Raw genomic sequence first — 57,671 nt, 5'->3', positions numbered from 1 at the left:
TCCCAAAAATCCTAAAACACAATTTCATGATTAATGTCTAATTTTGGCTAATGACAGATTTCGTACCTAAAAACATCTTACCTAGCCTACCGGAAGAGCCCGGTGTCTACCGCTATTTCGATGCGTCCGATACAATCATCTATATAGGAAAAGCCAAAAACCTAAAAAATAGGATAAGCAGCTATTTCACCAACCTCCAAAATCACAATACAAAAACTCGAAAATTAGTCCAGCAGATTTGTCGGCTCGAATTCACCATCGTACACTCCGAATTTGACGCACTTTTATTGGAGAATACGCTTATCAAACAATTTCAGCCCAAATACAACATTCTACTACGGGATGATAAAACCTATCCATTTATTTGTTTAACCAAAGAACATTTTCCTCGCCTTATCACTTCGCGGCGAATCGACCATGCCGCAGGTACATTTTTTGGCCCATATGCGAATCCGAAAGCAATGAATGGGATGCTAGAGATGATTCACCAACTATACCCATTGCGCAGTTGCTCCCTCGCGTTAAAGCCCGGAAATATTGAACAAGGGAAATTCAAGGTCTGCCTAGAATACCACATCGGTAATTGCAAAGGGCCATGTGAGGGATTGCAAAAGGAAGATGATTATTTGGTATACATCGATCAGGTAACACATATACTAAAAGGAAATTACCAAAAACCAAAAACTTTTTTCCAAGAACGAATGCAAGAATCAAGCGGCCGTTTAGCTTTCGAAGAAGCGCAAGAATGGAAAGAAAAATGGGAACTCCTCGAAAACTTTCAATCGAAATCGACAGTCGTCAATCCATCCATCCATGATATCGATGTGTTTTCGATGGTTTCAGACGAACAGATGGCATACGTCAATTTCATGAAGGTTATTAACGGGACTATTTTGCAGTCACAAACCTACGAAGTCAAAAAGAAATTAAATGAAGACGAGTCGGACCTACTGACTATGCTGATTTGGGAAAAGCGAGATCAATTTCACAGCGAGGCCAAAGAGATTTTGACAAACATTCCCATGTCAATCGAATTTCGTGGAATCAAGAATACCATCCCGCTAATGGGTGACAAGAAAAAACTATTGGACATGTCACTCAAAAATGTGCTCTATTTCCGCAAAGAAAAAGCCGATCGCAAAGCCGCAGAAGAATCAGGTGGGGATCGAAAAATGCGTGTTTTATTGACTTTGAAAAATGATCTTCATTTAAAACACTTACCCAAACGCATCGAATGCTTTGATAATTCCAACCTCCAAGGGACTAATCCAGTCTCTGCCATGGTTTGCTTCATAAACGCCCAAGCGGCTAAAAAAGAATACCGCTTGTTTACTCCGCGAACAGTCGTAGGACCAGACGATTTCGCGACCATGTACGAAGTCATTACACGGCGCTATACGCGATTGATCGAAGAAGAGGCCGAAATGCCCGACTTAATTATTGTCGATGGAGGCAAAGGCCAATTAAGTGCCGCATGTGATGCACTGAAAGCAATAGGTCTTTATGGACAAGTTCCCATTATTGGTATCGCAAAAAGACTTGAGGAAATTTACTTCCCAGAAGATAGTCTGCCTTTGTACATCGACAAAAAATCGGAATCCTTAAAATTAATCCAACAACTTCGCGATGAGGCACACCGTTTTGGAATTACAGCGCATCGTAACAAGCGTAGCAAGAATTTCCTAATAAGTCAATTAGAAGAATTAGATGGAATTGGAAAATTAACCGCCCAAAAATTAATGAAACATTTTGGCACGATACGCAACATGTATGATTCACCAGCGGAAGATCTAGAAAAAGTGTTAGGGAAATCAAAAACACCTGGTTTTCGGAAACAACTCAAAATTTGGCTAGACGAAAAGTCTTAATTGTGAGATTCAAATTTCCCTACCTCAATGTGCTGAAATTGTCTGTAAACTTGAATAATGATTGAGAGCGCAATGGCCATTTCACAAACGCCAACAACTAACACAAAGATTCCCATCATCAGGCCTTGCTGCGCATCATCTTGGCGCGAAAAAGCAATTAAATTCAAATTAGCCGCATTTAACATCAGCTCAATACCCATCAATATAAATATCGCATTACGCTTTAGAACCATAATCGTGAAACCCGTAGCGAACAATGCCGCACTCGCCCATAAAAAATAAATTACCGGAATTTCAGTCATTTCGTTTTGCAATATAAGTTGCCCCCACGAGCGCAATTAATAAATAAACACCAACCAATTCGAACGGAAAGGCATATTTTGTCAAAAGCGCAACACCCACATCGCGTAATTTCGACTGATCATTACCCACTACATGCAATTGCCAATCCATACGTGAAAAGACATAAATCAAACCAATAAAAATCGATAATCCAACCGCTGCCGACCTGATAAAACTACGCTGCTCGACCCTTAAATGATTCTTACCGTTCGTTTCGCGGGACTGCTGAGTCGTCAACATGATTCCAAAAAGGATTAAAATCAGCACTCCACCCACATAAATCATCAAATGAGAAACAGCCATTACGTCAGCATAAGCAATGACATACAAGCCCGCAAGACCAAGCATACACATAAACATCGCCAATGCCGCATGCAAGATATTGCGCGTAAACAACATCGCTAACCCACTCCCGCAAGTTAAAATCACTAATGCCAAAAATGATAGTAAGATAGGGGTCATGGTTTAGACGTTGGACGCTGGACGTCAGACGTTGGACTTGGATCTTTAGCTTTTACTTTAAAACTTGGCTTAAAAACTGACTTCTTAACCTCCGGACTAACGACTTCGGACTCCGGACTAGTACTAGACGCTGGACTTTGGACGTTAGACGCTGGACCTTCGGACTCTTGACTAGCGACTAGCGACTCCGGACTTGCAACTACCTTGGGTTTAAAACTTGGCTTAAATGCAGGTTTAGACGCTGGACCTTCGGACTCTTGACTAGCGACTAGCGACTGACTACTGTCCACTGTCGACTGACCACTGTCCGCGGACTTCTTCAACTCCTCTTTCTCCGCCACAAACTGTTCATACAAACGCTTCTTCTCCTCGGCCTCCTCCGCCGATAAGTTCGCAAATGAGAAATTATGCTCTTTGACCTCAAAAACAGAAAAGTCATACTCCGATGTCATCGTTAAACACTCCGTCGGACAAACCGTTGTGCACAGACCACAAAAACAACATTTAGACATGTCGATGTCGAATTTGGCAGCATAAAGTCGAATGGGAGATCCGTCAGATGTTAGGCCAACTAACCCAGTAGCTTTGATGGGCTCAATTTCGATGCAATCAACGGGGCAGACTTTGACACATTTGTCACAAACGATGCAATCATCCATCTCATTGTGTAGCTGGTAGCGACCATTATCTGGGACAGGAATTTCCACATGCGGATATTCCAATGTCGTAATCCCTGAAGTTTGCGAAAAATAAGCGGCATCCTGAATGTTATGTTGGGTCCGCTTTTTACGAGCATCCCAGGCATGCTTCCATGTCAGAGCCATCCCCTTTCGAGTGCTCTGAATCACATCAACAATTTCTTTCAAATAACGCTTCATCTCAGACATTAAAAATAAATGGCGGGATAAGAAGACGGATCAGCTTCACGCATCATTTCGTAAACAGTATCCACCACATTTTCTACATTTGGTTTTGAAAAATAATCTCCATCCGAACTATAGGCTGGTCGGTGAGGCATCGCCGCTAAACACCGCGCTGGACTATCTAACCACGAAAAGGCACCTTGTTTGTCTAACACCTCTTGCATCATATAGGCTGATGTCCCTCCCGGCATATCTTCGTCGGCAAACAACACACGCTGCGTCTTCTGAATCGATGTCAAAATAAGGTGGTATCGGTCAAATGGCAATAAAGTTTGTACATCGATAACCTCAACCGAAATTCCCATATCGGCTAAACAATTCGCTGCCTCCATCACGATCCGACACATCGACCCATACGTTACAATCGTCAAATCATTCCCCTCTCGTAATATTTCAGGCACCCCAAGCTCTACTTGAATAGCCAATAAATTGTTGGGCATCGGTTCTTTCAATCGATATCCATTCAAACACTCAACCACCACACCGGGATCATCTCCGGCTAATAACGTTCGGTACATGCCAGCCGCTTGAGTCATGTCACGCGGAACACAGAAGTGAACTCCACGCAATCCATTAATCAACACAGCCATTGGACTTCCCGAATGCCAAATCCCCTCCAAACGATGCCCACGCGTTCGCAGTATCATCGGAGCTTTTTGACCCCCAGCCGTACGGTAATGTAAACAAGCCCAATCATCCGATAAGATCGGAAAAGGATAAAATATATAATCTAAATACTGAATCTCGACAATTGGTCGTAAACCACGCATCGAAGCGCCAATTCCCTGACCCACAATACTCACCTCTCGAATTCCCGTATCCGTAACTTTGAGAGGTCCAAAAATCTCTTGCAAGCCCGCTAGCGTTTGATTTACATCACCAATCTTCCCTACGTCCTCACCCAAAATAAAGACGCGTGGATCGGTTAAAAACTGCGCAAAACTCTTATTTAAAATTTCGCGCCCATCTACAAGGACAGGTTCTTTATCATATTCAGCCTTAACCCCTTTAATGTGCATTGGACTTTGCGCTGATTCACTCATTTGATGTGAACTAAACCGACGATGGTTTTTCGTCTCCAATTCTTCAAGCCAATGCCGAAGTAATTTGACAGCAGGCCCTTGAAAGAAGCGAAAAGCACGCAAGGTTTTTCGCCCTGCACGCACCAAATCACTAAAAATCGGGTATGAAAGTTGGTTTAATTCTTCTAATATAGGTTCGATCAAACCAGGTTCATTCGTCGAATCATATAGGTTTTTAGCAATCCGTAAGAAGCCCTTTTTGTCAACTTCAATCGAAGCCATGTAAGCAGCAAAAGCCTCTTTTTGGTATCTGCGTGCTTCTTTAAAGGCCTCTTCATCAATGGCAAGCAAGGTGCTTTCATCCGAAATTCCAGCCTGTATAATCCACTCCCGAAAACGCACATTGCAATCAGCATCAGACTCAAATTGAAGGCGCTCGGCCGACTTATATCGCTCATGTGATCCGGAGGCCGAGTGACCTTGTGGTTGTGTACATTCAATAACATGCACTAAACAAGGCACATATTCCTCTCGCGCCAAACGAGCCGCCTGCTGATAAGCCACCACCAATCCAGGATAATCCCAAGCCTTTACTTGAAAAATCTCTATTCCTTTTTCCGTTTCTGTTCGTTGGTATCCAGCTAACGCCTTTGAAATCGATGATTTAGTTGTCTGAAATTCAATGGGAACTGAGATGCCATAACCATCATCCCAAACTGAAAAAACAATCGGAATTTGCAACACTCCTGCCGCATTTATACACTCCAAAAACATTCCTTCGGAAGTTGACGCATCCCCAATCGTCGTAAAACAAACCTCCTGTCCCCCTTTGGAAAATAACGCGCTATATGGCTCTAAATCAGGCCTTTCCTTGTACATTTTCGAAGCATAGGCCACGCCCAATGCACGCGGAGTCTGCGCACCTGTCGAAGAAATACCCGCAACATTATTATACGTTTCAGTTTGATTTAACCATTCCCCCTGGGCATCTAGCCACCGAGTTGCATGGTGATTATTCATTTGTCGGCCACCTGAATGTGGATCAAACTGAATATCGGGATGTCCATATAATTGCGCAAAATATTGCGGCCAGGTTAAGTCTCCAATCGCCACCCCGATCGTCTGATCCCGGTAATAACCTGAAATATAATCACCCCGTTGCATCGAATTCGCCAAAGCTATTTGACACAATTCCTTCCCATCCCCGTAAATTCCAAATTTGGCTCGACCCGAAAAAACTTCTTTGCGCACTAGCAAACTACATGCCCTACTTAGCGCAGCAAGTCGATAATTATCCATTACCTGATTCGGATCAAATGTAATCCCAGGATTAGAAAATGAATAGCTATGAGTCAAAGACAAGAGTATTTATGATTGTAACGTGTAAAAATACAACAAAATCCTTGTCGGCCAAATACGTTCCATTTCAAACTTTTTGAAAAACTCCCGCATTTCTTTTGCCGAATCTTTCCATTGTTATAGATTTGTTACTCAACTAAGTAAACTAATAATATTAACCATGAAGAAATTTTTAGGAGTACTCGCACTCATTTTAGGCTTTGCTTTCCAATCAAATGCACAAGGAGCCATCCGATTTAAATCTGAAAAACACGATTTTGGCAAAATCAAAGAGGGTACACAAGCATCTTATGCCTTTGAATTCACAAACACAGGAAAAACTCCGGTAGTTATTTCCAATGTTCAACCATCATGTGGCTGCACCACGCCAGAATGGTCAAGAGAACCAATAATGCCGGGAAAAACAGGAAAAGTTACCGCATTATATAACTCTGCTGGAAGACCTGGAAACTTCAATAAAACCATTACGGTGGTCAACAATGGAGAAGTATCTCAAATTATTTTGACCATACAAGGTTCAGTTATTCCCAAGTAAGTTTAGCGAATCAAAAAGGGCCGACAATTAAATTTGTCGGCCCTTTTTTTTGTGTTAATCTCGATTAAGTAAGGCTTTATTTTTAAGCCCATTTATCCATGAGGCAATTTTGAGTACATCTCCGGCTGGAACATGGCTCATAGGTGCCATCTCCGTTGCATAGTCTGGCCAATTCTGTGGCTTTGGTTTATAAACTAAAGCTAAAATTTGCTTGTCCGTATAATTTCGTTTGGCAATATCTACATAAGATGGCCCTACGACTCTCGCCTCTTTCGCATGGCAAGCTAAACACGTGTGCTTTTTCAACAATGCCATTGCCTCCGCATCCGAAATTATTGACTTTCCAGAAGGCTTGGTAGCTACTACTTGAACTACTTTTTCAACTTTTTCTACCTGCATTCGATTTGACTCCGAAACCGCAATCTTGTCCCCCGCTGGAATTTGATTCAACGTATAGTAGGCAGTTTCATGAAGTAAAGGGTCGCCAGATTCGTTACGAATACCCGTTAATTTAAATTCATGGATATAATACTGTCGTAACCCGTCAATTACTAAACGCACTTTTCGTTTGTCAGCTGAAACCTCCATCGCAGAAATCTTCAAATCCTTGAGTTCAATAATCGGACTTCCGTATTGATGTTGGTATTTGTATATATAAGACCTTAAGGCATAAGAAGCTGCTTTTTTAACGGAATTTACATCCACAGCCTGCGTGAAACTTAGTTCAAATCCATCTGGCTTCGCATGTATATTTTCAATTTCAAAGGGCATTTCTCCATTCCAAAAAAGCCGTTGCAGACCAAAATTATCTTTCCCGGTTGAACCCCAACCGCGGGAAGTCATCCCGACAAACATGGAACCATCCAATCCAAAGCGTTCGCGTAAAATACCCGACTGAAAACCTTCTCTGTAATTAATACAAAAACCTTGATACACTCCATTGACCTTCTCTAAACCCATCCGCATCACTTTAGATTGTCCCTGATCAGCAACAAAATACTGCCCAGGGAATGGACTAAACTTTCCTTTCGTCGAGTCTTGCAAAATATCTGAAGTACTTATTCCCATAATGGCATGTGGAAACCAAACAGCAGGCAATTTTAAATTTTTCACTTTGGCTGCCGCCTCGTACATCGGGGCGCCATTATCTTGAATTTCTTCGAGGGTCAACTTAAACGGGCTGTTGGGCTCCTTAGCCCACTTTAAACCGCCTGGGTTGCCTGCAAAATCTCCCTTCGCCAAATGCGTTACACGACCCGATCCAACCCAATCCCCTTGGTTTTCACCATAAAAAATATCCCCTTCATCATTAATTGAATACCCTGCTGGAGACCGTAAACCCGCTGAATGTGGCTCCATGGTACCATCAGGCTTGATTTTCAGAAGCCAGCCCCTCCATTTGGCAAATTTACCTTCACCGAAACCGACCCAGGCAAGGTTTAACGTCACCAACATATCCCCGTTTTTGTCAAAAACAGGCCCATACGTATACTCGTGATAATTACCAGATAAATCAAACTGATAAATGGGAACATATAAATCCGCGACACCATCACGATCCGTATCTGTGATTTTGGTTAATTCACCACGCTGGGAACAATAAAAAGAACCGTCTTTGTAAGCAAGTCCCAAGACTTCGTGCAAACCACTAGCGAAGCGTTTGAAGTGTACTTGATGATTTTCTTTTTGATATGGATTTTCGATAATCCATATTTCGCCACGACGCGTACTTACAGCTAAACGGCCATCAGGCATCGTTGCAATACCACCAATCTCTAGATAAATATCTTTCGGAATCGGAAGCGTCTTAATTTCGTAATAATCCTGCTCAGTTTTGGCAGATTTTTTCTGTGCCACAACACCCATCGGGAGCAGCAAACAAACGGCTAAAAAGCTATATAAATTTTTCATATTATTACAATTACCAAATGATCTGATAAGTTAAACTAGTTCCCTGAACGGCTTGTCTGCCTACCGAAAAATCAACTCCACCGCCAGTCGTTTGGACAAAGTAAGATTGATCTTTTAGGCCAACTAAACTTGCGTTCACTGCCGCGATTTGCTTAGGGGAGGCGATACTAAAATCAAGTGCTGATTGAAGCGAGCTGGAATTTTTGAAGGTAATTGTTCGTTTTAGCCCAATGTTATTGGCCGCTGGAACGATACGATCTTCCAATTGCATTTTTGCGGCCGTCCAATCGTACATGAAGACCGGTCGGCCTTGCTCCAACTTATACCCTTTATAAACTAATTCTGTCGCATTGAGAGAATCAGGTTGCGCTTGATGATCAAGCGTTAACGGGAAACGACCATCCAGGACGACTGTCACTCCGAGAGGCTCTGACGTTTGGGGCTCTCCGCGATCATGCCACATTTGCGTGGCATTGAGGAAAGGACCACGCCATACTTGGAGTAGGGCACCTTGCTTCAGGTCATACGAATAATGCACACCGGAAGGGTCTCCTACATGTATAACATGTGTTTTTTTCTTCCCTAGATGAAAAGCGAAGGACCGTTGCATCACAGGTTCTGCATTTGCTTTCACCTCGACAATGCCCACAGCCTCCGGGTCAATCATGGACTTTCGATCATGCAAAATTACTGGATGTGAACCGACGCGCTTAACAAGTAAACCTAGCGCTTGAGGGCCCCAAGGAAAATCTTTGATGTGGATTAATTCCAACTGATGTTTCCCGGCCGCTAAATAAATGGAATGTGTAACCTTGTCAGAATACCAATGCGCCCCTTGATTTAGTTCTTTCCCATCTACTTTTAAAACACCACCACCCGTCCAATGCGTTTCAAATTCATAGGTATCAGCATCAGGAATAGTTAATTCAGCTTGGTAGCGAATTAAATAATCATTTTTAGCTGGGACTACTTTGACTGTCAATTTAGGGATTGTTCCGGCCATAACTGGAGTGGCTTGTCCAATAACAGGTTCCGTAAACTTCCCTGAATAGTATGTGTACTTTACTTCTCCAAGGCTGGCAGAAGGTTTATCAAATGTCTCGTATCGGATATTACGAAATGCAACAGGACCGTGGTCGCCTTGAATGCGAATTGGGCCAAAAGCCGCCTCTGCATCGAAAAGTGCTCCACGTGTCATGCCAGAAACTTCAATATTTTCGTGAATTAAAATGCCATTAAGAATGACTTTTTTAAACCGTGCGTTTTGAATTTTCTTTCCGGTAGCGTCAAAACGGGGTGCCTGAAAATCAATTTCAATCGTTTGCCAGGTCCCAGGAGCTTTACACGCGTTTTGTAATGGAGCATTCCCTTCGTACCCTTGATTTCCTTTTCCACGTCCCTCATCCCAGCGTTCATAAATTCCACCACAATCACCAAAATTTATTTTTGTTTTCCCCCATGAATCATACAACTGAACTTCGTACCGGCCTTGTAAGTAAATTCCAGAATTCGCTCCTTTCGGGAGCATAAAGTCTAGCATCAACCGCATGTCGCCATGGTTTAGTTGAAATGTTAAATCATCCGTCCGCTGGTACTTACCGTGCCGCAACGTGTTTAACAAAACCCCTTTCCCGGTAGCAACTTGAAAGCTGGTGTCTGAATAGGTAGCTCGCACAGCACCTTCGATGGACCAATTGGTACTCGGTTGGGCAAATGCTTGAAGATCTGAGAGAGAAATTGTCTGCTGAGCGAAACTAGTCCACGATAGCAGCAGAAGCAAAAGAATTTTCCGCATGGATATTTGATTAAATAGGTTGTATGAAAACAAAACTAATAAAATAACTGAACAATTTCATCGGCACAAAGGGGATAGTGGTAGCAAAAAATAACTAGGTATAAATCAAAGTTTGTTAATTTGTTTTTTTAGGCATCGACAAAATGATCAAAAGTAAATTAACTACGCGGTCCATCTTAATTCACCTGCTATTTTGGGCCTGTTTATTAGCCTTACCGATACTCTTGGGCCCGAGTTCTCAGTCGACAGATCCTGCTGAGATGCAACGTCACTTTCAGTGGAACTTGTTTTTCTTTGTTTTTGGACTAGCCAATATTCCTATATTCTATATAAATACAGAGGTATTAATCCCCAAAGTGCTCAAGAAATATAATATCTTATTGTATTTGGGATTTTTAGTTTTAGGATTTTTCATCATGGTTTGGCTAAATGATATCATTTTTGACCTACTTTTCCCAAATCGTGAGGTTGGACCTCGTCGGGGCGGTGGCGGCATGAAACGCTTTACGTATTTACGTATCATTTTCCAATATTTATTCATCATAGCCATTGGGATTAGTTACCGCTTTCTTTCAGACAACTTACACGAACAAGAAGCTAAAAAAGAAGAGGAAAATGAACGCTTAAAGTCAGAACTTTCTTTTCTGCGCTCGCAAATTAGCCCACATTTTATGTTCAATGTGCTCAATAGCATTGTTTCGCTTTCGCGTAGAAAGCCAGAAAGTGTCGAACCTGTGATCATTAAATTGTCCGAATTGATGCGCTACATGATTTATGAAACAATTGACTCCAAGGTAGCAATCAGTAAGGAGGACAACTATTTGGAATCCTATATTGAATTGCAAAGGCTACGATTTGGAACGGATATTCAAATCAATTATGAGTCTAATTCGACCAATCCTTCGGGAACAATCGAACCAATGTTACTGATTCCATTTGTCGAAAATGCCTTCAAACATGGAGTGGGCATGGTGACAAATCCAACCATTTCAATCCGCCTAATCGATACACCTGAAGCCTTAACGTTTGAAGTAACCAATCAAGTGAGTAAACACGTGACGGAACATAAAGATGAAAGTTCAGGCATTGGGCTAACGAATGTGCGACGTAGGCTAGAGTTATTGTATCCTGAAACGCATACATTGGACATTATGGAAGAGGATGGAACTTATCGGGTAGCACTAATGATTAAACACGTATAAATCATGGAAGAGGTTCAAGAGCAATTTAATGAGTTGCCGAGTACACTTTTGCGTTGCATCGCGATTGATGATGAAAGTTTGGCATTGGATTTAGTAGAAGACAATATTGCCAAAGTCCCTTTTCTAAAGATGGAGGCGCGTTGCCGCAATGCATTCGAAGCTATTGCGTATTTACAAAATAATCCAGTTGACCTTATTTTCCTGGATATTCAAATGCCTGGCTTAACAGGTGTTCAGTTTTTAGAGGGATTAACTCATAAACCTATGGTTATTTTCGTTACTGCCTATCAGCAATATGCGGTCGAAGGATTTAATCTAGACGTCATCGATTATGTGTTGAAACCTATTTCGTTTGAGCGATTCTTGAAGGCATCTCATAAAGCCTTGGATTTCTACAAAAGTAAATTAGCTCTCCAAGTTCAAGGAGCGGTAAGTGAATCGAAAGTTGACTATATTTTCATACATGCTGATTACTCCTTGATGAAAATTATGCTCGATGACATCTTATATATTGAAGGCCTCAAAGATTACATCAAAATACATTTACGGACTCAAAAATTTCCGGTGGTTTGTCGGATGACGATGAAGCTAATCGCAGAAAAGCTCCCGGCAGATTCGTTTTTGCGTATCCATAAATCCTATATAGTTTCGCTTAAAAAAATCGAATCCATTCGAAATCAGAAAGTAAAAATTGGGGAAAATCACATCCCGTTAAGCGACAGTTATTCAGAACAGTTCTACCAAACGATTGGGTATCAAAAAACGTAAAGATTTACGTAACTTTGAATCTTTGGTGAAATTAGCTTTATGTCCATACTTAAAAAACTTGCCGGGGAAACGCTATCCTATGGTTTCAGTACAATCCTGGGACGATCGCTAAATTTCCTACTTGTTTTTGTTCATACGTGGGCATTTCTTCCCGCTGAGCTTGGTATCAACGTAAAGCTATATGGATACATGGCCATCGCTAATATCCTCTACACATATGGCATGGAAACCGCTTATTTTCGGTTTGCCAAAGAAGCCCCTGAGAAATATTACCAACTGATATTAACGGCCATTATAGCAACTTCGGGGGCTTTTACCCTAGGATTATTTTTTTTCGCGGAACCGATCATGCAGTCGCTTGGGTATCCCGGAAAAGGAATTTTTCTCAATTGGCTTGCCCTAATTCTAGCGATTGATGCCATCACGGCGATCCCATTTGCCAAACTTCGACTTGAACAAAAAATCAAAAAATTTGTCACGGCGAAAATCGTTTCAATCCTCGTGAACGTGGGGCTAAACCTACTGTTTTTATTGGTCTTAAAGCCGATACATACGGGGGATTTTGGGCAAACGTTACCCTCATTTTTCAAAGAATTGTATGTGCCGGGAATTGGTGCAGGATATATATTTTTGGCGAATTTAATTGCGAATGCAAGTTTATTTTATTGGCTCAAAGATGAGTTTAAAGCGTATCGTTGGCGCTGGGATTGGGCCGAATTTAAGGGGTTGTGGATCTATGCGTACCCGATCATGTTCATGAGTTTGGCTGCGATGTTCAATCTAATGTTTGATCGATTGTTGCTTGAGGAATTTTTACCCACAGGATTTTATCCAGGTAAAACGTCACAGGATGCGCTGGGAATTTATGGGAATTGCTACAAGCTTTCTGTTTTTATGAGTTTGGCTATTCAAGCGTTCAAATACTCAGCAGAACCTTTTTTTCTAGGAAAGAAATCGGAAAGTAATAGCCAATCAAATTTAGCTTTAGTGACGCATTGGTTTGTCATCGTATGTACGCTTTTGTGGGTTGGCGTTTCTGTTAATCTTTTTTGGATTAAGACCTTATTTTTACGCCAATCAATCTATTGGGAAGGTATCGGAATCGTACCCATTTTGTTACTGGCCAATTTATTCCTGGGCGTTTATTATACGCAGTCGGTGTGGTTCAAACAAACCAATAAAACCTACTATGGAACGATCATAACCCTAATGGGATTAGGCGTAACCTTGTTGGGCAACATCTTGTTTATACCGGTATATGGTTACATGGCATGTGCTTACTCATTCTTAGCATCTAGCATTGTGATGACAGTTTTAAGTTTTATTGGGGGGCAGAAATATGCTCCGGCACCTTACAGATGGAAAAGTGACCTAGCTTACTTAGTTTTAGGTGGATTTTGCATTTACGCAGGAGGGTTAGATTGGATTTCAGTACCACTAATCACTGCAAATTTGGGCCTAATCATTGTTATTGTGTTTATTGGGCTATATGAATTTAATTGGCGAGCAGGAAAACCTCACTTGAAGTTGTAAGTATGAAGCAGGAATTACGGACTCAATATTTGACTTTAAAGCTGAAAATCGGCCAGATGCTTGCGCGTTTAGATGAGACAGAGAAAACGATTGTCCAACTAGAAAATGATTTAAAAGTTGCGAATTTAGCGTTGGAAGAAAAATCAAAACTACTAGTTGACGTATCAGCCAAAGCAAAAGAATATGAAAAAAGCTTAAAAAAATCAGATAAAATTGGTAAACTTGTGACTAGTAAAGACAACACAGAGGCCTCGAAAGCTGAACTGAAGAAAAAGTTAGATAGTTATATAGTAATTATAGATCATTGTATTGAGCAATTACGCAAACCATGAGTGAAAAGCTACCTTGCAACTTATTATTGGGGATACAAAATGTCTCCCTGCGTGTAAGTAAACAGGAAGAATCATGTACGCGAAACGCGGCAGTCATAGTGAACCGCTTAGTTAAATTTTACGAGAAAGAGACAAACAGCACGGATCCCAATAAAGTAATGGCCTTAGTGGCGCTGGATTTAGCTATGTGTGGTATAAAATTTGATTCGGAACGCAAAGAATTGCAAAACAATGTTCATTCGGAAAATAGTCAGTTAATCGAACTGGTATCTGAATTTACCTTATAAAAAAACCTTCTTCTTTTGGGCAGTTGACAGAGCGCTAATGTTTAACAAAACAATCGTTCTATGACTATATTATCGCTTATTATCCCCTTGTTATCACTTGCGGGTGGGGTATTTGCCGGAAAAATTTTCTTTTCCAAAGTGAATAAAAATTTAGAAGCGGATGCCCAAAGCAAAGCGGATGAAATATTAAAAAATGCTTCTTTTGCAGCTGAAAACTTAAAGAAGGACAGGATGCTCGAGGCAAAGGAAAACTTCCTTCGTTTGCGTGGTGAATTTGAGGAAGAGACGCAAGCAAAGAAAGGGATTCTGATTGAAAATGAACAAAAATTACGTGAGAAAGAACGTACCTTAGCTCAGCAACAAGAGCAGCAACGGATTGCAGATCAAGAATTGCAATCGCAAAAGCAAAGCATCCAAACGAAAGAAGAAAATTACCGCAAAAAATTTGAGGATGTAGAAAAGGTTCGCGCTGAGGCAGAAGCAATGTTAGCGAATCAGATCAATCAATTAGAGAAAATTGCAAATCTTTCGGCAGATGAGGCGCGCCAACAACTAATCGATGCCTTGAAAGCGGAAGCAGAATCAAAAGCTAGTTCAATCGTAAAACAGGCAATTGAGGAAGCTAAGTTGACAGCCACAAAAGAGGCTAAGAAAGTAGTGATTGAAACGATCCAACGGACTGCAGCAGAAAATGCTATTGAAAACTGCGTATCTGTTTTCAATATTGAATCAGACGATATTAAAGGAAAAATTATTGGACGGGAAGGACGTAACATTCGTGCACTGGAGGCAGCTACAGGTGTTGAATTTATCGTAGATGATACTCCTGAGGCAATTATCATCTCAGGTTTTGATCCTGTTCGTCGGGAAATCGCACGTCTTTCTTTACACCGTTTGGTACAAGATGGACGTATTCACCCAGCACGTATAGAAGAAGTAGTCAATAAGACTAAAAAGAATATCGATGACGAGATTATCGAAATCGGTGAAAAAACAGTTATCGAATTAGGTATTCATGGATTGCATCCAGAATTAATCAAGATGATTGGTCGGATGCGTTTCCGTTCTTCATATGGCCAAAACCTATTGCAGCACTCACGCGAAGTAGCTAAACTATGCGCAACCATGGCTGCCGAACTAGGACTAAATGCTAAACTTGCGAAGCGTGCTGGATTATTGCATGATATTGGTAAAGTTTGGCATGAAGAACCAGAACTACCGCATGCTTTATTGGGAATGGAGTTAGCCCTAAAATATAAAGAGCATCCAGAAGTTTGCAATGCAATCGGTGCGCACCACGATGAGTGTGAAATGACCTCCATGATTTCACCCATTATCCAAGTTTGTGATGCGATTTCAGGCTCGCGCCCAGGTGCGCGTCGAGAAATGATGGAATCGTACATGAAACGTCTTCGCGATTTGGAGGCGCTTGCTACATCTTTTCAAGGTGTTCAAAAATGCTATGCGATACAGGCAGGCCGTGAGTTACGAATTTTAGTAGATGCGGAACATGTAAGTGATGAAAAAGCATCTAATTTATCATTTGACATCTCCCAAAAAATCGAAAAAGAAATGCAATATCCTGGCCAAATCAAGGTAACGGTAATCCGTGAAATGAGAGCCGTGAATTTTGCTAAATAAGTTTCTTGATAATTTGTTGAACGGTAAATCACCTTCGACATTTTTACCTATTTTTGCTAACGCTGCCGGGGTCTTCAACCCCGGCAGCGTTTACCGTTTTTATGATTTTAATCACACCTACAACAGCGCAACATTGGCAGGCATATTATGCCCTGAGATTCTCAGTTCTACGAGAACCTTGGGATCAGCCACACGGATCTGAAATTTTAGCCGATGAAGCATCCGCCATTCATACCATGGCCATAGGTGAATCAGAAAAAGTACTCGGCGTGGCTCGTATGCACGAATCAGCCGTTCGACAAGGGCAGGTTAGGTGCGTGGCGGTGGCAACGGACCAACAAGGCAAAGGTATTGGAAAACTGATAATGAGTTACTTGGAAAAGGTAGCAATGGAAAAAGGCTGGCAAGAAATTATACTTGAAGCCCGCGAAAATGCCGTGCCTTTTTATGAAAGCATCGGGTATTCGATTATAGAAAAATCGTATTTGTTATTTGGCGAGATTCAACATTACCGCATGAAAAAAGCGCTACCCCTTTCAGAATAGCGCTTTAAAATTAATGGTTATGTTCAAGCCCCTGAGCACTTGGGATTTGATTGAATTCAATCCCTGATTTCTTCTCATCTTTAAAGGCCTCTTTCGGCTTGATACTCAAAATTTGGAACAACTCTTTATCGGACTTTGCGTCTGGATTAGGCGTTGTCAATAACACATCTCCTGAGAAGATTGAATTAGCCCCAGCCATAAAACAAAAAGCTTGTCCTTCGTAATTCAACTCCAAGCGTCCGGCCGACAAACGAACCGCAGATTTTGGCATCATGATACGTGCCGTCGCAATTACACGGACTAACTCCCAAACCGAAGCCGTCTTTTGATTTTCAAATGGTGTCCCTTCCACTGGCACTAAATTGTTTACAGGTACAGAACCTGGATGCTCTGGCAAATTAGCCAAAGTCAATAACATCCCAATTCGATCGGCGATTGACTCCCCCATTCCAATAATTCCACCTGAACAAACAGACAAATTAGCCTTGCGTACATTCCCTAATGTTTCTAGACGATCATCGTACGTCCGCGTTGAGATTACATCTTCATAATACTCTTCACTCGTGTCAATGTTGTGGTTATAAGCATATAATCCCGCATCTTTCAACTTTTGTGCCTGATCCGCTGACAACATACCTAGCGTGCAACAAACCTCCATTCCGAGGGAATTAACACCTTTCACCATAGCTAATACACGGTCGAAATCTTTATTGTCCCGCACCTCCCGCCAAGCAGCACCCATGCAAAAACGAGAACTACCATTCTCCTGCGCACGAACAGCTGCTTGAATTACCTCCTCATAGGGCAATAATTTTTGCACCTTTACATTGGTATGATAGCGCGCAGCTTGCGAACAATAAGAACAATCTTCTGGACATCCTCCTGTTTTGATCGATAACAACGTACTAATTTGTACTTCATTGGGATCATGGTATTGGCGATGCACCGTCGCAGCTTGGTATACTAAATCTAAAAACGGTTGGTTGAAAATTTGCTCAACCTCTTCACGTGTCCAATTATTTCTAATCATGTCATCAATATGTCTAATCTAATTCAATCATATAAGGCATTAATGCCAAAAACCCTTCTCTTTTCTTCATGCGATCCAGCTCCCAAATAGATTTTGTCCACGGCATGTGCTCACGCACGAAACGCTCTTGCATCGATGACTCAGAAAATGCAGATGAAACAAGTTCGTCAACAAATGATTTAGCTTTCGGATAAACCTGAACTTTATAAGATGCAGGTTGCATGCGCGCCCGGTCTGCAGCAATTTCAATCGCCCGATTGAGGCCACCCAGCTCATCTACTAACCCGATTTGCTTAGCCTGAACACCTGTCCAAACACGGCCACCCGCAATTGATTTCAATCGAGCCAATGACATTTTTCGACCAGCCGCAGCCTTTGAGGTAAAAGATTCGTAACCTTGATCAACCATACGCTGCACGACTGATTTTTCAAAATCAGATAATGTGCTCGCTGAGCTTAAAAAGTTCGAATGCGCATGCGTGTTCACGTGATCCTGCGTTATCCCAAGTTTATTTTTAAAGAAATTATCTAAATTTAACCACTGAGCAAAAATTCCAATAGATCCCGTAATTGTGGTAGGCTGCGCTACAATAACATCCGTTCCCATCGCCATATAATACCCGCCAGATGCCGCGTAGGTAGACATAGACGCGATAATTGGTTTAACTTTTTTTGCTAATATAATTTCACGCCACATTATATCAGATGCCAAAGAAGAGCCCCCTGGGGAATCAATGCGCAAAACAATCGCCTTCACCGATTTATTATCGCGTAACTTCCGTAACTCCTTGACAAAATCATCTGAACCAATCGTCCCGTCGCCTCCACGCGTTCCTACGATTTCCCCTTCAGCTACAAGCACCGCAATTTTGGCTGTTCCTTCAACTTCAGCAATCGGATTTTTCGCCTTTAAATAATCGGCCAACTTCACATAGGTCAAATCTTCTGACGGCTTCTTTTTTGTCGCAATACGCATTTGGCCTTCGAATTCGTCCCAATAACCTATTGTCAATAAGCCAGCTTTTTGGGCCTTTATCGGATCCATCGCTTGTAACGAATCCGCAATCGTGTTTAGGCGATCCATTGAAATATTCCTGCTAAGCGAAATCTTTTTGAAAATCTCCTTATTTATTGATTGAATAAATGAAAGTGTTTGCATTCGATTTTCCGGACTCATGTCCTCGCGCAAAAACGGCTCAACAGCCGACTTGTACTGACCAACACGAAATACGAGTGGTTCTATTTCCAACTTATCAAATGCTTTTTTGAAAAACATATACTGAACCGAAATTCCATTAAAATCAAGAATTCCCGCTGGGTTCAAATATACTTTATCGGCCACAGATGCCATATAATAGCCTTTTTCCGAGTATGAGTTCGCATAAGCATATATGAATTTCTTTGATTCCTTAAATTTGGCTAGCGCATCGCGAATCTCAGACAATTGAGCATATCCAGCAAGCGGAAAACTAACATCGAGGTAAATCCCCTTAATTTTAGGATCTACACGTGCACGCTCTAACGCAGAAAGAACCTGAATTAGGCCTAACCTATCTGTATTTGAAAAAAATGGATTTGGAATATCACTGAAAGGACTGTCCTCTGTAGAAGCATTTTCTACGATAGGCCGATTAAAATCGAGTTTCAAGATCGAATTATCTTTCACTACAAACTCAGATTCTGAACTGCTAACAGCGGAACCTACGCCAACAACAATCAACAAAGTGACTATCAGGAACAGAAATAATCCCACCACAGTTGCAAACGAATATTTAACAAATTGCCACATAAGGTATCATTTAGAAAAAACGAATTTCGAAATCATTCCGAAATTTTGATAAAAAATAGGTCAAATGGCCTATCCAAAGTTTTTACGGTAATCTTCCCGCGATTGACGAATTACTTCATGCGCAATCTCACGTCCATAAACATCATCAATGTCCACCGTACTCGAAGTGGTTTCACCAGGTAACATTTTATACGTCCAAAAATAATGACGTAAGCGTTGCACAATATCCTTTGGTGCATCCGAAATATCCCTCCATTTTCCATAAATTGGGTCATCCTTCAAGACTGCAATAATTTTATCATCTGCCTCGCCTTTGTCAATCATTCGAATACCACCAATAGGAATCGCTTGACACAAAATATCACCATGCGTTATCGCACGCTCTGAAAGCACCAAAATATCTAACGGGTCTCCGTCGCCCTGCTTAATGTCCTTCCCTGAATATTTACGCGCTAACTCCGCAATTCCATCTGCACAATACGTCTGCGGTAAAAAACCGTACAACGCAGGAACGATATTAGAGAACTTCTGCGGCCGATCTATTTTCAAATATCCCGTTTGTTTATCAATCTCGTACTTGACGGTATCCGTGGGCACAATTTCAATAAACGCAGTTACTTGCTCCGGCATTTGTTCCCCTATTTGGATTCCATGCCAAGGATGTGCTTTAAAAAAGTTACGATTCATTTAATTTTTTGTTTACTCAACTCAGGTCAATTAAGGGCGCAAATTACAAAAAAATAAGGAAATTCAGGCGATTGTCCTTCAATTCATCGGCAGTATCCGCTATGCTTTCCATGAAAAATCGCTAAATTTGCCGTTTGATTTTATACGCCCATGATATATCCAATCATTCCCTATGGAGACCCTGTCCTTCGCAAAGTTGCCCTGCCGATCGAGTTTGGCAGTATGGACTTGGTGAAACTTTCCGAAGATATGTTCGAGACCATGTATGCGGCAAGCGGCGTAGGTTTAGCTGCTCCACAAATTGGCATGAATATTCGCCTTTTTGTTGTAGATGGCAGACCCATGAACGAAGGAGAAGAGGACGAAGACATCGATTCGTCATTAATTGATTTCAAAAAAGTTTTTGTAAACGCAACTATTTTAGATGAGACAGGCGAGGAATGGGGATTCGAAGAAGGCTGCCTATCGATTCCCGGGATACGCGGTGAAGTATTTCGTCCAGAATATGTCAAAATTCACTACTGGACCGAAAAAGGCGAAGAACGTACAGATATATTTGAGAGCCTAGCAGCGCGTATTATCCAACATGAATACGATCACATCGAAGGTATTTTGTTTACAGACCATTTAAACGTGGTACGTAAACGAATGATTAAAAATAAATTAGGTGACATTACCCGCGGTAAGGTTTCTGTCGATTATAAAATGAAATTCCCCCGCTAATTCTCTACAATGAAGATTTCTATCAATTGGTTACGCGATTTTATTGACCTATCTAAACTTCCAGAACAAGGTAGTCCGGCAGAACTAGATGTCCTTTTGACCAATACCGGTCTCGAAGTTGAAGGTATCGAAGCTCACGAGAAAATACCCGGCGGTTTGCGCGGCTTTGTCGTAGGCGAGGTACTCACCTGTGAAAAATTTGAAGTTAAAGAAAAGATACTCAGCCTTACAACTGTAGATGCGGGTCTTGATGAAATACTGACCATAGTTTGCGGAGCTAGTAATGTTGGCGCTGGCCAAAAAGTTATCGTTGCCACTCCTGGTACAACCTTATTCGATCAAGAAGGGAAAGCCTTATTTACGATAGAAAAACGCAAAGTATATGGCCAGCCGTCTGAGGGGATGATTTGCGCGGAAGATGAAATCGGTATAGGAACGTCGCATGATGGCATTTTAATCTTACATACGGATTTACCAAATGGCACACCTGCCGCAACATATTTTAATATTGCTTCTGACTTAGTGCTGGAAATTGGCCTTACACCCAATCGGGCGGATGCGGCTTCTCACTGGGGAGTGGCGCGTGATATCAAAGCCGTTAGCGGAATTGAAATCACCCTTCCTATTGTAGATTCTTTAGATATATATTCAAACGAATTTCCCATCGACGTACAGATTGAAGATGACGGCTGCGGTCGCTTTTGTGGTCTAAGTATCGACGGGGTAAAAGTTGGCCCTTCTCCTGAATGGTTGCAAGAACGTCTATCCGCTATAGGATTGCGGCCGATCAATAACATCGTGGATATCACCAATTTTATTTGCCATGGACTAGGCCAGCCCATGCACGCCTATGATTGGAGACAAATTAAAGGAGGGAAACTGATTGTAAAAACGGCTACTGCTCATACGAAATTCACAACATTAGATAGCGTAGAACGCACCTTAACGGGCGAAGAAATTATGATTTATGATACCGCTGGCCCGATCGGTATCGCCGGCGTAATGGGTGGTGAACATTCAAGCATTCAACCTGAAACCACCCGTGTATTCCTAGAAGTAGCTTACTTTAAACCAGAGCGCGTTCGAAAAGCCGCTCAATTGCACAGCCTAAAAACGGACGCCTCATTCCGTTTCGAACGTGGAACCGATATTGAAGCGAAGTTATTTGCCATGAAATATGCGGCTAAACTTATTTTAGAACTTGCAGGTGGAAAGATTACCTCGAACATCGTTGACCTATACCCAAGTCCAGTTGAGCTTGCTAAAATTCCTGTTTCGATTGCTCGGGTGCACCAACTCATGGGTGTCAAATTAAGTGCAGATCGCATTAAAGAGATTTTAGTCGCCCTAGATTTTGGTATTGAAAATAATCAAGCAGAAGGTTTCACTGCGATTGCTCCCGCCTATCGTGTGGATGTTACGCGTGAAGCGGACATTATAGAGGAAATTTTGCGTATTCATGGGTTGGATAATATCCCATTATCAGAACATCTGAGTGCCCATTTTATTTCTGAATTTCCGTTGTTGGACAAAGAGAAGGTCCAACAAACCACCGCGATTAGTTTAGCGGCAAAAGGATTCCAGGAAATTATTAGCAATTCATTGACCAAAGGGGATTACCATCAATGGATCCAGAAAGATTTGACTTTTGAAACGGTCGACATCTTAAATCGCCTTTCAGAAGACCTTGGCGTAATGCGCCAGCACATGGTATTTCACGGCTTAGAAGTTCTAGCGCACAATATTAATCGCCGTCAAAAAGATTTGAAGCTTTTTGAATTTGGAAAAACGTATCATAAAAAAGGGACTAAATACATTGAAAAAAGGCATTTAGCACTTTATACAAGTGGTTTACAGGATGGAGAAACATGGGCACAAACTGCTCAAAAAAGTCAATTACACCATTTGTACACCACGGTTATTAACACAATGAAGCAGTTAGGCATTGCGCAATTTGAAACCTCGACCATCGAAAATTCGGATGTGTTTGCTTACGGATTACAAATTTCGGTGAATAAAAAATCCTGCGTGCAATTTGGCCTAATCAACCCAAAACTAGCCCAAAAATTTGACGTGAAGCAAGAGGCGTTTATGGCCGATTTTGATTGGGATTTTTGGGTGAAACAAGAGAAAGGCAATTTCGTTTATCAAGAAATTTCGAAATTTCCGGAAGTTCGACGTGATTTATCGCTCGTACTTGACCAAAGCGTAACGCTTCAAGCGATACAACGCGTCGCTGAACAAACGGAGAAAGCAATCTTGAAAAATGTGTCCGTTTTCGATGTGTATGTTGGCAAAAACCTAGGCGAAGGAAAAAAATCATACTCAGTTAGTTTTATTCTACAAGACGAAAATCAGACCTTAACCGATAAAGTAATCGACGCAACGATGGACCGACTGATTACTCGATTCGAAAAAGAACTGAACGCGCTTATTCGAAAATAGCCCGGCTATGAAAAAATTAGTATTCCTTCTTTCGATTGTTTTTTTCATCGGACAAGCCATACTTTATTTCGCGTACATAAATAGGTTTAGCTTTAACTTTCCGGTTCAAGATGATGTTTCACTCATTGAATTTATCCACGCCAAAGGATCAGGCTCCGACTTATTTTATCAATTATTTCGTGTAGATAATGATCATGCCATTGTTATTCCTCGCATCGCAACGTGGGTAAATCAGCTCATACATGGATCGGTCAATTTTAAGCAACTTATCATGTGGAGCGCAGTAACCCTGACTGGATGCTTCTACTTAGTATTTACGCAGTTTCAAAAATTAAAAATTGCATTTCCCTATTTCATTCCTGTAGGATTTATCCTATTCCAACCGCAATATTTCGAAGTGTCAAATTGGGCCATCACGGGCCTACAACATATCAATATCATCCTTTTTGTCTGTTTGTCTCTTGTGGCATTGGAGAAAAACAACTTAAAATTAGCGCTATTTTGGTCCATATTAGCTGGTTTTACCTTCGGTAATGGTATCGTACTATTTGTCGTGCTTGCCGCCTATCTAATTTTCGCCAAACGCTATAAAGATTTGATTATTTGGGGAATTGGAATCGGTCTTTATGTGGGATTACTTTTGCCGCATTATGTATTTGGCCAACAAGCAAAATTTGACTTTAATGTAGGCTACATTGCCAATTATGCGTTGGGGATTTTAGGAGCATGTGCGCTAGATTTATCAGGAGGAAATTTACAAGCAGGTATCGGATTGGGCGCTCTCTTATTTGGCTATTGGGCCTACCTCTTTTTTTTCAAAAAAGCACGCAACTTTTTTTCGTACCTATTTCTATTTATCGTTGGCACATGTTTAATTATAGCCATTCCACGAAGCTCAAATGATTGGACAAATTACAATAGCAGTCGGTATTTTATATATGCTCCATTTGCCCTGATAAGTCTTTATGCGCTGAGTTTGTCTCAATTTCCACGATTTAGAAAAAAGATTTTTACATGCACAAGCCTGCTTTCTCTAGCCTTTTGTTTTATGTCCTATCATAACCATTCGGCGCAAATGGTAGCGAGGTTTCAAGTAAATCAGGCCGACAATGATAATTGGATTCGCCATCAGCGCGTGTTGGGAAATGTGCCCCAAGTGTTTATTAATGACCAAAAAATCGTACAAGATGCGTTTCAATTGCATTATATAGATCAAGAGCCTGGAATTTTAGCAAAGAAAGATTTGGTCTATTTTTCGTCTGATATACCTACGTGGAAATTAGCCGAAAGCATGTTAGTGGAACGCCATGAGACGTCTATTCGTGAGCGGGATGCGGTTTGGATTAAACGCTTTGATTATTTACTTTTTCCGAATTTCAAGGGCGAAAACACATTGGATAATGCTTGGTATATTATGTTGCAACATAATCAAACGAACAAAATCTACACAGTGGCCATTAACTTTAAAAAGGGTTCATTGCGCAAACTGATTCAAGAAGGACACTATTTATCAAACTACGGGATAGCTCAATTGTATACCGATGGAATCGAGGCAGGCGTCTACCGATTATTTCTTTTGAATCAGAAATCAGGAAAAAATAAACTGTATCGCTTAGCGCAAATGCACGAAATACGTCGTTAGATTAGCGCTTAAACATACCTCCAAGATTTGGCATCTTCATTTTCCCGTCTTGTACCTTGTTCATCATTCGCATCATCTTACGCATATCTTCAAATTGCTTTAACAAATTGTTTACTTGTTGAATTGAAGTTCCCGAACCTGTAGCGATACGATTCTTGCGAGAAGGATTTAAGATATCTGGATTTTGACGTTCATTCGCAGTCATGGATTGAATGATGGCTTCAATCGGTTTGAATGAATCGTTTGAAATATCAACGTCTTTCACAGCCTGCCCCATACCTGGAACCATGCCCATCAAATCCTTGATATTCCCCATTTTCTTAATTTGTTGCAATTGGGTATAAAAATCTTCAAATGAGAAATTATTCTGACGAATTTTCTTGTTTAATGCCGCTGCCTCGTCCTCATCAAAAGCCTGTTGGGCGCGTTCCACGAGTGAGAGTACGTCTCCCATTCCCAAAATCCGGTTCGCCATCCGATCTGGATAGAATTGATCCAGAGCTTCCATTTTTTCCCCTGTGGAAATAAATTTAATGGGCTTATCAACGACTTGGCGAATGGATAGGGCTGCACCACCACGTGAGTCACCATCTAATTTGGTTAAAACAACCCCATCAAAATTCAAGCGCTCATTAAAGGTTTTTGCCGTATTTACAGCATCTTGGCCTGTCATGGAATCCACTACAAATAAAATTTCTGTAGGTTTAACCGCATCCTTTACCGCCGCGATTTCGTTCATCATTACTTCATCGACGGCCAATCGGCCTGCCGTATCCACAATAACCACTTTCTTACCCATTTTCCGCGCGTAAGAAAGCGCATTTTCCGCGATGGAAACCGCATTTTTATTTTCGGGCTCGGCATAGACTTCTACATCAACTTGGGCACCTAGAACTTTCAATTGGTCAATAGCCGCGGGGCGGTAAATATCACAAGCTACCAATAAAACGTTGCGGCCGCCTTTTTTGAGATATTGAGCTAATTTGCCTGAAAAAGTTGTTTTACCTGAACCTTGAAGACCCGCAATTAAAACAACGGCTGGGTCGCCTTTAACATTGATGTCTTGTTTACTGCCACCCATCAATTGAGTCAATTCTTCTTGAACGATTTTGACGAGCAATTGACCTGGCTCAACAGCAATAAGGATTTTTTGCCCCATCGCTTGATCCTTAATTCGATCCGTAATTTCTTTGGCAACCTTATAGTTTACGTCGGCGTCCATTAAGGCCCGACGAATTTCTTTGACTGTAGCAGCGACATTTACGTCTGTAATCCGACCGTTCCCTTTGAGGGTACGCATCGCAGACGTCAACTTGGAACTTAAATTTTCAAACATAGTATCTTAAAAAAGGAATGCAATTTACGATTTTTCAAGTGAATATTTAATCAAAAAAATCGTCTTATTTCAACGGTGCCACTGCAGGCTACTTGCTACGACTTTGTCCTACAAATCTACACATGCACTTAAGTACCAAGAAACACATCACTCTTTATTGACTGAGAAAACCTTGCTATGGGATAGTTTCAAAAAAAAATGAGCAAATACGTCATTTTTAGTTCAAAATAATGAATTCCTATTTACCTTTGCAGGATTAGTTAGGCGAAGCCTCGCTAATCTAAACGCATAAAATAATTTAACGTTCAAATGGAAAAAATTAAAGTTGCCAACCCAGTCGTTGAACTCGATGGAGATGAAATGACTCGTATTATTTGGAAGTTCATCAAAGATAAATTGATTCTTCCTTATGTTGATGTAGATATCAAATACTATGATTTAGGTGTAGAATACCGCGATGAGACGAATGATCAAGTAACGATTGAGGCTGCTGAGGCAATCAAAAAATACGGAGTTGGCATCAAATGCGCAACCATTACACCCGATGAGGCACGTGTAAAAGAGTTCGATTTGAAGCAAATGTGGAAATCGCCAAACGGGACAATACGCAACATTTTGGATGGAACTGTTTTCCGCGAGCCTATTGTTTGTGCAAACGTACCACGTTTAGTACCCAACTGGACTGCGCCGATCATGATTGGTCGTCACGCTTTTGGTGATCAATACAAAGCGACTGATTTTGTTACCAAAGGAAAAGGAAAATTAACGGTTACATTCCAACCAGAAGATGGTGGAGAAGCGCAAACATTTGAGGTTTATAATTTCAAAGGTGATGGAGTTGCGTTAACGATGTATAATACGGATGAGTCGATTAAAGGCTTTGCACACTCATGTTTCAATATGGCATTGGGTAAAGGTTGGCCATTATATTTGTCAACAAAGAATACGATCTTAAAGAAATACGACGGTCGTTTCAAGGATATTTTCGAAGAGATTTACCAAGCAGATTACAAAGCGCAATTTGATGCAGCTGGAATCGTTTACGAGCACCGTTTAATTGACGACATGGTTGCTTCTGCTTTGAAGTGGAATGGGAATTTCGTTTGGGCTTGTAAAAACTATGACGGAGACGTGCAATCGGATACGGTAGCACAAGGTTTCGGTTCATTAGGTTTAATGACATCGGTATTGATTACGCCAGATGGAAAAGTTATGGAAGCTGAGGCAGCTCACGGAACGGTAACACGTCACTACCGTGACCACCAAGCAGGCAAGCCTACTTCTACTAATCCAATCGCATCAATCTTTGCATGGACACGTGGTTTGGAATTCCGTGGCAAGTTAGATAACAATTCAGCCTTGATTAATTTCTGTCAAACACTTGAAAAAGTTTGTGTGGCAACGGTTGAGTCAGGAAAAATGACGAAGGATTTGGCTGTTTGTATTCACGGAAATAAAGTGAATCATGGAGAACACTATCTATACACAGAAGAGTTCTTAGAAGCCTTAGATACAAACTTGAAAGTAGCTTTAGCTTAATTCAAATTAGTTCTTAGTAAAAAAGCCATCTGTCAGTTGACAGATGGCTTTTTTATGGACGACTTATTCATTGACCAGAATCGATCGGGTGTACGAAATGCCTGAACTTGTCGATAGCACTAATTTATAAACTCCTTTACCTATTGTACCTGTAGGCAACAAAAAGGCACCATCTGTGGGGATTACCCCTTGCATTACCATTCGGCCATCTACAGAATAAATCGTATAAACAGCACCTTTCAAATCTGAGACAGACTGTATGGTAGCGCCAGGACTTGCGATCGGGTTAGGATAAATTGACAGTCCACCATCTGAGGGTAAAATATATTGTACATCAGCTGATGGTGAAAGACACGTAATGGCTGGCGAATATTTCCTAGCTGCAGAAATCGAATACGTACCACTCGTGTTCACGCGTAGTTGACTACCTGTTTCAGCAAGGGTGCGTCCATCTTGCTTCCATATATAATCTATCCCTGTGGGCTTATTCGTTGCAGCAATAAAATATGGACTTGCTATCGCTAAGCTAGGCTTCGCTGGTAAGTCTAAAAAGGACACTTGCACGGAGGCAGATAGAGCAGATTTACAACCCAAACTATTTGTAATTGATACATTAAATGTGCCAGAATTTGTCACTTTGATTACTTTAAGCGTATCGTTTGTTGACCAGCGATAAGACCCGGAACCACCTGAGACACTTAACTCAACAGATCCACCTAGGCAAGCAATTAATTCACCTTTCGATAATACGACTGGGGCTTGCGGGGGAATTAAATTAGCAATCTCGAAAGTAGGCACGCTAAACTCATTTCCAAGTGCATCCTCGAATCGTAGTGAATATTTACCAGGACTTAACGTTTGCTTAGTTGCCTGTGTACTAATCACTGATGCAGCACTATTCAACCATTGTATTTTTGCAAAATTCGATTTAGTGGATACAACAAGTTCATTTGCTGGACCACATTGCAAAGTGATAGTTGGCAAAATAGCAGGCAAAATAGGCTTAGAACTTGCAAAGAAGGACGCATTTAATTTATCCTCCCATAAATCCGCCAATTGCCCATACACATTTGGTGTAAAGTGTACGCAAGAAGCATAGCTATCATTTGATCGAGGTATTTCTACTTGATCTGTGTTTGGGCCACTGTACACTTCTTCAAATAATCGATCGTTTACAAAAGCCCTTTGTGCAGATATTATTCCGTTATTAAACGAAACTGGAGAACATGTCGATCCATTATTTAAATAAGATGAAATTGCAGAAACCTCACTAATTATCCAAGGGATTGATATTCCAGTTTGTTTACGCAAATTAGAAACAATCTCTCCAAGATATTCTTTGAATTTATTTTCGCCAATATTATTATGATACGTATCTGTCTCACCTTGATGCCACAATATGGCACGAATACCCAATTTTAATCCATAAATTTCAGCTGCTCGCTTAAGATTAATGAATGGGAATCCGGCTGGATAATACAGGCCCGCTACCCAGGGATTTTCTGATGCAATGCCTCTAGAAGATTCTGCCCAATTTCGAACACTTGTTCCGCCCCAAGCAACGTTTAAAAAGCATACTGGAACATTTAATTTAGTTACTAATGAATCTCCTAACTGTGCCCAATAATATTTTGACAAAGCCATCGGACCTATTGCAGTCCTATTGGACATTTGAACAAAATCAGTAAGGGGGAAATCTAAATTATAGGTTCCTAAGAATCGATGATCTGTATTATTACTATCTTCTCCTAATTCAAAACTGTAAACATTCGCACAGTTTACACGGTCATCAGATGCACCTTTTTCATCTGGTCGCCAAACACCTTGTGCATTCGACTGCCCTGCAATAATGAAATTTTCACCCACACCCACACGCGAAAGTGCTGTTGAATCCAATGCCTTACCATTAACTAAGCTTCGAATCCACATGGTATACCAACCACCTTTAGCTTTAATTTGACCTTGAAAAAGTCCCCCCGCAGGATTCGAATCTAACGAAGTCCAATTGACCAAAGTTCCTTGGTTGGCCTGTACGGGCACCAACTTAACCTGCACGGATGTCGCGCTTACCGCACAATTCCCAAGAATAGAAAAACTGGCCTCATTTGCATTACTTCGCTGAAACACTTGTCGGTTATGCGGGTAGCTAATCGTTACTTGCGCGACAAGAAGGGTGGGCATTAAACAAAAAAATATACCTAAAATTCGTTTCATCATGAGAAATTGTGACTGCTAAATTACCAATTTTACCGAAATACTCAGGAGCTACAATGAAAAAAGTCGTACCGAATACTAATTCGGTACGACTTTAATCAAAAAAGCATTTAGCTTATTCTCCTACTACTGAGAAGGCTACTTTATGTTTAACTTCTTTATGAAGATCAAGCGTCGCAGTGTAATCACCCGTCATCTTAACTTCAGCATCAAAGGATATTTTCTTACGATCTACATCAAAGCCTTTTTCCTTCAACATCTCAGAGATTTGGATACTCGTAACACGACCAAAAATCTTACCACTATCACCCGCTTTCGCCGCAATAGTTAAACTCATTTCTCCAATCGCTGCTGCTAAATCAAAAGCATCTTGACGAATTTTCTCCACTTTGTGAGCCGCCTGCTTAATGTTCTCCGCTAATACTTTACGATTGGATGGAGTTGCCATCACAGCAAATCCCTGTGGGATAAGGTAGTTACGACCGTAACCAGCTTTTACAGGAACGACGTCGTTCTTGTATCCTAACCCAGCAATATCCGTTTTTAATATAATTTCCATCTTATTTACCAATCAAATGTTTATCAGGTTACCCCAGTTTATTTCATACCATCAGCCACATATGGCATCAAGGCTAAATGACGTGCACGCTTAATTGCTTGCGCCACATGACGTTGGAATTTCAAAGAAGTTCCCGTAATCCGACGAGGTAAAATCTTACCTTGCTCGTTTACCAACTTCAATAAATAGTCTGGGTTTTTGTAATCAATATATTGAATGCCAGCTTTCTTAAAACGGCAATACTTCTTGCGATTACTATTTTTATCTACAGGTTCGTTAACTAATGTCATCTTATGCTTCTGTTTTTTCTGGTTTTCTACCTACTAAACCTTTTCTCTTTTTCTCATTGTACAATACTGCGTGTTTATCTAACGCAGTCGTCAAGAAACGAATTACTTTTTCATCGCGCTTGTACTCAAGCTCTAATTTCGCGATAAACTGAGGATCCGCTGCAAATTCAAATATTTGATAGTAACCTGTGTGCTTGTTTTGGATTGGGTAAGCCAACTTACGTAAGCCCCAAGCATCGTCATGAACGATTTGCGCACCATTATCTACCAATAATTTTTTGAATTTTTCAACGGCGTCCTTTGTCTGTTGCTCAGACAAAACGGGAGTTAAAATGAACACCGTCTCGTAGTTTTTTAATTGCATACAAAATTGTTGTTTAAAAACTTAAAAAAAATTTGGATTGCAAAAGTATGAAAAATACATAACAATCAAAAACTTACAAGAAATAAATATGAATTATCGAACTTCGAACGAGCCCAATCCAATTAAAAAACCTTCCGCATACAACTCAATCTCATGCTTCCCATCGCGATAGGCATTAGGGCGCGCATAAATAAACTCCACCGACTGATGATTATTTTCATAGAAAATTCGCTGCTTCGCCGTGTAGGTAAGCTCTTTACCTTTGAACATCAGCGAACCGGAACCCAAGGAATAGTCAGATATAGTATTGCCCGTAGGCTCGATGATACGCAAATAAACTGTTTTGATTTCTTTGGAGGCCAATGGATTCATTTGCAAGTGAAACATTACCCGAATCTTTTCAATCCGTCTCGCCTTTTGATTCTGAGCACCTGACTCCTTACCTCGCGATGAAATCGCATACACATTGACTCCCTCAGCACGCAACGCAGCGGCAACCGTAACTTTCTCTGCTAATTCTTGATTCCGAACTTCCAAAACACGCGAACGCTCATTTAATTCCTTTTGTTTTACCCCAAATGTTAAACTCGAGTCACGCAATGCCTTTTGAACATTTGTCAAACCATCTTTCAAGAGCTGTGCCTCCCTACTCAATGAATCATTCCGCGCCAAAAGCACCCCATTTTCCCGACGTAATTTCTTGATTTCTTGATCCTTTTGACCCAACAACCGTAAATAATAGGCTAGCTTTTTTTGGAATTGCTCCTCACCCATTTCTGGATGTTCCTTTAATTCCTTCTGATCACCCAAAATTTGCAACCGAGCAGTCTCCAATTCTGAAATACGCCCACCTAATTTCTTGATTTGAACCATCCGAACCTGCAATTGCTTCGAAATTGAATCCAGGCGCTCCTGCGCATTGGCAACAAAATTCTCTTGATTAACGCCTAATCGATACCAATCAGGCTTATAAATAGTCATAACCAAGGAACCGCCCAGCAAAAGTACGACCATAGACAATAGCCATATGGTACGTTGCGCACGTTTCTCTTGTTCACTCATGGATTCGGAATTTGTCACTGATATTTCCTTTGTTTGGACTAAGCCTTGAAATCAAAAATAATAAATTAATTTTACTTTGCAATTTTCAACTCCCCCCGCATGTCTATCGCCAACGAAATTTCTCGTATTCAAAACGAACTCAAACCGTTTCCAACCCGACTAATTGTCGTAACAAAAACGCGTAATATCGCCCAACTTCTTGAAACACACGCAACTGGTGCATTGGATTTTGGCGAAAATAGAGTACAAGAAATGGTCGAAAAACACGCCCAACTGCCCGCTGACATCCGCTGGCATCAAATCGGCCATCTGCAAACAAACAAAGTAAAGTATATCGCACCGTTTATTCACTTAATCCATTCCGTTGATTCCCTGAAGTTACTTGCTGAAATAAACGCCCAAGCGAAAAAAAATAACCGAATTATCAACTGTCTACTGCAAATGTACATTGCACAAGAAGAAAGTAAATTTGGCCTAGACAAACAAGAACTTATCGATTTATTGAATGACCCATCCTTACCCGGACTCACCCATATCCGTATTGTTGGCCTCATGGGAATGGCAAGTTTTACCTCAGATCAAGCACAAATTACCCGTGAATTCAGCTCACTACAAGCTATTTTTCAGCACTTAAAAATGGAAAAATTAGGAGAATCAACGGGACTCGTTTCATGGGACGAACTTTCCATGGGCATGTCTGGAGACTATATGCTAGCCGCAGAACACGGATCTAGCCTCGTGCGCGTAGGTTCCGCGATTTTCGGCGAACGTAACTAAAAAATCCCGATCCATAGGACCGGGATTGAATATTAATTTAGAGGGCTATTTAGCGAGCCAACGACATAACCTCAAATTCCATGGTACCTGCTGGCGCTTGAATTTCTGCTTTCTCACCCACCTGCTTACCCAATAAGCCTTTCCCAAACGGGGATGATACCGAAATTTTACCTGCCCGAAGATCCGCCTCCTCTTCCGAGACAATTGTGTAGGTCACTTCCATGCCCGTCTTGGTATTTTTAATTTTTACAATCGAATAAATCGAAACCTTCGTTACATCGATGGTAGATTCATCCAAAACACGCGCATTGGAAATAACCGTCTCCATTTTAGATATTTTTAATTCTAAATGACCTTGCGCATCTTTCGCCGCATCATATTCTGCATTCTCACTCAAATCTCCTTTGTCCCGAGCCTCCGCAATCTGCTTTGCCATATCTGAACGTCCTTGAATCTTCAAATGATGCAATTCTGCCTTTAATTTTTCAAGGGTCTCTGCCGTGTAATATTGAAAATTTGCCATAACGAAGCGATTAATTTAAACGTATCTAAAAACAAAATAGAACGGCCTCCGACCGTTCTACGTAAAATATGTGTAGTTTTGTTTCGGATTCAGAACTAAAATAAATGTTGTTTAACTAACACGTAATCAGTTTTTTTTGAACTGCAAATGTAATCAAAAAATGTTTCCAAAAACCAAAAAACATTTTTTTCCATTCCATTCACATGATGCGCATTGTATTTTTTGGTACTCCTGATTTCGCGGTTGCTAGCCTCGAGGCACTCATTCAAGCTAATTTTAACGTCGTTGCCGTTGTCACCGCACCCGACAAGCCCGCCGGACGTGGCATGCAACTCCAATCTTCTGCCGTTAAGCAATTCGCCGAAACCCAAGGCCTACCCGTACTTCAACCCCTAAAGCTAAAAGACCCCGCATTCGTCGAAGAATTAAACTTATACAAACCCGACCTACAAGTAATTGTCGCCTTTCGCATGCTTCCCGAAGTCATTTGGAGCCTCCCCCCTTTAGGTACATTCAATCTACATGGATCACTTTTACCCAACTACCGCGGAGCCGCTCCAATTCACTGGGCAGTCATCAACGGGGAAACGGAAACAGGAGTTTCAACCTTCTTTCTCCAACAGGAAATCGATACAGGGGATTTACTATTCCAAGAAAAAGAACTCATTTCACCAACGGATACCACCGGAGACGTATATGAACGTCTGATGCGGAAAGGAGCCAAATTAGTTGTCAAAACGGCTCAAGCAATTCAGGCCAATGACTTCCATCCGCAACCTCAAGATGAAAGCAGCCCCATGAAAGCCGCGCCCAAATTACATCGAGAAACTGGCCAACTACATTGGTCAAAAACTGGGAAGGAAATTGGCAATCTGGTTCGCGGAATGAACCCATTTCCAAGCGCACATACTGAATTTCAAGGTAAAAATTGTAAAGTAATCTGCGTAGAATTTCATCCTGAGCCAATTCCCAGTCTGGGCATAGGGATTTGGGACACCGACCAAAAAACGTTTTTACGCGTTGGATGTAAAGATGGATATGTTAAAATCCTAGAATGGCAAATGGAAGGCAAGAAAAAAATGAAAATTGAAGACTTTTTAAGGGGCTATTCGTTTACTTTTTAGCCACGAACTCCCAGCGACCAAGTGCATAATAATACCCATTACTTCCACGTGGTTGCACATACACCCAGCCCGCCTGAGTATCCGCTAATACGTACGCTGACTCAGAAAATAGGTTGTTTTGAGGTGGGATAAGCGCATATTGGCATGCACAGATTTGGCCTACTTTTAACGTGTTTAAAGTCACCAATAATTCCCTTGTATCCTGTACATTCTCCGGTCGGCCCGCAGCATAAATACGCGCATAATGATCACGGTATTTTTCAAATTCAAAAGCCAAAAGCGGATATTGTTTAACTAAAGCAGCACTATTCACCAGGCGCTGTACATGTCCTGGATCCGGAAATCCTACAAAATCTCCTCCCCAAAATAGTCCTAGGGCTTTCGCCGCTTGCCCCATCTGGGAATACCGTGTGCTTCGACGTAAGTACCGCCCTCGCGAATACAAACCCACATCCGCTGCCAAATTAAAATTATGAAAAGATAACAATACCTTCGAACGCCCCATTGCATTTAATTGTTGCTGGCGCTTAAGGTTACGGATCGCTTGAACATAGCGCATGGCCCAACCTTTGGCACGAATATGTTGCAGTAACGAATCTTTTTGTGCAGAAAACGCTTGAATTTCAGGCTGTAAATAAGACGACCACAGCGAATCCAAAGCCGGATAATCAGCAACCAAACTCGCCAAATATAGTTTAGAAATCGAATCTGTGGGCATGACTTCCCGACCATTAATCTGCAATTGCATAGGCCCCGAAGCCCCATGGCTTTGCAACGTATCACGCTGACGATACATCGAGAACAAATCACGAACACCTAAGGTAGAAATGGATTGAGGCCGACAAACAATATGGACAGAATCTTCTTGTGCTTGACTAACCCAAGGCAGGAAAAGTAGTCCAATTACAAGAAATAAGCGCATTATTTGATTGGAATCACTAGCTGCTCACCGCGCAACGTTATGTCTTCTTTCTTATTATTTGCCTCCATAAGCGACTTTTTTGACACCTTGTATTTCTCAGCTACCACACGTAAAACATCTCCCGGACCAACCGTATGCATGGCTTTTATTTTAACTTTCACCTTCGATCCAGCCTTGATACCACCTGGATTCATGGCTTTCAATTGATCTTCAGTTAAGCCAAATCGAGTGGCAATCGACGATGCCGTTTCGCCACTGGCCGACTGAAAACTATAGGGTTTGCCTGTTGGCTCTTCTACAGTAGGTTCCGCCGGAACAACTTCCGCCTCAGCTTCTTTCTTTTGTTGAGCTAAATCTACCGATGAAGTATCTGCCGATTTGGTCGTATCCGATGCAATATCCATCGAAGAATCCACCACCATGGTTGTCGCCACATCTCCTAAATACGTTTCATCCTCATCCAAATCTTTTTCAGCTTTTACTAATTGATCCGTCTGCGGGCCTAAAAAATGCTCATAACCCACAAAAACAAGTCCTGCCAAAGTCGCCAATAAAATCAGTAATGTGATTGCCGGCAAATTAGAACTAGAACTTTCCTTAAAAAATGAAAATGGATTCTTCATAAATTACTTACTAGCTGATTTTGTTTGTTGGCTCATCTCCTCCACCTTCTCTACTAACTCAAGTTTATACGCTGCCAACTTAGCTGATAAATCCCCATTAGCTAATGCCAACATCTGCATGGCTAATAAGCCAGCATTCTTGGATGCATTTAAGGCAACAGTTGCTACAGGAACGCCGTTTGGCATTTGTAAAATAGATAGGATAGAATCCCAACCATCAATTGAATTAGATGATTTAACAGGCACTCCAATGACCGGTAAAATAGTCGCAGAGGCAATCATTCCTGGTAAATGCGCGGCGCCACCTGCACCGGCAATAATCACTTGAATACCTCTTTTTTGGGCATTTTGCGCGTAGTCCAACATCTTTACGGGTGTCCGGTGAGCGGATACAATATCCACTTCATAGGCGATACCAAAATCTTTACACACTTGGATTGCGTCTTGCATTACTGGCAGATCAGAGCTGCTTCCCATGATAATTCCGACCATATTTCAACGTTTAACTAATCACGCGGATTAGGTTTTTAACTTGATTTGCTTTCTCAATAATGGCGTCTTTCGAATCGCCTAGAATTGTAATATGTCCCATTTTGCGGAACGGCTTTGTTATTTTCTTTCCATATAAAAATGGAAAAACACCCGGAATTGCCAAAATATCAGCAAGTCCTTCGTATTTGGCAGGCCCCGTAAATCCTTCAGCACCTAAGAGGTTTAACATCCCAGCGTATCCAAATGACTTTGTACTGCCCAAAGGCAAGCCAGTAATTGCCCGTAAATGTTGCTCATATTGAGAACTCTCGTTCCCGCGAATCGTTTGATGTCCCGAATTATGCGGACGTGGAGCAATCTCATTAATTAAGACCTGCCCATCTTTTGTCAAAAACATTTCGACCGCTAGAACACCCACTAACTCCAATTTATTGATTAAATCTACGGCAATCTTTTCAGCCTGTTTTTCGATGCTAGCTGATATATCCGCGGGCGAAAATAAGAATTCTACTAAATTTTGCTCGGGGTGGAAAACCATTTCAACAGCTGGAAAAACGACTGTTTCTCCTTGTGGATTCCGGGCAACAATCACGGCTAATTCTTTCTCGAAGTCAACCGCCTTTTCTAATAAGCCAGGAGCATCAAATCCTTTGGATACAGATGCGCCATCTGCAATATATTGTACCCCTTTCCCGTCATAACCACCTTTACCAAGTTTGTGAAAAGCAGGCAAAAAATCAATATGTTGGCTTAATGAAGCCTGATTATCCGTCAATATAAAATCGGCCGTCGGAAAACCATGATCTTTAAAAAACTGCTTTTGCAAGCGTTTATCTTGAATCATCTGTAAAATATGTGGCTGTGGATAAACCTTTTTTCCTTCGGATTCCAACTGCTTTAATGCGTCAATATTAACATGCTCGATCTCAATACTAATCACATCGTATTTCTGACCAAATCGATAGACCGTTTCATAATCCTGAAAAGAACCTTGTTGGAAATTTGGGGTTAAGTGATGACATGATGCTTCCGGATCTGGATCAAGACATGCGATTTGCAGGTCTAAATCAATAGCGGCTTGAAGTAGCATACGGCCTAATTGACCGCCTCCTAATAAACCGATGGAAGGCAACGCTTTATACATAATTTGGAATAGAATGGGTAAAATTACGGCTTTTGTTTTACCTTTGGAAATTATTTACCCTCGCAAACAAAGAAATATCAAATGACAAAGCGCACAATGATCCTAATAGGATTTTTAGCCTTCGCAATCGCTAGCCGATTTTTAGTTGTATTCAATCCCGCTTGGGCTAATTTTTCCCCGATTGCCTCGATGGCACTGTTTGCAGGAGCCTATATATCGAATCGTTATCAAGCCATTTTATGGACGATTTTACCGATTTGGATTTCGAACATGATTTTAAATAACCTTTTCTACAGCCAATATTTTGATGGCTTTTCATGGGGAATCGACTTGGTACAAGTTGGCCTACTCGCACTCGTACCCTTCATTGGTTCACGCATCAAATCATTCGGTGGTTTTATCGGCGGAAATGTAGCTACTGTTTTAGGTTTTTTCATCCTTTCTAATTTCGCTGTTTGGGCGGGAGATGCGATCGGATATGGTTTTACTTCAGGAAATGCAGTGGTTTATGCCAAAGATTTGTCAGGCTTGGTTGCATGTTATGCCAATGCACTTCCATTTTTAAAGAATTCCATTCTTAGCCAATTCGTCTTTTCAGCCGTTTTGTTTGGCGGATTTGAATTTGTGAAATCAAAAAGTTTAGCCTTGCAAAGTCGCTAAAATTTAAAGGGTTTACATTCGGATTTTTTTAATCTTGTTTGTAAACTTTGCCTTCGCGCATCACAAATTTCATTTTCAAAATGTCTTCCATACGCTGGGTGGGATCTCCATCCACGGCGACAATGTCGGCAAATTTTCCAACCTCAATCGAACCAATAATATCTGATTGACCTAATAAATCGGCGGCTGCAACCGTAGCTGATTGAATGGCTTCCATCGCTGGCATACCCGCTTCGTGCATCAAGATAAACTCATTTAAGTTTTTACCGTGACCAAATACACCTGCATCCGTACCAAAAGCGATTTTAACACCTGCCTTATAGGCTTTCCCAAATGTGGATTGGATAATCGGCCCAATCGTTTCCGCCTTTTTCTTCACCATTTCTGGGTAATAATTGGGGATCTTAGCTGAATCCGCCACGGAACGTCCTGCTATGATCGTAGGCACATAATATGTTCCATGCGCTTTCATTAATTCCATTACTTCCGGAGTCATGTACGTTCCATGTTCAATCGAACTTACACCGCCCAAAATCGCTCGCTTCATACCTTCAGCTCCATGGGCATGAGCAGCAACTTTATATCCATAATCTTTTGCCGTTTGAACGATTGCTCTGACTTCTTCTTCTGTGAATTGGGCTCCCATACCGTCTTTGGCGTAGCTTAAAACACCTCCGGTCGCTGTGATTTTGATTAAATCAGATCCTTCTTTGTAGCGCTGACGTACCGCTTTCGCTGCATCGGATAAGCCATTAACGACACCATCCTCAGGCCCTAAATCCTTTTTAAACGTTTCATTTAATCCATTTGCATCATCCGCATGGCCACCCGTCGTCGCGATGGCAACACCTGCTGTAAAAATTCGAGGACCATCTACGATACCTTTATTGATTGCATTACGCAAACTGATCACCACATGCGAACCACCTAGATCACGCACCGTCGTGAAACCAACGTTTAATGTTTTCTTTGCGTGCACAAGGGCTTGATAGGCTACGTCACCCGGATTTTTAGTAAATCGATCCAAATACGCATTGGGATTTGTTTCACTTTCCATGTGCACGTGCATGTCAATTAAACCAGGCAAAACGGTCTTATTTTTCAAATCAATAATTCGATCTAATTTCCCAGCAGCAAGATATCCCGCCTGAACACTTTGAATCTTTTTGCCTTCCACCACGATGGTATAGGCAGTTTGTACTTTTCCGGCCTTCACATCGACCATTTTTCCACAGTATAACAGCGTTCTCTGCGCGAAAAGGGCGATTGGGGACAGTAATGCGAGTAGTAAAATTTGTTTCATTTTATAAGGGGTCTTTGGGGTAACGCTGCCGGGGTCTTCAACCCCGGCAGCGTTTACCGATCCAACAATTCTACGAAAAATTTCGACTTCTTGTACCCAGAAACTTGATAAAAACCGAAATATATCAGTTAGTTGATGATTTCATCAACAAATCTACATGTCCCCAAAAGCTCGGATAAGACTTCGCAACCACGCCTGGTTCATGAATAAGCAGTTCGCGTAATAAACCAACCGGTGCAAAAGCCATCGCCATGCGGTGATCATCGTAAGTTTCAATTTCAGGGCAAGCACCCTCTTTTTCAAATGACCCCGCCAGGGTGTATAAATGATTTGGCTCGACTTCGACTAGGCGAGCACCTATTTTGACTAATTCATTTTGAAGTGCTAACACGCGATCCGTTTCCTTCACCTTGAGAGATTCTAAACCAGTCAAATGCATGGTGATATTTTTGGCAGCAGCCACCACACAAATGGTTTGCGCCAAGTCCGGACAATCTGTAAAATCCCAGCTCAATTCGCTGACCGCCTCACACTTAGTCAACAGGTACCCTCGGCCAGTAAACGTGCTTTTTACACCCAAAGGCAGCATAATATCGCGTATCGCAGAATCCCCTTGCAAGGAATCTTCTTTCAAGCCTAATAACTCCAAGGAACTATCCTCAAACGGCGACAACGCTACCATCGAATACCAATAACTCGCACCAGACCAATCGGATTCAACAGCAAACTTTGCCGACTGGTAAGCCTGCGCCGGAATGTCTATTAAGCCTTTTGGCCAATCTATAGCAGCTTTGATTCCGAACTGACGCATCTGCGCCAGCGTCATTTCGATGTATGGTTTTGACCCTAAAGACCCCATAATCTGCAAACAAATTCCCTCCGGTAACAAGGGTGAAATCATTAAAATAGCAGAAATAAACTGCGAACTTACATCTCCACGAATAGCTAAATTGCGCGACCCGGAATAGCTAAACCCATCCAACTGTAAAGGGGGATACCCCTCATTTTTCAAATAAGTTATTTTGGCCCCTAAGGCACGTAAGGCGTCAACCAATATCCCAATCGGCCGTTCGCACATGCGAGGAGTTCCCGTCATTTGCTTAGAAGCCCCAGTAACCACATAATAAGCAGTTAGAAAACGCATCGTCGTACCCGCATCCAATACATCAGCAATCGGATTAGAAGAATCCGCGAGCAGACGAATCATGGTTTGGGTATCCCGCGCTTCTGCCAAATTAGACAATTGGCTCACATCGCCTCCCGCAAGGGCATTGATGATTAGCGCTCGATTGCTTTCGGATTTAGACGAAGGCAACGGAATCTGTTCTTGAAACGAATTTAAACGGGGAAATAGGCGAATTTGACTCAAAATAAGTATGCTTAACGCAATTTTAAAGTAACTAACGTGACAACAGCTAAGATGATTCCCACAATCATAAAACGGGTTACAATCTTAGACTCATGGTAATTTTTCTTTTGAAAATGATGGTGCAATGGCGACATTAAAAAGATCCGACGCCCCTCACCATATTTCTTTTTGGTGTATTTAAAATACCCCACTTGCATAATCACAGATAAATTTTCGATCAAAAAGATGCCACACAATACCGGAATCAACATCTCTTTACGAATCACAATAGCCAGCGTAGCGATCACACCACCCAACATTAAACTGCCCGTATCGCCCATAAATACCTGAGCTGGATAGGCATTATACCACAAAAACCCAATGCAGGCGCCCACAAAGGCCGCACAAAATATGGCCAATTCCCCTGAATTAGGAATGAACATGACATTCAGATACTGAGAGAAAATCTTGTTACCCGAAACGTAAGCCAAAATAGCCAAGGTCAATACAATAATCACCGAAGTACCAGCCGCCAATCCATCAATTCCATCCGTAATATTCGCCCCATTCGAAACCGCCGTAATGATAAAAATGACCACTAAAACGTAGACCACCCACACATATTGATCCGGAATGAAACTCGGCAAAAGCATATTGTAATCAAACTGATTATTCTTTAAAAAAGGAACCGTTGTCATTAAAGACTTCGAATCCGTGAATGTCTGCACCTGCGAACCATCCGCTAAAACCTGAACCTTATCAAATATCCGAACCTTGATATGTTGATTAAAGTACATGGTCAATCCCACGATTAAACCAAGTCCGATTTGACCTACAATCTTGAATTTACCCGACAAGCCATCCTTGTTTTTCTTGAAGACCTTAATGTAATCATCCGCGAAACCAACGGCCCCAAGCCAGATAGCTGAGGTTAATAAAAGCACAATATAGACGTTCGTGATTTTAGCAAAAAGTAACGTTGGGATAATCAAGGACAACAAAATAATGAAACCACCCATGGTAGGCGTTCCTTTTTTGGCCATTTGGCCTTCCAACCCTAAATCGCGAATTTCCTCGCCAATCTGTAACAATTGCAGCCGACGAATCACAGCTTTCCCCCAAATTGCCGCTATACCCAATGACGTAATTGTTGCCGCAAAAGCACGAAACGTGATGTATTGAAAAACGCCGGTTCCTGGAATATTTAAGGTCTTGTCGAAGTATTCGAAGAGGTAATAGAACATGCCTGCTGGTTATAAAAACAGTATAAAAAACAAAAATGCAAAAAAATAGGACGAAATCAAATTACGCAGAGTAGGCCTCCGCAATCACCTGCTTGTCATCAAAATCAGATTTTACACCTTGAATATCTTGATAGGTTTCATGACCTTTCCCAGCCACTAACACAATATCTCCCGGCTGTGCAATCGTACGAATCGCTTGAAAAATAGCTTCCTTCCGATCCGAAATCCGTTGTACCTTGATACGGTCCTCGCTAGGTACTCCTGCTTCCATTTGGTCCAAAATAGACTCTGGATCCTCAAAACGCGGATTATCAGAAGTCAAGACTACAACATCACTAAGGGTTGAAGCCAGTTCAGCCATAATCGGCCGCTTACCCGCATCGCGATTTCCACCACAACCCACGACCGTAATTATCCGTTGCTGTTTAGCGCGAATCGCCTGAATCGTCTTCAACACATTTTCCAAGGCATCTGGGGTATGCGCATAGTCGACAATCGCCATTTTATTTAAAGGGCCGGCCAACTGCTCAAATCTACCTGGAGCGGTTTTCAGCGCAGATAATTGAAGTAAAACTTCGTTTTTATCTTCACCTAGCAAAATGGCTGTGGCATAAATAGCCAACAAATTATAGGCATTAAACAAACCAATCAGTTGCGCATGAATCTCAATGCCATCGAATTCAACTTGCAATCCGGAGATGACATTGGCTTTGATCTTTGCCTTAAAATCCGCTGCGTTCAGAATTCCATAACTGTATTTCCGTGCTGCGGTATTTTGCAACATAACCATTCCGCGCTTATCGTCCACATTAGTCAATGCGAAAGAACCGCTAGGCAGGTCATCAAAAAATCCTTTTTTGGCCTTAATGTACGAATCAAAAGTCTCGTGAAAATCCAGATGATCTCGTGTAATATTTGAAAATATAGCCCCCTTAAAAACTAGACCATGAATCCGTTTCTGCACCACGGCGTGTGAACTAACCTCCATAAAAACATGGGTACACCCGTCGGCAAGCATATTAGCCAGCAATCCATTCAATGCCAATGCGTCTGGCGTCGTATGCGTTGCTGGAATAACTCGGTCTTGAATTTTATTTTGAACCGTTGAAATCAACCCACAGCGATGGCCTAATTGTTTGAAAAGTTCGAATAACAAAGTCACGCTAGTCGTTTTTCCATTCGTACCAGTAATACCTATCAAATTCAATTTCGCGGATGGATTGCCGTAAAATTCCCCGGCTGCTAAGGCCAGCGCCTCATTAGAATCTGGAACTACAATACAAGTAACATCGGAGGGGATCTCAGCCGGTAATGTCTCCACCACCCAGGCTGTACATCCCTGCTGATACACCTGAGGTAAAAATTGATGCCCATCTACCTGAGTCCCGGGAATAGCAAAAAACACACTGCCGGCAACAGCCTTACGGGAATCAAAACACAAATGAGCAACGATTGCATCTGCACCAAACAATTGGGCACCTTTCACCCCGCGCACTAATTCAACTAATGACGCCATATTTAGTGTAATTGAATAAGCATTAGGGCATTTTTTCGAAGCGGAGTACCAGCAGGAATCGATTGGGCTATCACATTCCCTATCCCCTGCGCACGCACTTTAAATCCACGATTTTCCAAAGCAAAAAGTGCATCACGCAAATTCATCCCCATGACATTAGGGACGACTTTGGGTAACAAGCTGATTGGTACATTTTGAACCGCCTTTTTATCCAACGTAAATTGCATCCACCGACCATCTTCTTCGACCTTTGGAAAACCAAGATTGGCATATAAGACCCCGTGATCTAAGGGATGAATCATATGACCTAGTTTTGCATTGTTCAATGAATCAGGCAGATAGCCACTTAAGCGGCGCTGCAACTTCATGTCACGGGAATAAATATGATCTGCAATATCCTTGAAAACGGGAGCCGTCACTTGACGCGCATAGGTTCCCTCGGAACTTCCTTCTGGTTTATCCATGGCAACTAGCATGGTATATTTTGGATTTTTCACAGGAAAATACCCAATAAACGACACATAGTACGTCCCTTTAATGTATTGACCATTAACCCCCCGTCGCTGCGCGGTACCTGTTTTTCCAGCAATACCATACGCCGTACCTTTAAGATTTGTTCCTGTCCCGCGTTCGACCACGCCCTCTAGCATGATCTTTATTTTCTTTAAGGTTTCCGCGGAACAAAGGGGCTCTTTATCTTTTTTCTGCGTCGCCGTAAAATCCGTAATGACCTCATTTCCAATGGTAGCTTTTTTAACGATAATGGGCTGAATCCAATAGCCATTATTTGCGATGGCATTATAGAATGTTAGCAAATGAAGTGGCGATGTATTAGAGGAATAGCCAACGGAGGACCACATGTATTGCAACGCATCCCATTTCGGAGGAAGTGGAAATTTAGGGGTATAATAACGGGGTTTAATTTGAAAATCCAAAGGCTCGATCAAATGGAATTTTTTCAAATAATCATAATACTTGGCCTGCTTTTGAGAAAAAACACGCTGCATCAATTTAATCGTACCAATGTTTGATGAATGCTCAACAACTCCCTGAACCGTAATCGTACCATAATCGTGCGAATCTGACATAGTTCTATTAAACACCGTGTATTTCCCGCCTGTCGTAACCATATCCGTCAAGGGCATTTTAGACTCCTCCAACATAGCCATCATGGAAGGCAATTTAAACACAGAACCCGGATCATGCTCTGAAACTTCAATGGCATGATTCGCAAATTCAGAATAGCCTGTGGGGGAACTTGCATTTTTAGTTAAATTCGAAATTGCCTTGATTTCACCCGTAGCTGTCTCCATTACAATGGCCGTTGCATAATTACCTTTAAAATCTGCCAAAGCCTTCATTAATGCCAATTCCACAATATCTTGAATATCCACATCCAATGTCGTCTGCAAGTCTACCCCACGCTGCGGAATAATTTCCGGCGTATTCTCTATCGGACGCCACGTATTTTTATCCATTTTGGCGAAATACCCTTTACCAGGAACCCCGCGTAATTCCTTGTCAAAAGCTCCCTCGAGCCCCACTTTAACTTTATCTTTCATGTAGCCAACTGTCCGATAAGCCATTTGGCCGAAAGGGGCATAGCGTACATTTACTTTGTCAAAGACAATTCCAGTCTTCACAGGTGATTTTTTGTTCTCCCGAAATAGTGGAAAATTCATAACAAGCTTTCGCTCCTGAAAGTCGAGCAAGCGGTTATTCAGTAATAAATAGGTTCGCTTATTTTTCTTCGCTGAGACAATTTTGTCGTAATATTCATCTGCAGTCCGATCCTTAAAAAAATTAGCCAAATGCTCCGCCAACTCCCGTACATGAGCAGTAAATAACTTTTCGGCTTTCGTTGATTTGTTGTACACCGAAGGATCCATGCCTAAGCGGTATTTAGGCAAAGAAGTTGCCAATAAACTTCCATCATCTGAGTAGATATTCCCACGAGTGGCGTCTACCATCCGCTCTTTGATGTAAATCGAGGAGGCCTCCTCGCGCAATTCGGGCCCTTGAATAAAGACTAATTTATATAAGTTCCCTACGAGCAGCAAGAACGCGGCAAGCATGATGATAAAGAAAATCCGGAAACGGAAGGTAATGTTTTGCCGGATGTTTTGTCGCTTCGGTGCGGCCATATCAATTATTCTTTAACGGGATCTGCAACTACTTTAATGGGTGGGGTTAGGCTAACTTCAAGCCCATATCTTCGCATAGCGATGGCAAGGTAACTCTGCTTGCCAACCTTCATGTAGTCGGCCTTTTGCGTCGTGTAATCCGCCCTGATTTCTTCTAATTCTTGTTTTGTAGTAACAATTTGATGCATTCGCCCTTCGGCCAACATCGTATAATAAATGTATATCAAAATTAATCCAGCGATAAACGTAATGTGCTTAACTAACTCCATGGGCATTTGACCACCCGTCAAGGAATCAATATTAAAGAGCATTTCCATCGGACTCTCCTTGGGGGGAGCGGTGTTTTTTTCTTGTGCTTCGGTTTCTACTGAACTAGCCATTTTACAATTTACGTGCGATTCTTAATTTGGCACTGCGCGAACGCGGATTTGCCTTTAATTCTTCTGGGCTTGCAGTCATTGGCTTGCGAATTTCAGACGCAAGCGGCTTGTGCACCACCCCAAACATATCTTTATCTTCTTTGCCAAAACAGTCGCCTGTTTTGATAAAATTTTTCACCAAACGATCCTCCAAGGAATGAAAGGACATAATACATAAGCGACCATCCACAGCAAGCACCGATGGCGCTTGCGCTAAAAACTCCTCAATCACTTGCAATTCTTGATTTACTTCGATTCGTACAGCCTGAAAAGCTTGTGCGAAATACTTAAATTCCTTGCCTCTTGGGGCTAATTTAGTAAGAATTTCTTTGAAATCCGAAGTCGTTTCCAGCGTCTTTTGCGTCCGCGCTTGAATCACTGCTTGCGCCAAGGTACGTGCATTCTTTATCTCCCCATACATCCCAAAAATCCGTTGCAATTGCTCGGCCGAATACTCGTTCAATACATTTTTAGCATCCATCGCAGCCGAAGGACCCATGCGCATGTCTAAAGGGCCATCGAAACGAGTTGAAAATCCGCGCGATGCGGCGTCCAACTGATAAGATGATACACCAAAGTCGGCCAGAATCCCATCCACTTGCTTCACACCATGCAAGCGTAAATACTTTTCCAGATATCGGAAATTAGCTGTTATCAGGGTCAAGCGATCATCTTCGATTTTTTCTGCTTGATTCCATGCATCCGGATCTTGATCAAAGGCTAGCAGCCGACCGCTCGCCCCGAGATGAGCTAAAATTTCTTTCGAATGTCCTCCTCCTCCAAAAGTAACATCGACGTAAATTCCGTCAGGACGAATCGCGAGCCCATCAATGCATTCATGCAACATGACGGAGGTATGGTAGGTTTGTTCTGACATAAATTCAAAATTACAAATTTATCTCTCGGCGTTCAACCAAATTTTAGCTCTATTGGTGATTTTTTTGTCCACAAGATTTAACCTTATATTTGTTGACAAATTTATACCCATGCGATATCTTCTACTACTACTATTTCCCTTTTTTGCACTCGCTCAAAATCCCAAAATAGGCCCTTGGCGAGGTGAATTGAGCCACATGGGCGGTGCATTGCCATTTAATTTCATCATTCAAAAAGGTAGCGAAGCGAAACGGTTTAACATTAACCTTCAAAATGGCGTGGAGAAATTCAACCTAGGCGAATCATTTTTCCGAGGCGACTCCTTGATTATCCCCTTTGACCTATACGATTCTGAAATAAGTTGTGCCCTGAGTAGCCCGAATCAAATGAATGGGTATTGGACTAAAAAAAGAAACGGGAAAGCTATTTTTCGGATTCCATTTCAAGCCATCGCCGGTTCAACCCAGCGATTTATAGCGCCAGCTGCAGCAAACGTAAATGTTACTGGAAAATACAGCGCTGATTTCTGGGCCGATGAATCTAGCCATAGCCCCGGGGTATTAATCCTAGACCAAAAAGGAAATCATGTTACGGGGACGGTTTTAAAGCCTTCAGGTGATTACCGTTTTTTGCAAGGGAATGTCATTGCCGATAGCCTATTCTTAAGTTACTTTGATGGAAGCGGTGTTTATCTATTTAAAACCAAAGTAACTAAGTCAAAAATTGAAGGGTTATTTTATACGGGATTGGCAGGCAAACGAAATATGATTGCGCAAAAGGATGCCAAAGCAAGCCTCCCTGATTTGAAAAAGTTAACCTATTTAAAGCCTGGTTTTGATCGGGTATCTTTCAAACTACCTACACCAGACGGCAGAAGTATCAGCTTAAGCGATGCCCGTTACCAAAATAAAGTGGTGATTATTGAATTAATGGGCTCATGGTGCCCAAATTGCATTGACGAATCCCGCTTTCTCGCACCTTTTTACCGGAAATACCAAAGCAAAGGCGTCGAGGTAATCGGTATGGCTTTTGAATATTCACCAGATATCGCGGTTTCTGGACCTAAAATTGCCAATTTCAAAAAGAAGATCGGCATAGATTACGAGGTAGTCTTTGCTGGAACTCCTAACGATGAAACGATCGCCCAAGTGCTACCGATGTTGCACAAAATCAATGGGTATCCGACCACATTCATCATCGACAAAAAAGGAATCGTACGTGAAATTCATACTGGATTTACAGGACCAGGCACTGGGGTTTACTACACGGATTGGACACAAGAATTTGAGAAGACGATTCAAACACTTTTGAATGAAAAATAAACTATTTATTTGCCTGTTCTTATTAAGTAGCTTTTTTTCACTCGGACAATCTAAATCGAAACGTGGTTGGAAAGCGGCAGCTGCCCTAGCTACCACCAGCGCTTTGGTATACAACGATTTTTCACGAACAACACAAAGTGATTTTCGGGCAAAAAATTTACCTAATTTCCGTACGCCTGCCGATGATTACTTACAGCACCTACCCATGCTTACCAGTGTAGGCCTACATTTCATGGGAGCAAAAGCACAAAACGAAGTGAAGGATCAGGCAGCCATGTTTGTACTTGGAACCGGAATCTACTATGTGACAGTTAAGTCGATGAAATATGTCATTAACGAAACGAGACCAAACGGAGAACCCTATAGTTTTCCATCCGGACACACCACCACTGCATTTTTTGGCGCACATACACTAGCTAAAGAATATTGGGAGGAACATCCAGGAATCGCGATTACAGGTTATGCCTTGGCAACAACAACGGGTATTTTGCGGATGGCCAACAATCAGCATTGGGCTTCAGATGTGCTTATGGGTGCCGCGATGGGAATTGCCTCTGCGGAAGCGGCGTATTGGGTTTATCCAAAATTAAAAAAAGCACTCCATCAGAGTGCTTTTGAATGGGATCCGATTGTCACCCCTAATTTCTACGCAGCGCGTGTTCAAGTCCGTTTTTAGTGCAACATAATGTAGGTCAAAGCTCCTGCTGCATATCCGAGCAAGGCTAATACGCCAATTTTTTTCGCGTACCAACCGAACTCAATTTGCTCCATACCCATCACAGCAACGCCTGCTGCAGAACCTATAATTAAAATACTTCCACCCGTTCCCGCGCAATAAGCCAAAAACTCCCACATGGCATGATCCATAGGGAAGTCGGCAAGCGAATACATCCCCATCGTTGCCGCAACCAGTGGAACATTATCCACAACCGAAGAGGCTAGGCCAATCAATGCAACGATAATGTATTGATTACCAAAGGTTTGCTCCAATACAACAGCTAGCTGCGTTAAATATCCAAAAGACTCCAAAGCGCCAATTGCCAATAAGATTCCTAGGAAAAACAGGACACTCGATGTGTCGATTTTCGTTAAGGCATGTCCTACTGTATATGGCTTCTTAGTTTCCGCATCTTTATCGGCATGCAACACCTCCGATAATATCCAAACCACACCCAGTGCTAGTAAAATCCCCATGAAGGGCGGCAAATGAGTTACAGTTTTAAAGACGGGTACACCTAACAGACTTGATACGCCGGCGGCCAACATGATTTTACCATGGCGATCTTCTTCTGGTGTAAGCTCTGCACGATGGTGAAACGAACCAAGTTTCCGTTCGCGCACCCAAAATGCGGCTACTGCCAACGGGACAATGAGCGAAATCAAAGAAGGTATAAACAACGTTTTAATGATGCCTGATGCGGAGATTTGACCTCCAATCCACAACATGGTTGTCGTCACATCTCCAATAGGAGACCACGCACCACCTGAGTTCGCGGCGATAACGACGACGCCCACAAAAAACATTCGAGTGGATTTATCGGATACCAACTTGCGTAAGAGGGTAACCATGACGATAGAGGCCGTTAAATTATCTAGAACGGCAGACAGAAAAAAGGCGATAAAACCCGTAATCCACATTAATTTAGCGGGCTGATTCGTTTTAATTAAACGACTGACAAAATGAAATCCATGATGCGCATCCACTAATTCGACCAAGGTCATGGCGCCCAATAAGAAAAATAGAATTTCAGAGGTCGAACCTAAATGATGACTCAGTACTTCTAGTTCGTGAGGTCCTTTTACAAGTGCATAAACGACCCAAACAAGAACTCCAGTCACTAAAGCAGAAGCCGTTTTATTGATTTTTAAGGGATGTTCAAACGCGATGGCAAGATACCCAACAATAAAAATCACAATAGAGATTAGTTCCATGCGGTAAATATAAAAAGAAAAGTCAGGGACTAAAGCCCTGACTTCTAATAATGTTTTATTCAAAAATGAATTACTTCAATTTAGCCACGGCCGTTTTTATACGCGCACATGCTTCTTCTAATTGCTCATCTGCTGCCGCAGTTGAAATACGCATACAATCTGGAGCACCAAAACCAGAACCAGCTACGGTAGCCACATACGCTTCGTTCAACAACCACGTACAAAAATCATCGGAGTCGTTGATAGTTGTTGTTCCATCCGATTTTCCGAAATAATAAGAGATATCTGGAAATGCATAAAAAGCACCTTCTGGCATATTCACTTTGAACCCTGGAATTTCACGCAATAAACCTACGACTAATTTACGGCGACGGTCATAGGCTGCTTTCATTTCGTACGCATGATCCAATGTGCCATTGAATGCTGCAACGGCTGCTTTTTGTGCGATTGAATTCGTCCCCGAAGTTACTTGGCCCTGTAATTTTTCGATTCCATCTGCAATCCACTTCGCCGCTGCGATGAAACCAATTCGCCAGCCAGTCATTGCATGACCTTTGGCAACTCCATTAACCGTGATCACACGCTCTTTAATTTCTGGAATCGATCCGATCGAGAAATGACCACCTTGTGTGAAGTTGATGTACTCATAAATCTCATCTGCCAACACATAAATATTTTCATGACGAGCCACTACATTCGCGATGTCACGCAATTCAGATTCTGTATATACGGAACCAGTTGGGTTATTTGGTGATGCGAACATCACCATTTTCGTTTTGGGAGTAATCGCTGCCTCGAATTGTTCAGGCGTTACTTTAAAATTATTATCAAAAGCTCCTTGAACAATCACAGAAGTTCCTTCGGCTAATTTGACCATCTCAGAGTAAGAAACCCAATAAGGGGAAAAAATAATCACTTCGTCACCTGGATTAATCAAGGCAGCGATTGCGTTTGCTAATGAGTGCTTAGCTCCCGTCGAAACCACAATGTTTTCTGAGCCCCACTCTAAATTGTTATCGCGCTTTAACTTATTCGCAATTGACATGCGTAAATCAGGATAACCAGCAACCGGTGAATAGCCGTGAAAACCATCGTCGATTGCTTTTTTAGCAGCCTCACAAATATGATCCGGAGTTTTAAAATCAGGCTCCCCTACGGATAAACTAATCACTTTATGACCTAATGCAGCTAATTCGCGCGCTTTTTTCGTCATCCCCAATGTGGATGATTCTTCTAAGGCTTGAATGCGTTGCGCTAATGGGGATGTTGACATGTCTGTATACTTCAATATGGGTTAAAAACGGGTGCAAATTAGTTTTTTATGAACGGAAAAACTAATGAAAAACGCAAAAAATAGGGCATTTATTTCAGTTGGCTTAACTTCGCATACGCCCCATCCGGAATGGAAATGAGCTCTTTATGCGTTCCGCGCTCGACGATTTGCCCTTGGTCCACGACCAAAATTTGATCGGCATGTTGGATCGTACTTAAGCGATGGGCAATCACTAAGACCGTCCGGTTTTTCATCAAATTTCCTAAAGCTGCTTGGACCAATTTTTCAGATTCATTGTCGAGGGCACTCGTCGCTTCATCCAAAATTAAAATTGGCGGATTACATAAAACCGCACGTGCAATGGAGATCCGTTGGCGTTGTCCACCCGACAATTTAGACCCTCGATCGCCAATTATAGTCGCATACCCATCCTCACTCGTTTCAATAAATTCATGGGCATTCGCAATTTGCGCGGCCGCTTGAACCTGCTCAAGCGTGGCATCTGTTCCAAAAGCAATATTATTGAAAATCGAATCATTAAAAAGAACCGATTCCTGTGTCACAATACCCATTAAAGCTCTTAAATCCACTAATGGGATTTGTTTTAAAGGCACGTTGTCCACGGTGATTTTACCGGAAGTAACATCGTAGAAACGAGGAAGTAAATCGGCAAGTGTCGACTTACCTCCGCCGGAAGCGCCAACGAGCGCAATGGTTTGGCCTTTCGGAATTTCAAACGAAACTTCATTTAGCACAGAACGGCCAGGGACGTATGCAAAACCAACGGATTCAAAACGAATCGATTGGGTAAATTCCTTCACCGGAATGGCAGGCTCTTCCACTTGAATTTCAGACTCCGTATCCAATATTTCAATGATGCGATCTGCAGAAGCCACACCTCGTTGAATACCCGAAAATGCATCCGCAATGACTTTGGCTGGACGCATAACCTGCGAAAACGTGGCAATAAACGCAATAAACGTAGAAGCACTTAATTCGCCATCTCCCATAATCACTAAGATTCCCCCGTACATCAAAATCCCCGTCACCACCAAAACCCCCAAACTCTCCGAAACTGGCGAAGTTAATTCCTGGCGAAACACCATGCGCAATAAGGAATGACGGTAACGCAAATTCGTTTCTTGAAATTTCGCATCCATCACCGGTTCCGCACGAAACGCCTTAACGACGCGCATCGCACCAAAGGTCTCATCCAACAAACTAATGATACCACTCAAATGCTGTTGAACCTCTCCGGCCGCACGGCGCAAGCGACGCGTGATTAACGCGATGACTCCACCAGATAAAGGCAAAATGATTAAAGAAAACAAAGTTAATTTAACCGACATGCTTGCCAAGAAAACGAAGAACATAATCAAGGTGAATATCTCTTTGAACGTAGCTGTAAAAGCCCGACCGATACTATTTTCAACCTCCTGTACATCCGTCGTCAAACGCGACATTAAGTTTCCTTTCTTTTGTTCCGAGAAATAACTCAAATCCATGCGTATGGCACGTTCGAATACCGCTTGACGCAAGGATGCGATGGTATCCGCCTCCACCGTTTTTAAGATTCGTTGCGAAAAATACCGAAAGACATTAGCTAATAAAACGGACGTAATGATTGCGCCACAGGCATATTGCAAGGCACCCAAACGACCATAAGACTCTAAAGCCCCATAAAAGTAATGATTGAAAACAAACGAAAAATAACTCGGCGAAACCGAGAAATCAGGTAGCGAGCGATATAAAGCGGCTTGACTCGTAGATGCTTGGTTGAATAAAACATTCAACAAGGGAATCAATAAGGTGAAATTCAAAATCCCAAAAAGACTGCTTAACAGCGAAAATCCGAAATATGGAAATACATGTTTTCGGATCGAACTAGCATAAGACAATAAGCGTAAATAAGTCTTCAAAGGAGTTATTTCAAAATTTGAGGCAAATTACGACAATTTTCACATTTACTTGCGTTCGGCTAGTTTGGCATAGACTTCAACATAGCTGGTTGCGGCCACCGACCAATCAAAACGCTTGGACCATGCCTGAATAGCCTGTTTTTTATCATTTACCTGATAATCTTGCAAGCCTTTCGTTAGCGTTTCGCGCATCGAAGCCCCATCAAAATCTGTAAAATAATAGGCCTCTGGTCCACCCACTTCCGGCAACGAGGTAAATTGAGACAAAAACACCGGTTTTCCGAGGTGCATGGCCTCCACCACCGGCAAGCCAAATCCTTCAGCAAGCGATGGAAATACAAAAGCTTCGCATTGCACGTACAACGCCATTTTATCTTGCTCAGATACCGCTCCGGCAAAAATTACCCGATCTGAAACGCCCAAATCTTGCGCTTCTTGCTTGATTTTTTCCAAATAATGGGCTTGTTGGGTGATGCCCGCGATGATCAATAATCGATCATTTCCAACCAACAATTGCGGCAACACATGAAAATTCTTTTTCTCCGCAATCGTTCCAATGGTAAACAAAAAAGGACGCCCATTTGCGATTAAAGGAAAAGGTATATCAGGCGGAATTTGAGCCAAATTACACCCATTCAGGATAACTTTTTGGGGCGTATTACCCAGCTCAAAATGCGCTTGTACATCGCGCTGCGTATATTCCGAAATAAATACGAGGTAATTAGCCCGATTTATTTTCGCTTGCAATTTCGCCTTGAATCGCTGTTTTTTAGCTTCCGATTTCCGACCATCATGCAAATAATTTAGGTCTTGAATAGTCAATACTATCGAAGCACCAGAACCTGTGGGCATGTATTCCGTATCCTGATGCGTTGCATGCCAAATGTACGATCCGCTCGCAGGACGAAGCCACCATTTATGCCAAAAATGAACTGGAACACGCGGACTTAATTCGTCGCTTGAAGTAAAAAAAGTAAGCGAAAAGCGATCAGCAATTGCCTGACCTAATTGAAGACAAAAATGGTACAACCCCGTATTCGGGTATTTTAAGCGTTCGGCATCAAAAAAAACAGGAACCTTCACCTAAATGATTTTATAGTTACAATATTCTCCGATTCGCCAGCCGGTCCAATCTTCGATTTGTTGGAGCAATTGCCGACGTAAACTCATCTGCTGACGCAAGGCTACCGGATCAAAATGAAATGGCCATTGCATGGAGTCAATTCGTTTTTGGGCCACAGCCGGATGCGTTCCATCGAAGCGTGTCAGACGCTCCGCATTGCTTAAATCAAAGGTAAAATCCTCCGGTACATGAGTTTCTAACCAGGTGTCATCGTGGTAGAATTGCTGAAAATTACGCACCTTTTTACTCATCCCTTGTGGTGGTTTTACCCAACCATAATGATAGATGGTCGCGGGAATTAATTTGACTTGAATCTTACGCCCATGCAAGCGAAAACCCTGCGCATCTCTGTAGGAATGAATGCCTTTGGCATACTTGACTACTCGAATTTCGCGTCTATACCAGCGGCGAGAAACAGCTTCATAATTATAGGACCCGTAGAAATGTTTGTAGTGAAAAAGTAAGCCTTCCACCGCGGAATCAGATGCATAGGTTTCCATGGCTTGTTGGATCGCCGACAAATCCTTTTCGTGCACACATTCATCTCCTTGGATGTAAAAAGCCCAATCCGTGTCAGGTGAAATGGCTTGATAAGCTTTGTCGGTTTCGAGCGCAAACGTGCGCCCACCCTCTCGCTGCTGGTCATCCCAAACGGTCTCTATGATTCGAATTTTATCGGAAGGAATCGATTGGATTAATGCCAAAGTTGCATCGTCCGACTTCCCAACCGCGACCACAAATTCATCACAAATAGGCAGAATCGAGGTAATGGCTTCAACGATCGGATAATCGTTTTTAACGGCGTTCCGAATAAAAGTGAAGCCCGAGATTTTCATATTAATATTTTACCTGAATGCCGTGATAGCGTTCCTGCTCCACATAATCTTTGCGCAAGGGATGTCCTTCCCAGTCGGCAGGCAATAGAATTCGTATCAAATTCGGGTGATTCACAAATTGCACGCCCACCAAATCATACGCCTCCCGCTCATGCCAGTCGGCCGTTTTCCAAATCGAACTCACCGATGGAATCTCGGCTTTATCTCTTTCTGCCACGACCTTCAGGTGCACAGTGACGTGTTTGGGAATGGAATATAAGGTATAGATCACTTCGATTTGGCCTTGTTCAGGACCAAGGTCGATTGCTGTTACGCATGACAATGAATCGAAGTATGTTTCTGGATGGCGCCATAAGAGGTCACAAATGGCCACGAGATCATTTGCACCGACAGTAATTTGCGCGTTTTTCTCATCCCAGCTGCATTCAGCATGGGTATGTAGGCGAATCAACTCAGGTATTTCAGCTAATTGCATCTAGGATTCGTTGCGGAACCACGAGGGTTTCCCGGTTAATTTTTTCTTGCAATTTCAGGACACCTCCTAGAAGTGCTTCTGGGCGTGGCGGGCAGCCGGGCACATAGACATCCACAGGAATAATGCGATCAACGCCCTTCACCACATGATAGCCATGTTCCCAATACGGGCCACCGCAGTTGGCACATGAACCCATCGAAATCACATAACGCGGTTCGGGCATCTGTTCGTACAAGCGGCGAATCCGATCCGCCATCTTGAATGTTACTGTTCCGGCAACAATCATCACATCGGACTGACGTGGGGAAGGCCGTGGAAAAACGCCGAAACGATCTAAATCGTAATTGGACGCAAACGCCTGCATCATCTCAATAGCGCAACATGCCAAACCAAAGCTCATCGGCCATAGCGAACTAGCACGAGCCCAGTTCAATAGGTCTTCGACTTTGCTGACAACAAAGCCTTCAGATTGCATGTGTTGGTCTAAAAAACTTTTCATGTTAGCGGATGACGGTCACGGAACCGATGATTTCTGGGTAGTCTTCGTCGGGCTTGATGGAATACATGTACACGCCGCTTGGCAATGTTTTCCCATTCAAATATCCGTTGAAGGCTTTCATATTACCGGCTTTATTGGCTTTGGATTTATCTATTTTTTCGTAGTAATCGAAGCCTACGCGTTCGATGATGAGCTGACCCCAGCGGTCAAAAATCCTTACTGTGGCGAACAGATATTTATCTAAATTTTCAATTTCGAGGTAATCATTAAGATCGTCGTCATTAGGCGTTATCGCCTCGTAAGTCTTTACGCGAGCAAAAATTTTAACACGGACTTCTTTGGGCGGGCACTTAAAAAGTGTCCCATCGCTTTTCTTAATATACTCATGTATGTAAAAATATTCATCGAAAAATGCATTACCATATTTTTCAATTATTTTCTCAATGTCGACCATACCCGCAAATGAATTTGGATTTTGTATAATAAATTCGCTGGGCTTTACATTATCTGGGCCTAAACTGGCGGACCACATCCAAGTTGATTTGGGGTTTAGTGACCCATTTACGACAATGGGCACTTTCTTTTCCACTTGATCTGCAAAAGCTATCAATTTAGGCTCAGTGACAACATAACATGAATCAATTTGCCCAAAAACAAAACCTGGTAGGTTTAACAAACAGAACAGCCAGATTAATTTTTGCATAAGAGACAATTAAATTGGGTCATACCTGCGAACGATTTTCGAATTCGCATCAATGGTTTTGTAAATATACCTAAATTCACAAAATTTTTGCCCCATGTCTTTGACCCATTTTTTTGAAACAGATTTAGCCAACCTGCGCGGCATGACGCCGGCGCGGCTACCTATGTTACAAACGGAGCTGGGGTTGTTTACGTATGCCGACTTAATTCAATATTTTCCTTTTCGCTACGAAGATCGAACGATTGTGCATTCAATTGCCGAAATCAGCG

Annotated in this window: 53 protein-coding genes; 18 read left to right on the top strand and 35 right to left on the bottom strand. The window is 42.0% G+C overall.

The window, feature by feature from the left end; genetic code table 11:
- Positions 1-50 precede the first annotated feature (50 nt).
- Complete coding sequence (gene uvrC, locus ACIQ6T_RS05765) at positions 51-1,868, top strand: excinuclease ABC subunit UvrC (RefSeq protein WP_395784959.1); 1,818 nt, start codon at positions 51-53, stop codon at positions 1,866-1,868.
- Here uvrC and nuoK read toward each other — a convergent pair.
- From nuoK to ACIQ6T_RS05745, 4 genes are read right to left on the bottom strand one after another with little or no spacing between them, the layout of a single operon-like run.
- Positions 1,865-2,170 carry an NADH-quinone oxidoreductase subunit NuoK gene (nuoK, locus tag ACIQ6T_RS05760; protein WP_395784958.1) on the bottom strand — a complete coding sequence of 102 codons (306 nt, stop codon included), beginning with the start codon at positions 2,168-2,170 and terminating at the stop codon, positions 1,865-1,867. The two genes, uvrC and nuoK, sit on opposite strands and share 4 nt — an antisense overlap.
- Entirely contained in the window at positions 2,163-2,672 is a 510-nt protein-coding gene (locus ACIQ6T_RS05755) for an NADH-quinone oxidoreductase subunit J (protein WP_395784957.1), read from the bottom strand. The genes nuoK and ACIQ6T_RS05755 overlap by 8 nt, the downstream gene beginning before the upstream one ends.
- Entirely contained in the window at positions 2,669-3,559 is an 891-nt protein-coding gene (locus ACIQ6T_RS05750) for a 4Fe-4S binding protein (RefSeq protein WP_395784956.1), read from the bottom strand. The genes ACIQ6T_RS05755 and ACIQ6T_RS05750 overlap by 4 nt, the downstream gene beginning before the upstream one ends.
- Positions 3,559-5,973: a thiamine pyrophosphate-dependent enzyme gene (locus ACIQ6T_RS05745; protein ID WP_395784955.1), complete on the bottom strand. Its 2,415-nt coding sequence runs from the start codon at positions 5,971-5,973 to the stop codon at positions 3,559-3,561. Before ACIQ6T_RS05745 ends, ACIQ6T_RS05750 begins: the two co-directional genes overlap by 1 nt.
- Positions 5,974-6,136: 163 nt before the next feature.
- On the opposite strand from ACIQ6T_RS05745, the gene ACIQ6T_RS05740 reads away from it, so the two are divergent.
- Positions 6,137-6,511, top strand: a complete 375-nt coding sequence (locus tag ACIQ6T_RS05740) for a DUF1573 domain-containing protein (protein WP_395784954.1) — start codon at positions 6,137-6,139, stop codon at positions 6,509-6,511.
- 54 nt (positions 6,512-6,565) lie between these two features.
- Here ACIQ6T_RS05740 and ACIQ6T_RS05735 read toward each other — a convergent pair whose 3' ends face one another.
- Positions 6,566-8,422 carry a hypothetical protein gene (locus tag ACIQ6T_RS05735; protein ID WP_395784953.1) on the bottom strand — a complete coding sequence of 619 codons (1,857 nt, stop codon included), beginning with the start codon at positions 8,420-8,422 and terminating at the stop codon, positions 6,566-6,568.
- Between the two features lie 10 nt (positions 8,423-8,432).
- A complete protein-coding gene (locus tag ACIQ6T_RS05730; protein ID WP_395784952.1) occupies positions 8,433-10,217 on the bottom strand; it encodes a family 16 glycoside hydrolase in 1,785 nt (594 codons plus the stop codon).
- 143 nt (positions 10,218-10,360) lie between these two features.
- Between ACIQ6T_RS05730 and ACIQ6T_RS05725 the strand changes: the two genes are divergently transcribed.
- The 7 genes from ACIQ6T_RS05725 (at position 10,361) to ACIQ6T_RS05695 (ending at position 16,525) form a co-directional block, all read left to right on the top strand.
- Positions 10,361-11,419 carry a sensor histidine kinase gene (locus ACIQ6T_RS05725; RefSeq protein ID WP_395784951.1) on the top strand — a complete coding sequence of 353 codons (1,059 nt, stop codon included), beginning with the start codon at positions 10,361-10,363 and terminating at the stop codon, positions 11,417-11,419.
- A gap of 3 nt (positions 11,420-11,422) precedes the next feature.
- Positions 11,423-12,187, top strand: a complete 765-nt coding sequence (locus tag ACIQ6T_RS05720) for a LytR/AlgR family response regulator transcription factor (RefSeq protein WP_395784950.1) — start codon at positions 11,423-11,425, stop codon at positions 12,185-12,187.
- Between the two features lie 39 nt (positions 12,188-12,226).
- Positions 12,227-13,720 carry a lipopolysaccharide biosynthesis protein gene (locus tag ACIQ6T_RS05715; protein ID WP_395784949.1) on the top strand — a complete coding sequence of 498 codons (1,494 nt, stop codon included), beginning with the start codon at positions 12,227-12,229 and terminating at the stop codon, positions 13,718-13,720.
- A 2-nt stretch (positions 13,721-13,722) separates the two neighbouring features.
- Positions 13,723-14,052, top strand: a complete 330-nt coding sequence (locus tag ACIQ6T_RS05710; protein ID WP_395784948.1) for a hypothetical protein — start codon at positions 13,723-13,725, stop codon at positions 14,050-14,052.
- Positions 14,049-14,339 (top strand): cell division protein ZapA, encoded by a 291-nt coding sequence (gene zapA, locus ACIQ6T_RS05705; RefSeq protein ID WP_395784947.1) that lies wholly within the window; start codon positions 14,049-14,051, stop codon positions 14,337-14,339. Before ACIQ6T_RS05710 ends, zapA begins: the two co-directional genes overlap by 4 nt.
- A 60-nt stretch (positions 14,340-14,399) precedes the next feature.
- The gene (gene rny / locus ACIQ6T_RS05700; protein ID WP_395784946.1) at positions 14,400-15,980 is read left to right on the top strand and encodes a ribonuclease Y; all 1,581 of its coding nucleotides are present in this window, start codon (positions 14,400-14,402) and stop codon (positions 15,978-15,980) included.
- A gap of 101 nt (positions 15,981-16,081) precedes the next feature.
- Entirely contained in the window at positions 16,082-16,525 is a 444-nt protein-coding gene (locus tag ACIQ6T_RS05695; RefSeq protein ID WP_395784945.1) for a GNAT family N-acetyltransferase, read from the top strand.
- 10 nt (positions 16,526-16,535) lie between these two features.
- On the opposite strand, the gene bioB is transcribed toward ACIQ6T_RS05695, so the two are convergent.
- The 3 genes from bioB to ACIQ6T_RS05680 all read right to left on the bottom strand — a co-directional run bounded on the left by bioB (position 16,536) and on the right by ACIQ6T_RS05680 (position 20,031).
- Positions 16,536-17,555 carry a biotin synthase BioB gene (gene bioB / locus ACIQ6T_RS05690; protein ID WP_395784944.1) on the bottom strand — a complete coding sequence of 340 codons (1,020 nt, stop codon included), beginning with the start codon at positions 17,553-17,555 and terminating at the stop codon, positions 16,536-16,538.
- A gap of 13 nt (positions 17,556-17,568) precedes the next feature.
- Positions 17,569-19,344 carry a signal peptide peptidase SppA gene (sppA, locus tag ACIQ6T_RS05685; protein WP_395784943.1) on the bottom strand — a complete coding sequence of 592 codons (1,776 nt, stop codon included), beginning with the start codon at positions 19,342-19,344 and terminating at the stop codon, positions 17,569-17,571.
- Positions 19,345-19,413: 69 nt separating this feature from the next.
- Positions 19,414-20,031 carry an inorganic pyrophosphatase gene (locus ACIQ6T_RS05680; RefSeq protein ID WP_395784942.1) on the bottom strand — a complete coding sequence of 206 codons (618 nt, stop codon included), beginning with the start codon at positions 20,029-20,031 and terminating at the stop codon, positions 19,414-19,416.
- A 150-nt stretch (positions 20,032-20,181) separates the two neighbouring features.
- On the opposite strand from ACIQ6T_RS05680, the gene def reads away from it, so the two are divergent.
- Genes def through ACIQ6T_RS05665 form a run of 3 tightly spaced genes read left to right on the top strand, consistent with a single transcriptional unit; the run spans position 20,182 to position 24,841 of the window.
- Positions 20,182-20,754 carry a peptide deformylase gene (gene def, locus ACIQ6T_RS05675; protein WP_395784941.1) on the top strand — a complete coding sequence of 191 codons (573 nt, stop codon included), beginning with the start codon at positions 20,182-20,184 and terminating at the stop codon, positions 20,752-20,754.
- Positions 20,755-20,763: 9 nt separating this feature from the next.
- The gene (pheT, locus tag ACIQ6T_RS05670; protein WP_395784940.1) at positions 20,764-23,199 is read left to right on the top strand and encodes a phenylalanine--tRNA ligase subunit beta; all 2,436 of its coding nucleotides are present in this window, start codon (positions 20,764-20,766) and stop codon (positions 23,197-23,199) included.
- A 7-nt stretch (positions 23,200-23,206) separates the two neighbouring features.
- On the top strand, positions 23,207-24,841 hold the full coding sequence (locus ACIQ6T_RS05665) for a hypothetical protein (protein WP_395784939.1): 1,635 nt from the start codon (positions 23,207-23,209) through the stop codon (positions 24,839-24,841).
- A 1-nt stretch (position 24,842) separates the two neighbouring features.
- Here the strand turns inward: ACIQ6T_RS05665 and ffh are convergent, their stop codons facing one another.
- Complete coding sequence (ffh, locus tag ACIQ6T_RS05660; protein ID WP_395784938.1) at positions 24,843-26,177, bottom strand: signal recognition particle protein; 1,335 nt, start codon at positions 26,175-26,177, stop codon at positions 24,843-24,845.
- A gap of 309 nt (positions 26,178-26,486) precedes the next feature.
- Between ffh and ACIQ6T_RS05655 the strand changes: the two genes are divergently transcribed.
- Positions 26,487-27,716: an isocitrate dehydrogenase (NADP(+)) gene (locus ACIQ6T_RS05655; protein ID WP_395784937.1), complete on the top strand. Its 1,230-nt coding sequence runs from the start codon at positions 26,487-26,489 to the stop codon at positions 27,714-27,716.
- Positions 27,717-27,779: 63 nt separating this feature from the next.
- Here the strand turns inward: ACIQ6T_RS05655 and ACIQ6T_RS05650 are convergent, their stop codons facing one another.
- The 5 genes from ACIQ6T_RS05650 to ACIQ6T_RS05630 all read right to left on the bottom strand — a co-directional run bounded on the left by ACIQ6T_RS05650 (position 27,780) and on the right by ACIQ6T_RS05630 (position 32,205).
- On the bottom strand, positions 27,780-29,933 hold the full coding sequence (locus ACIQ6T_RS05650; RefSeq protein WP_395784936.1) for a sialate O-acetylesterase: 2,154 nt from the start codon (positions 29,931-29,933) through the stop codon (positions 27,780-27,782).
- A 112-nt stretch (positions 29,934-30,045) separates the two neighbouring features.
- Complete coding sequence (rplI, locus tag ACIQ6T_RS05645; RefSeq protein ID WP_395784935.1) at positions 30,046-30,489, bottom strand: 50S ribosomal protein L9; 444 nt, start codon at positions 30,487-30,489, stop codon at positions 30,046-30,048.
- A gap of 38 nt (positions 30,490-30,527) precedes the next feature.
- Positions 30,528-30,779, bottom strand: a complete 252-nt coding sequence (rpsR, locus tag ACIQ6T_RS05640) for a 30S ribosomal protein S18 (protein ID WP_395784934.1) — start codon at positions 30,777-30,779, stop codon at positions 30,528-30,530.
- Position 30,780: 1 nt separating this feature from the next.
- Positions 30,781-31,143, bottom strand: a complete 363-nt coding sequence (gene rpsF, locus ACIQ6T_RS05635; protein ID WP_395784933.1) for a 30S ribosomal protein S6 — start codon at positions 31,141-31,143, stop codon at positions 30,781-30,783.
- A 93-nt stretch (positions 31,144-31,236) separates the two neighbouring features.
- Positions 31,237-32,205 (bottom strand): hypothetical protein, encoded by a 969-nt coding sequence (locus ACIQ6T_RS05630; protein WP_395784932.1) that lies wholly within the window; start codon positions 32,203-32,205, stop codon positions 31,237-31,239.
- A gap of 99 nt (positions 32,206-32,304) precedes the next feature.
- Between ACIQ6T_RS05630 and ACIQ6T_RS05625 the strand changes: the two genes are divergently transcribed.
- Complete coding sequence (locus ACIQ6T_RS05625) at positions 32,305-32,982, top strand: YggS family pyridoxal phosphate-dependent enzyme (protein WP_395784931.1); 678 nt, start codon at positions 32,305-32,307, stop codon at positions 32,980-32,982.
- A gap of 49 nt (positions 32,983-33,031) precedes the next feature.
- Here the strand turns inward: ACIQ6T_RS05625 and greA are convergent, their stop codons facing one another.
- Positions 33,032-33,505, bottom strand: a complete 474-nt coding sequence (gene greA / locus ACIQ6T_RS05620; RefSeq protein ID WP_395784930.1) for a transcription elongation factor GreA — start codon at positions 33,503-33,505, stop codon at positions 33,032-33,034.
- 203 nt (positions 33,506-33,708) lie between these two features.
- Between greA and fmt the strand changes: the two genes are divergently transcribed.
- Complete coding sequence (gene fmt / locus ACIQ6T_RS05615) at positions 33,709-34,629, top strand: methionyl-tRNA formyltransferase (protein ID WP_395784929.1); 921 nt, start codon at positions 33,709-33,711, stop codon at positions 34,627-34,629.
- On the opposite strand, the gene ACIQ6T_RS05610 is transcribed toward fmt, so the two are convergent.
- Genes ACIQ6T_RS05610 through ACIQ6T_RS05595 form a run of 4 tightly spaced genes read right to left on the bottom strand, consistent with a single transcriptional unit; the run spans position 34,619 to position 37,810 of the window.
- Positions 34,619-35,551: a M15 family metallopeptidase gene (locus ACIQ6T_RS05610; RefSeq protein ID WP_395784928.1), complete on the bottom strand. Its 933-nt coding sequence runs from the start codon at positions 35,549-35,551 to the stop codon at positions 34,619-34,621. The two genes, fmt and ACIQ6T_RS05610, sit on opposite strands and share 11 nt — an antisense overlap.
- Positions 35,551-36,174, bottom strand: a complete 624-nt coding sequence (locus tag ACIQ6T_RS05605; protein ID WP_395784927.1) for a LysM peptidoglycan-binding domain-containing protein — start codon at positions 36,172-36,174, stop codon at positions 35,551-35,553. The genes ACIQ6T_RS05610 and ACIQ6T_RS05605 overlap by 1 nt, the downstream gene beginning before the upstream one ends.
- 3 nt (positions 36,175-36,177) lie before the next feature.
- A complete protein-coding gene (purE, locus tag ACIQ6T_RS05600) occupies positions 36,178-36,666 on the bottom strand; it encodes a 5-(carboxyamino)imidazole ribonucleotide mutase (RefSeq protein WP_395784926.1) in 489 nt (162 codons plus the stop codon).
- Positions 36,667-36,676: 10 nt separating this feature from the next.
- Positions 36,677-37,810 carry a 5-(carboxyamino)imidazole ribonucleotide synthase gene (locus ACIQ6T_RS05595; RefSeq protein ID WP_395784925.1) on the bottom strand — a complete coding sequence of 378 codons (1,134 nt, stop codon included), beginning with the start codon at positions 37,808-37,810 and terminating at the stop codon, positions 36,677-36,679.
- A gap of 81 nt (positions 37,811-37,891) precedes the next feature.
- Between ACIQ6T_RS05595 and ACIQ6T_RS05590 the strand changes: the two genes are divergently transcribed.
- Entirely contained in the window at positions 37,892-38,470 is a 579-nt protein-coding gene (locus ACIQ6T_RS05590; protein WP_395784924.1) for a DUF6580 family putative transport protein, read from the top strand.
- Between the two features lie 28 nt (positions 38,471-38,498).
- On the opposite strand, the gene ACIQ6T_RS05585 is transcribed toward ACIQ6T_RS05590, so the two are convergent.
- The 7 genes from ACIQ6T_RS05585 to rsmH all read right to left on the bottom strand — a co-directional run bounded on the left by ACIQ6T_RS05585 (position 38,499) and on the right by rsmH (position 47,321).
- Positions 38,499-39,773 carry an amidohydrolase family protein gene (locus ACIQ6T_RS05585; RefSeq protein ID WP_395784923.1) on the bottom strand — a complete coding sequence of 425 codons (1,275 nt, stop codon included), beginning with the start codon at positions 39,771-39,773 and terminating at the stop codon, positions 38,499-38,501.
- A gap of 124 nt (positions 39,774-39,897) precedes the next feature.
- Entirely contained in the window at positions 39,898-41,142 is a 1,245-nt protein-coding gene (locus ACIQ6T_RS05580; RefSeq protein WP_395784922.1) for a 3-phosphoshikimate 1-carboxyvinyltransferase, read from the bottom strand.
- An 11-nt stretch (positions 41,143-41,153) separates the two neighbouring features.
- Positions 41,154-42,365 (bottom strand): phospho-N-acetylmuramoyl-pentapeptide-transferase, encoded by a 1,212-nt coding sequence (mraY, locus tag ACIQ6T_RS05575; protein ID WP_395784921.1) that lies wholly within the window; start codon positions 42,363-42,365, stop codon positions 41,154-41,156.
- Between the two features lie 61 nt (positions 42,366-42,426).
- Entirely contained in the window at positions 42,427-43,881 is a 1,455-nt protein-coding gene (locus ACIQ6T_RS05570; protein ID WP_395784920.1) for a UDP-N-acetylmuramoyl-L-alanyl-D-glutamate--2,6-diaminopimelate ligase, read from the bottom strand.
- A 2-nt stretch (positions 43,882-43,883) separates the two neighbouring features.
- Entirely contained in the window at positions 43,884-46,025 is a 2,142-nt protein-coding gene (locus ACIQ6T_RS05565) for a penicillin-binding protein (protein ID WP_395784919.1), read from the bottom strand.
- Positions 46,026-46,030: 5 nt separating this feature from the next.
- Positions 46,031-46,405 carry an FtsL-like putative cell division protein gene (locus ACIQ6T_RS05560; protein WP_395784918.1) on the bottom strand — a complete coding sequence of 125 codons (375 nt, stop codon included), beginning with the start codon at positions 46,403-46,405 and terminating at the stop codon, positions 46,031-46,033.
- Position 46,406: 1 nt separating this feature from the next.
- The gene (gene rsmH, locus ACIQ6T_RS05555) at positions 46,407-47,321 is read right to left on the bottom strand and encodes a 16S rRNA (cytosine(1402)-N(4))-methyltransferase RsmH (RefSeq protein WP_395784917.1); all 915 of its coding nucleotides are present in this window, start codon (positions 47,319-47,321) and stop codon (positions 46,407-46,409) included.
- Between the two features lie 109 nt (positions 47,322-47,430).
- Here rsmH and ACIQ6T_RS05550 point away from each other — a divergent pair, with 109 nt between their 5' ends.
- Complete coding sequence (locus ACIQ6T_RS05550; RefSeq protein WP_395784916.1) at positions 47,431-48,642, top strand: TlpA disulfide reductase family protein; 1,212 nt, start codon at positions 47,431-47,433, stop codon at positions 48,640-48,642.
- Positions 48,632-49,318 carry a phosphatase PAP2 family protein gene (locus ACIQ6T_RS05545; protein WP_395784915.1) on the top strand — a complete coding sequence of 229 codons (687 nt, stop codon included), beginning with the start codon at positions 48,632-48,634 and terminating at the stop codon, positions 49,316-49,318. The genes ACIQ6T_RS05550 and ACIQ6T_RS05545 overlap by 11 nt, the downstream gene beginning before the upstream one ends.
- On the opposite strand, the gene nhaD is transcribed toward ACIQ6T_RS05545, so the two are convergent.
- From nhaD to ACIQ6T_RS05505, 8 genes are all read right to left on the bottom strand, one after another.
- The gene (gene nhaD / locus ACIQ6T_RS05540) at positions 49,315-50,574 is read right to left on the bottom strand and encodes a sodium:proton antiporter NhaD (protein WP_395784914.1); all 1,260 of its coding nucleotides are present in this window, start codon (positions 50,572-50,574) and stop codon (positions 49,315-49,317) included. The two genes, ACIQ6T_RS05545 and nhaD, sit on opposite strands and share 4 nt — an antisense overlap.
- Positions 50,575-50,644: 70 nt before the next feature.
- Entirely contained in the window at positions 50,645-51,847 is a 1,203-nt protein-coding gene (locus ACIQ6T_RS05535) for a pyridoxal phosphate-dependent aminotransferase (RefSeq protein WP_395784913.1), read from the bottom strand.
- A gap of 89 nt (positions 51,848-51,936) precedes the next feature.
- Positions 51,937-53,766 (bottom strand): ABC transporter ATP-binding protein, encoded by a 1,830-nt coding sequence (locus tag ACIQ6T_RS05530; RefSeq protein ID WP_395784912.1) that lies wholly within the window; start codon positions 53,764-53,766, stop codon positions 51,937-51,939.
- Positions 53,767-53,811: 45 nt separating this feature from the next.
- The gene (locus tag ACIQ6T_RS05525; protein WP_395784911.1) at positions 53,812-54,849 is read right to left on the bottom strand and encodes a glycosyltransferase family 4 protein; all 1,038 of its coding nucleotides are present in this window, start codon (positions 54,847-54,849) and stop codon (positions 53,812-53,814) included.
- The gene (locus ACIQ6T_RS05520; protein ID WP_395784910.1) at positions 54,850-55,725 is read right to left on the bottom strand and encodes a glycosyltransferase family 2 protein; all 876 of its coding nucleotides are present in this window, start codon (positions 55,723-55,725) and stop codon (positions 54,850-54,852) included.
- A gap of 1 nt (position 55,726) precedes the next feature.
- Complete coding sequence (locus ACIQ6T_RS05515) at positions 55,727-56,200, bottom strand: NADH-quinone oxidoreductase subunit C (RefSeq protein ID WP_395784909.1); 474 nt, start codon at positions 56,198-56,200, stop codon at positions 55,727-55,729.
- Entirely contained in the window at positions 56,187-56,699 is a 513-nt protein-coding gene (locus ACIQ6T_RS05510) for an NADH-quinone oxidoreductase subunit B (RefSeq protein WP_377983718.1), read from the bottom strand. Before ACIQ6T_RS05510 ends, ACIQ6T_RS05515 begins: the two co-directional genes overlap by 14 nt.
- A 1-nt stretch (position 56,700) precedes the next feature.
- Positions 56,701-57,402 (bottom strand): gliding motility-associated C-terminal domain-containing protein, encoded by a 702-nt coding sequence (locus ACIQ6T_RS05505; RefSeq protein WP_395784908.1) that lies wholly within the window; start codon positions 57,400-57,402, stop codon positions 56,701-56,703.
- Positions 57,403-57,671 lie beyond the last annotated feature (269 nt).

This window comes from Aquirufa sp. (genome assembly GCF_044377215.1).
Classification (GTDB): domain Bacteria; phylum Bacteroidota; class Bacteroidia; order Cytophagales; family Spirosomataceae; genus Aquirufa.
Note: the sequence above shows the minus strand (reverse complement) of the source record. Positions and strands in the feature narration are given on the sequence as shown.

Bases quoted from the DNA above. Each gene is read 5' to 3' on its own strand.
- uvrC (WP_395784959.1), top strand. From the start codon at position 51: ATGACAGATTTCGTACCTAAAAACATCTTACCTAGCCTACCGGAAGAG.
- nuoK (WP_395784958.1), bottom strand. From the start codon at position 2,170: ATGACTGAAATTCCGGTAATTTATTTTTTATGGGCGAGTGCGGCATTG.
- ACIQ6T_RS05755 (WP_395784957.1), bottom strand. From the start codon at position 2,672: ATGACCCCTATCTTACTATCATTTTTGGCATTAGTGATTTTAACTTGC.
- ACIQ6T_RS05750 (WP_395784956.1), bottom strand. From the start codon at position 3,559: ATGTCTGAGATGAAGCGTTATTTGAAAGAAATTGTTGATGTGATTCAG.
- ACIQ6T_RS05740 (WP_395784954.1), top strand. From the start codon at position 6,137: ATGAAGAAATTTTTAGGAGTACTCGCACTCATTTTAGGCTTTGCTTTC.
- ACIQ6T_RS05735 (WP_395784953.1), bottom strand. From the start codon at position 8,422: ATGAAAAATTTATATAGCTTTTTAGCCGTTTGTTTGCTGCTCCCGATG.
- ACIQ6T_RS05730 (WP_395784952.1), bottom strand. From the start codon at position 10,217: ATGCGGAAAATTCTTTTGCTTCTGCTGCTATCGTGGACTAGTTTCGCT.
- ACIQ6T_RS05725 (WP_395784951.1), top strand. From the start codon at position 10,361: ATGATCAAAAGTAAATTAACTACGCGGTCCATCTTAATTCACCTGCTA.
- ACIQ6T_RS05720 (WP_395784950.1), top strand. From the start codon at position 11,423: ATGGAAGAGGTTCAAGAGCAATTTAATGAGTTGCCGAGTACACTTTTG.
- ACIQ6T_RS05715 (WP_395784949.1), top strand. From the start codon at position 12,227: ATGTCCATACTTAAAAAACTTGCCGGGGAAACGCTATCCTATGGTTTC.
- ACIQ6T_RS05710 (WP_395784948.1), top strand. From the start codon at position 13,723: ATGAAGCAGGAATTACGGACTCAATATTTGACTTTAAAGCTGAAAATC.
- zapA (WP_395784947.1), top strand. From the start codon at position 14,049: ATGAGTGAAAAGCTACCTTGCAACTTATTATTGGGGATACAAAATGTC.
- rny (WP_395784946.1), top strand. From the start codon at position 14,400: ATGACTATATTATCGCTTATTATCCCCTTGTTATCACTTGCGGGTGGG.
- ACIQ6T_RS05695 (WP_395784945.1), top strand. From the start codon at position 16,082: ATGATTTTAATCACACCTACAACAGCGCAACATTGGCAGGCATATTAT.
- bioB (WP_395784944.1), bottom strand. From the start codon at position 17,555: ATGATTAGAAATAATTGGACACGTGAAGAGGTTGAGCAAATTTTCAAC.
- sppA (WP_395784943.1), bottom strand. From the start codon at position 19,344: ATGTGGCAATTTGTTAAATATTCGTTTGCAACTGTGGTGGGATTATTT.
- ACIQ6T_RS05680 (WP_395784942.1), bottom strand. From the start codon at position 20,031: ATGAATCGTAACTTTTTTAAAGCACATCCTTGGCATGGAATCCAAATA.
- def (WP_395784941.1), top strand. From the start codon at position 20,182: ATGATATATCCAATCATTCCCTATGGAGACCCTGTCCTTCGCAAAGTT.
- pheT (WP_395784940.1), top strand. From the start codon at position 20,764: ATGAAGATTTCTATCAATTGGTTACGCGATTTTATTGACCTATCTAAA.
- ACIQ6T_RS05665 (WP_395784939.1), top strand. From the start codon at position 23,207: ATGAAAAAATTAGTATTCCTTCTTTCGATTGTTTTTTTCATCGGACAA.
- ffh (WP_395784938.1), bottom strand. From the start codon at position 26,177: ATGTTTGAAAATTTAAGTTCCAAGTTGACGTCTGCGATGCGTACCCTC.
- ACIQ6T_RS05655 (WP_395784937.1), top strand. From the start codon at position 26,487: ATGGAAAAAATTAAAGTTGCCAACCCAGTCGTTGAACTCGATGGAGAT.
- ACIQ6T_RS05650 (WP_395784936.1), bottom strand. From the start codon at position 29,933: ATGATGAAACGAATTTTAGGTATATTTTTTTGTTTAATGCCCACCCTT.
- rplI (WP_395784935.1), bottom strand. From the start codon at position 30,489: ATGGAAATTATATTAAAAACGGATATTGCTGGGTTAGGATACAAGAAC.
- rpsR (WP_395784934.1), bottom strand. From the start codon at position 30,779: ATGACATTAGTTAACGAACCTGTAGATAAAAATAGTAATCGCAAGAAG.
- rpsF (WP_395784933.1), bottom strand. From the start codon at position 31,143: ATGCAATTAAAAAACTACGAGACGGTGTTCATTTTAACTCCCGTTTTG.
- ACIQ6T_RS05630 (WP_395784932.1), bottom strand. From the start codon at position 32,205: ATGAGTGAACAAGAGAAACGTGCGCAACGTACCATATGGCTATTGTCT.
- ACIQ6T_RS05625 (WP_395784931.1), top strand. From the start codon at position 32,305: ATGTCTATCGCCAACGAAATTTCTCGTATTCAAAACGAACTCAAACCG.
- greA (WP_395784930.1), bottom strand. From the start codon at position 33,505: ATGGCAAATTTTCAATATTACACGGCAGAGACCCTTGAAAAATTAAAG.
- fmt (WP_395784929.1), top strand. From the start codon at position 33,709: ATGATGCGCATTGTATTTTTTGGTACTCCTGATTTCGCGGTTGCTAGC.
- ACIQ6T_RS05610 (WP_395784928.1), bottom strand. From the start codon at position 35,551: ATGCGCTTATTTCTTGTAATTGGACTACTTTTCCTGCCTTGGGTTAGT.
- ACIQ6T_RS05605 (WP_395784927.1), bottom strand. From the start codon at position 36,174: ATGAAGAATCCATTTTCATTTTTTAAGGAAAGTTCTAGTTCTAATTTG.
- purE (WP_395784926.1), bottom strand. From the start codon at position 36,666: ATGGTCGGAATTATCATGGGAAGCAGCTCTGATCTGCCAGTAATGCAA.
- ACIQ6T_RS05595 (WP_395784925.1), bottom strand. From the start codon at position 37,810: ATGTATAAAGCGTTGCCTTCCATCGGTTTATTAGGAGGCGGTCAATTA.
- ACIQ6T_RS05590 (WP_395784924.1), top strand. From the start codon at position 37,892: ATGACAAAGCGCACAATGATCCTAATAGGATTTTTAGCCTTCGCAATC.
- ACIQ6T_RS05585 (WP_395784923.1), bottom strand. From the start codon at position 39,773: ATGAAACAAATTTTACTACTCGCATTACTGTCCCCAATCGCCCTTTTC.
- mraY (WP_395784921.1), bottom strand. From the start codon at position 42,365: ATGTTCTATTACCTCTTCGAATACTTCGACAAGACCTTAAATATTCCA.
- ACIQ6T_RS05570 (WP_395784920.1), bottom strand. From the start codon at position 43,881: ATGGCGTCATTAGTTGAATTAGTGCGCGGGGTGAAAGGTGCCCAATTG.
- ACIQ6T_RS05565 (WP_395784919.1), bottom strand. From the start codon at position 46,025: ATGGCCGCACCGAAGCGACAAAACATCCGGCAAAACATTACCTTCCGT.
- ACIQ6T_RS05560 (WP_395784918.1), bottom strand. From the start codon at position 46,405: ATGGCTAGTTCAGTAGAAACCGAAGCACAAGAAAAAAACACCGCTCCC.
- rsmH (WP_395784917.1), bottom strand. From the start codon at position 47,321: ATGTCAGAACAAACCTACCATACCTCCGTCATGTTGCATGAATGCATT.
- ACIQ6T_RS05550 (WP_395784916.1), top strand. From the start codon at position 47,431: ATGCGATATCTTCTACTACTACTATTTCCCTTTTTTGCACTCGCTCAA.
- ACIQ6T_RS05545 (WP_395784915.1), top strand. From the start codon at position 48,632: ATGAAAAATAAACTATTTATTTGCCTGTTCTTATTAAGTAGCTTTTTT.
- nhaD (WP_395784914.1), bottom strand. From the start codon at position 50,574: ATGGAACTAATCTCTATTGTGATTTTTATTGTTGGGTATCTTGCCATC.
- ACIQ6T_RS05535 (WP_395784913.1), bottom strand. From the start codon at position 51,847: ATGTCAACATCCCCATTAGCGCAACGCATTCAAGCCTTAGAAGAATCA.
- ACIQ6T_RS05520 (WP_395784910.1), bottom strand. From the start codon at position 55,725: ATGAAAATCTCGGGCTTCACTTTTATTCGGAACGCCGTTAAAAACGAT.
- ACIQ6T_RS05515 (WP_395784909.1), bottom strand. From the start codon at position 56,200: ATGCAATTAGCTGAAATACCTGAGTTGATTCGCCTACATACCCATGCT.
- ACIQ6T_RS05510 (WP_377983718.1), bottom strand. From the start codon at position 56,699: ATGAAAAGTTTTTTAGACCAACACATGCAATCTGAAGGCTTTGTTGTC.
- ACIQ6T_RS05505 (WP_395784908.1), bottom strand. From the start codon at position 57,402: ATGCAAAAATTAATCTGGCTGTTCTGTTTGTTAAACCTACCAGGTTTT.